Origin of the sequence: Nocardioides daedukensis, assembly GCF_013408415.1 — a bacterium.
In the GTDB taxonomy this organism is placed as follows: domain Bacteria; phylum Actinomycetota; class Actinomycetes; order Propionibacteriales; family Nocardioidaceae; genus Nocardioides; species Nocardioides daedukensis.
Genome location: NZ_JACCAA010000001.1, coordinates 563,867 through 620,093 on the forward strand (window position 1 = coordinate 563,867; position 56,227 = coordinate 620,093).

A 56,227-nucleotide genomic window follows, 5' to 3' on the forward strand; every position below is an offset into this window, starting at 1 on the left:
CACCGATCACCCGCAGCCAGTGCAGCAGGGTCAGCATGAAGCCGGCGCCGAAGAGCAGCCCGTGCAGGGCAGCGGTGCGGGTTCGGGTGCCGTGCACGCACCAGACGAGCCCGGCGATGCCGAGGGGAAGGAGCCAGACCAGGCGGGTGGGCTCGAAGGCGAGGCCGACGGCGACGCCGCTGGCGAGGCCGATCAGGATGCGCAGCACGTGGCACAGGTTAGCCAAGGCGCCCTCGCGCTGCTGCGAGGAGTCATGCAGGCGCGGGAGAGCTGACGGACGCTTCGGACCAACCCAGGGACCGCTGGCTGCTGCCCCGGGGAAGTTGTCTAAGGCGCACCGCGCTCTCCCGCACTCGCCCCTCGAGCCACGGAACCGACATCGGCCGACCGGCCTGGACTGATCCGTGGTGCTCGAACCGTCCGGGCGGCCACCTGGACGCCGGTCCGCCAACACGATCTGCATGGGCGGATTAGGGCACCATTCCTGACTCGGCCTCACCCTGTCAACACGCCTGTGACCTGCAACTATGTGCATCTGCGCAGGTCAGCGCAGGGTGGTGTGGACGAGAAATTCTCCGCGAGATCTCACACACCCGGCGTGTCGTCGCAGGACACGCCGACCCGGGGGCTCTCTGAGGTTGTTCAGCCCGGAACGACGACCGTCCCGGTCGCCTCGGTGGCCAGCAGCGGCGGGTCGAGCAGGGTCGCGGCACCGGGCCTGGTGGCGGTCGCCGCACCGCGCGCGACGACGTACGCCGTGAAGTGCAGGACCCGGGACCGGTTGCCGGCCCGGACCAGCTCGGCGTTGATCTCCAGGACGTCGCCGGCGCGCACCGGTGCCCGGAACTGGACGTCCTCGTAGGAGGCGAACAACCCCTCATCACCATCGGTGACGATGCACATCTCGGTGGCCACGTCGCCGAATGCGGCGAGCGAGTAGGCGCCGTCGACGAGGTTCCCGGCGTAGTGCGCGTGCGAGTAGGGGACGTAGCGCCGATGGGTGACGACGGTGCCGATGGTGGCGGTCATGAGGCCTGTTCCTCCTGGGAATGGGTGCGTGAGGAGACGATCCGGTGGACCAGGAAGCTGGCCACCTCGCCCGGGGTGGTGCCCCGGGTGAAGACCCGGTCGACGCCGAGCGCGGCAGCGCCGGCCTCGTCGAAGCGCGGCCCGCCGACCACCAGGAGCGGGCGCTCATCGGCGGGGTAGGACTCGCGGAAGGCCGCGGACATCTCTCGGGTGTTGAGGATGTGCGCATCGCGTTGGGTCACGACCTGGGAGACCAGCACCGCATCTGCCCGCTCGGCGCGGGCCCGGGCAACGAGCTGGGGCACCGAGACCTGGGCGCCCAGGTTCACCACCTTGATCTCGCGGTAGTACTCCAGGCCCTTCTCACCGGCGAAGCCCTTGATGTTGAGGATGGCGTCGATGCCGACAGTGTGCGCATCGGTGCCGATGCACGCCCCGACCACGACGAGACGACGGCGCAGGCCGGCCTTGACCTCGGCGTTGACCTCCGGCGGGGTGAGCAGCGGATAGTCGCGCTCGACCACGACCACCTGGCTGGTGTCGACGAGATGGTTCACCCGCCCGTAGACGACCACGAAGGTGAACCCTTCCCCCACCGGCTTCGCGTGCACGACCAGCGCGGGGTCCATCCCCATCTTGTTGGCCAGCTGCACGGCCGCGCCCTCGGCGACCTTGTCGTGCGGCAGGGGCAGCGTGAAGCTCATCTGCACCATGCCGTCGCCGGTGGTGTCGCCATAGGGACGGACGATGCTCATGACTCCTCCAGGATTTCGCTCGCGGGGTTGTAGTAGCCCTCGGCCTTCTCGGCGACGCCGTCGAGTCCGCGGCCCGCGTCGGCGGGCCGCTTCATCAGGCCGAACGTGCCGTCGGCGATCGCGTCGAGCAGCCCCGCGCCGGAGCCGGACGGGGCGTGATCGATGATCTGCTCCATCAGCTCGATCGACTCCCCCAGCACCTTCTCTGCGCGCTGGGCGATGAAGCCGTCCGGTGCGGGGTGGAAGTCCTCGTGCAGGTTGCCCGCCGCGTTCATCACGTAGCGCACGTTCTGCAGGGCCAGGTGGCGGTCGGAGAGCCACGGGGTGACCACCGCCTCGGTCATCATCCCGACCAGGAGGATCCCTTGGCCGGTCATCGCGCCGATCAGGTTGAAGAACCCGTCAAGCAGGTAGCCCCGGAACACGTCGCCGGTCATGTGCCGTGTCGGGGGCATCCACTTCAGCGGGGCGTCGGGGAACAGGCTGCGGGCGAGCAGGGCGTGCGCCAGCTCGAGCCGGAAGCTCTCGGGGACCTCGGGGTCGATCTCGAAGGCGTGGCCCAGGCCGACCTGCCAGTCCTCGAGGCCGGCCTCCTTGGCGAAGAACTCGTTGAGCAACTGGCTGGTGGTCACCGTGTGCGCCGCCTCGACCGCGTCGGCGGTGGTGAGGTAGTTGTCCTCGCCGGTGTTGATGATGATCCCCGCACGCGCGTGGATCTGGCGGCTCAACCGCTGGTCGACGAAGGTCCGGATCGGGTTGATGTCGCGGAAGAGGATGCCGTACATCGAGTCGTTGAGCATCATGTCGAGGCGCTCGAGACCGGCCAGCGCGGCGATCTCGGGCATGCACAGCCCGGAGGCGTAGTTGGTCAGGCGCACGTAACGCCCGAGCTCACGGCTGGTCTCGTCGAGAGCCGCGCGCATCAGTCGGAAGTTCTCCTGGGTCGCGTAGGTGCCGGCGAAGCCCTCCCTGGTCGCACCCTCGGGGACGTAGTCCAGCAGGCTCTGGCCGGTGGAGCGGATCACCGCGATCACGTCGGCACCCTCGCGGGCGGCAGCCTGGGCCTGCGGGATGTCCTCGTGGATGTCGCCGGTGGCCACGATCAGATAGATCCACGGCTTGCGGGGCGCATCGCCGATCTCGGTGATCATCTGCTCGCGCTCCGCCCGCCGCGCGTCGATCCGGCGTACGCCGGCCGCGACCTGCTGGCGCGAGGCCGCGGCTGCCCTGGTGGCGGCGGCGCTTTCGGGGAGGCGGAACCTGATCGAGCCGGCCGAGGCCTTCTGGGCCAGGGTGAGCAGGTCGTCGGCCTCGCCGCGCTCGAGGGCTTCCCAGACCGGCAGTGCGACGCCGTGCTCGAGACCTACGTCGGCGCGCACGCAGTCCATCAGCCGGTTGACCCATGGGGTGCCGTCGGGATCGGCTCCGGCCAGACCGGCAAGGCGCAGCGTCGCGCGCTCCACCGAAACGGTCGTGTGCCGACGGGTGATGTCGACGATCGGCTGGCCGGCGCGGGCGGCCAGGTCGCGTGCCCGTGCGACCGTACTGGGATCGAGCTCAATGCCTGCCATCACTGCCGTCCTTCGAAGAGGGTGCGAATCGCGGGGGTGCTGCGCACCAGGTCGAGCGCTTGGGCGGCGTGGCCCGGCACGAAGCCGTTGCCGATCAGCATGGTGACGTCGGCGGCGAGGCCTTCGGCGCCGAGTGCGGCGGCCGGGAACGAGGTCGCCATCGAGAAGAAGATCACCGTGCCGCCCGACGCAGTGGCCAGGATCGCTCCGCCCTCGCAGCCGGGGACGTCCACGCAGACCACGGTGACGTCAGCCGGCCCGCCGGCCTTCTCGACCGCCTCACGCAACGCGAACGGGTCCCGGGCGTCGGCCAGGACCACCTCGTCGGCCAGCCCCGTCTCGCGCAGCCGCGTCGCTTCTGCCTCGGTCGGGACCACCGCGATCATCTGCGCGCCGCCCGCCAGCCGGGCGGCTGCCAGGGAGAGTGAGCCGGACTTGCCGCCACCACCGATCACGGCGACCGTCGGGGCGTCATACTTCTCCACGACGCGTGAGGTGAGTGCCGGAGCACCGCAGACGTCCATGATCGAGAGCGCCAGCTCGTCGGGAAAATCATCGGGCAGGACCGCGGCGATGGAGCGGCCGAAGAGCACCGCATGTCCCGTGCAGGGCACCTGCTCGGTGGTGCCGTCCCACGCGCTCAGCCCGTCCTCGATCACCAACGGGGTCAGGGTGAGCGAGACCAGGGTGGCCACCCGGTCCCCCACCCGCAGGCCGAGTCGTGATTCGGCGCCGACCTCCTCGACGGTGCCGATCAGCATGCCGCCGGAGCCGGTCTCGGGGTTCTGCATCTTCCCGCGGGTGGCGACGATCGAGACCACCTCGTCCCGGATCGCGCTGCGGTCGGTGACCCCGTCGTTGGTGTGCTTGCGCTCGAGCTGACGAAACGATGCGGCGTCCAGGTTGAGTCTTTCGACCCGGATCCTGGTCTCGTCGGGCCAGAGCTCGGCGCGGGTGTCGAGGCGTTGCGCTGCCTGGGGCAGCACGGGCACGTCGTCGAGGACCCGGTGAAGACCGGTGGGATCGCTGTTCTGGCCCTGCATGACGGGCGGCCTCCCTGCATTTCTGTCCGACACGGGAAATCTTGCGGTGATGCATTTGATTCACCAGAGATTCTCCGCCTATCGTGGCAGATGAGGCGTGAGTCACACAAACGAACCGCCGACCCCGACCGTCGTACCCGACAGGAGCCCCCGATGAGCATCGAAACCTCGATCGCGTCCCTCATCGAAGGACAGACCGGCCAGCCCTACCCCTACCGCCGTACCGAGCTGGTCGAACCCGACTGGACCCGATTCCCGGGCTGGAAGGACGTCACTGTCGCCGAGTGGGAGTCCGTGCAGTGGCAACGCGCGCACTGCATCAAGAACCTCAGGCAGCTGCGTGAGCTCTTCGGTGACCTGGTCGACGAGCGCTTCTATGCCGACCTCGAGCGCGACCAGGCCGAGCGGGCGACGATGTCGATGCTGGTGCCGCCGCAGATGATGAACACGATGGTGCCGCACGTCGAGCCGGCCGGCCCCGGCTCGCTGACCGAGGGGCTCTACAGCGACCCGGTGCGCCACTACATGCTGCCGGTCTTCTCCGACCGCCGCACCGACTGGCCCTCGCACCCGCACGCCACCCGCGACTCGCTGCACGAGCACGACATGTGGGTCGCCGAGGGGCTCACCCACCGCTACCCCACCAAGGTGCTCGCCGAGCTGCTGCCCACCTGCCCGCAATATTGCGGGCACTGCACCCGGATGGACCTCGTCGGCAACTCGACGCCGGCGGTGACGAAGCTGAAGTTCGCCGCGAAGCCGGTGGATCGCCTGGACTCGATGATGGACTACCTGCGTCGTACGCCGACCGTGCGCGACGTGGTCGTCTCCGGCGGCGACGTCGCCAACATGCCGTGGCCGCGGCTCGAGGACTTCCTCACGCGTCTGCTGGAGATCGAGAACATCCGCGACGTCCGGCTCGCTACCAAGGCACTGATGGGGATGCCGCAGCACTGGCTCCAGGACGAGGTCCGCGCCGGCATGACCCGGGTCGCGACCATCGCCCGTGTTCGCGGGGTCTCGATCGCGATCCACACCCACGTCAACCACGCCAACTCGGTGACTCCGCTGGTGGCCAAGGCGACCCGGGCGATGCTGGACACCGGCATCCGCGACGTGCGCAACCAGGGCGTGCTGCTCAACGGCGTCAACGCCGACCCGCACGCCCTGCTCGACCTGTGCTTCCGGCTGCTCGACGGCGCGCAGATCATGCCTTACTACTTCTACATGTGCGACATGATCCCGTTCTCGGAGCACTGGCGGGTCTCGGTCGCCGACGCCCAGCGGCTGCAGCACCACATCATGGGCTACCTGCCGGGCTTCGCCACGCCCCGCATCGTCTGCGACGTGCCGTTCGTGGGCAAGCGCTGGGTGCACCAGCTGGCCTCCTACGACCAGGTGCGCGGTATCTCCGGCTGGACGAAGAACTACCGGACCTCGATCGAGGCCGCGGGGAGTGCCGGCGCCGAGGACGCGTTGACCCGGCAGTACAACTACTACGACCCGATCCACTCCCTTCCGAGTGACGGACAGCAGTGGTGGGCCGAGCACGGCAAGCTGGACGAGACGGCGCTCCGGGCCGCGGAGATGGCCGAGGCGTCACGTCGTACGGCCGCGCTCCAAGCTTGGTGACGCCGAGCGGCGGCGTACGTGCCGGGTGTGTTCAGGTGCGGGTGGAGTCGGTGACGGGCCGGTTCTCGTAGGGAGTGGAGAGCACCACCGTGGTGCGCGTGGAGACGTTCGCGAGCGAGCGGATCCGCCCCAACAGGTCCTCGAGCCCGGCCGGCGCCGCCACCCGGACCTTGAGGATGTAGGACTCCTCCCCCGCGACCGACCAGCAGGACTCGATCTCAGCGATCGACGACAACCGCTCCGGGTAGTCGTCGGCCTGGGCCGGGTCGATCGGAGTGATGGAGACGAAGGCGGTCAGCGGCAACCCGGTCTGGTCGTGGTCGATGGTCGCGCCGTAGCCCTTGATCAGGCCGCGCGACTCCAGCCGCTTCACCCGCTGGTGCACCGCCGAGGTGGACAGGCCGGTCGCCTTGCCAAGATCGGTGAAAGACATGCGGCCGTCCGTCGCCAGCAGCGTCAGGATCTGTCGATCTGTCTCTTCCACGTCGGCAGCCTAGCGAACACGTGGGCCCGGACCTGAGAGACTTCATGACGTGAACCAGCGACTGATGCTCCTCGACACCGCCTCGCTCTACTTCCGGGCCTTCTTCGGCATGCCCGACTCGCTGAAGGCACCGGACGGGACACCGGTGAACGCCGTGCGCGGGTTGATGGACTTCATCTCCCGGCTGGTCAACGAATACCAACCCACACACCTGGCCTGCTGCTGGGACAACGACTGGCGACCGCAGTGGCGCGTCGACCTGATCCCGACCTACAAGGCCCACCGCGTGGTGGACGAGGTGTCCGGTCCCGCGCCGGACGTCGAGGAGGTCCCCGACCCCCTCCTCGTCCAGATCCCGATCATCATCGACATGCTGGAGGCGTTCGGGCTCGCCATCGTGGGCGCCGACGAGATGGAGGCCGACGACGTGATCGGCACCCTCGCCACCGGCGCCGGCATGCCCGTCGATGTCGTGACCGGCGACCGTGACCTGTTCCAGCTCGTCGACGACGCCGCCGAGGTGCGGATCCTCTACACCGCTCGCGGCGTGGGGAAGCACGAGCGGGTCGACAACGCCTGGGTCCGCGCGAAGTATGACGTCGACGCCGCGCAGTACCCCGACTTCGCCACCCTGCGCGGTGACGCCTCCGACGGACTTCCGGGCGTGAAGGGCGTGGGCGACAAGACGGCCGCAACGCTCCTCAACCGGTTCGGCACGATGGACGGGATCATCGCGGCCGCACACGATCCCGAGTCGGACATGGGTCCCGGGCCGCGCGGCAAGATCAAGGCCGCCGCCGACTATCTCGAGGTCGCACCGACCGTCGTCGCCGTACGCCGTGATCTGGCGCTGGGCTCCCCCGACCTGACCCTGCCGCGCACTCCTGCCGACCCGGACCGGGTGCTCGAGCTGGACAAGCAGTGGGGCCTCGGCTCCTCGGCGGTCCGACTCGTGGAGGCCCTCCAGGGCCCGGCCCAGGGATAGGTCGCCGATCATGTCTTCGCGCGCCCGCGTCCCACTGGTCGCCGACCTGGCTCTGGTCACGATCTTCGCCGCCATCGGCCGAGCCGAACACGACAGGGGAAACGTCGTCCTCGGCGTCCTGGCAACGGCGTGGCCGTTCCTGGTCGGAGTCCTCGTCGGCTGGCTGCTCGTGCGTCTACTGGGCCGGCGCGAAGCGCTCGACCTGGGCGCCGGCGTCACGGTCGTGGTCAGCGCAGTGGTCGTGGGCATGCTGCTGCGCGTGATCATCGGCGAGGGCACCGCGCTCTCGTTCATCATCGTGGCGACGCTCGTGCTCGGTGCCCTGCTCCTGGGCTGGCGTGCGATTGCGGCGTGGTTCGCCGCTCGCAGCCGCAACGACGCGGCTTGAGTCGCTGACCTGCCCTACTTCCCGGGCAAGTCTGGCGCTTCCCGGGCAAGATCTCGCCCGGGAAGCGGCGGAGTCACCCGGTACCCGGTGACTTCGGCCGCGGGTACCGCTGACTTCGGCCGCATGTACCCGGTGACTTCGACCTGCGTGGGCTACCCCTCAGCCAGCGACGAGTACGACACCACGCCACGCCTAAGCCTGTCGGCGGCCTCGAGCGCCACCGCGCGCAGTGGAGTCCCGGCAGCAGCGTGGCTGACCTGGATGGCGAGGTCGAGCAGTTGCTTCATCACCCGCACGAAGTCACCGGCCGCGAGGTCGATCTGGCCGATCACCTCGTCGAGGTCGTCGCCCTCGGCCCAGCGATAGGCCGCCCAGGCGAACCCGAGGTCGGGCTCGCGCAGGAAGTCGAGGCGGTGGCTGCGCTCGAGCTCGTCCAGATCGCTCCAGAGGTGGACCACGTCGCGCAACGAGTCGCGGATCCGGCCCCCCGGCATCTTGGGTGAGCGCGCGTCGTCGGGGCGGCGCGCCTCGAAGACCAGCGCCGAGAGCACCGAGGCCAGCTCGGAGGGATCGAGTTCGTTCCACAGTCCCGTACGGATCGCCTCGGCCGCCACCAGGTCCATGTCGGAATAGATCCTGCGCAGGTGGACGCCGCGCTCGGTGACCTGGTCGTCCTGGATGTAGTCCATCGCGGTGAGCACGTCGCAGACCTTGTCGAACTGTCGCGCGATCGTGTTGGTGCGCGACTCGACCCTGCGCTTGAGGGTGTTCGCCTCCTGCTGCAGCTTGAACCACCGTTCGCCCCAGCGGGCGTGGTCCTCGCGGTCGGGGCAGTCGTGGCACGGGTGGGCACGCATCCGCTCGCGCAGCTCGGCCACCTCGGCCTCGACGCCCGACAGGGCTGTCGCGTCGTTGCGACCCGAGCGCGACGAGCGTCCCGGCGGCGGGGCCTCGAAGCCGTGGGTCTTGTTGCGCAAGGTGGAGGTCAGGTCGCGGCGCATCTGAGGGTTGCGCCCGTTGAAGTTCCTCGGGACCTTGATCTGGTCGACAGCTGCGACCGGGGTGGCAAAGTCGATCAGAGCCAGGCGTCGCGCCTGACCACCGGCGGTCACCACCTGGGGGCGGGGCTCGTCGTGCGACAGGCCGGGATCGATGACCACGGCATAGCCGGCGAACTTCCCGTTGGGCACGAGGATGACGTCGCCGGGCTTGAGCCGGGCCAGCGAACCGATCACCTCGTCGCGCAGGTCGCGCCGCCGGGCCTTGACAGCACCCTTCTCCACATCGGAGAGCTTGCGCCGCAGCGCGGCATACTCCATGAAGTCGCCACGATCGCACTGCGCTGCCTCGGCATAACCGTCCAGGGCGTCCTGGCTCTTGCGCAACTTCCGGGCCAGGCCGACCACGGCCTTGTCCGCCTGGAACTGGGCGAACGACGACTCCAGCAGCTGCCGCGAACGCTCGCGACCGAACTGGTGGACCAGGTTCACGGCCATGTTGTAGGACGGCCGGAACGACGAACGCAGCGGATAGGTCCGCGTGGATGCCAGACCCGCGACCTCCTTGGGGTTCATCCCCTGCTGCCACAGCACGACGCCGTGACCCTCGACGTCGAGGCCTCGGCGCCCGGCACGCCCGGTGAGCTGGGTGTACTCCCCCGGCGTCAGGTCGACGTGCGCCTCTCCGTTCCACTTCGACAGCTTCTCCAGTACGACGGTCCGCGCGGGCATGTTGATCCCCAGCGCCAGGGTCTCGGTCGCGAAGACCACCCGGCACAGGCCCCGCAGGTAGAGCTGCTCGACGATCTGCTTGAACCGCGGCAGCATCCCGGCGTGGTGGGCAGCCACTCCACGGGTCAATCCGTCCAGGAACGCGTGATAGCCGAGCACCTCGAGGTCGTCGGCCGGCAGGTCACGGCACTCCCGCTCGACGAACTCGAAGATCTCGTCGCGCTCCTCGGCGGTGGTGAGCCTCAGGTTGGCGTCGAGGCACTGCTGGACCGCGGCGTCACAACCAACCCGGCTGAAGATGAACACGATCGCCGGCAACAAGCCCTCGGCGTCCAGGCGACTGACCACGTCGAAACGGGTCGGCTGGTAGAGCCGCCGGCCCTGGGGCTTGGAGCCGCGTCCGCGGTTGCCCTTCTTGTCGCGCCGGTCCTTGAACCGGTTGGAGGCCCAGTCGTCACGTGCCACCCGGAGCAGGTGCGGGTTGACCTTGGCGCCCTCCTGGGCGAACCCGGCCTGGGCGAGCTCCTCCTCGTCGGCGAAGAGGTCGTGCAACTGCTTGCCGACCATCACGTGCTGGAACAGCGGGACCGGCCGCTTCTCCTCGACGATCGTGGTGACCTCACCCCGGACGGTGGCCAGCCACTCACCGAACTCCTCGGCGTTGGACACGGTGGCACTGAGCGAGATCACCGCCACGCTCTCCGGGAGGTGGATGATCACCTCTTCCCAGACCGCGCCGCGGTTGCGGTCGGCCAGGTAGTGCACCTCGTCCATCACCACGAAACCGAGCCCGACCAGGGTGCGCGAGCCTGCATAGAGCATGTTGCGCAGCACTTCGGTGGTCATCACGACCACGGGCGCCTCGCCGTTGATGGTGTTGTCACCGGTCAACAGGCCGACCTGGTCGGCACCGTAGCGGCTCACCAAATCGGCGTACTTCTGGTTGCTCAGCGCCTTGATCGGGGTGGTGTAGAAGCACTTGCGGCCCGTGGTGACGGCGAGGTGCACCGCGAACTCACCCACCACCGTCTTGCCCGACCCGGTGGGCGCGGCAACGAGGACGCCCTTGCCGTCCTCGACCTCACGGCAGGCCTCGAGCTGGAACTCATCGAGCGGGAAGGAGTAGAGGTCGGCGAACTCGGCCAGGAGCGGGTGCTTGCGGTTGCGCTTGAAGGCGGCGTAGTTCTCCGCGTGGCTGCTGTCGGTCCCCTGCTCGCTGCTCATGCGATCACCGTAAGCGCCGCGGGTGCCGACTCGATGCTCAGGGGCAGCGCACCGAACCGCTCGCCATCGGCGTACGCCACGATTCCCGCTGCCGCGACCGTCACCCGCCGGACCCGGTGATGCTCATAGCGGGGATGGGCGGAGATGGTGCCGTTGAAGAGTCGCGGATAGCTGCGCACGAGATCTGGCTTGCTCATCGGACCGATCACCACCACGTCCAACAATCCGTCGTCGAGCAGCGCGCCCTCGGTGATCCGCAGGCCCCCGCCGAAGGACGGCCCGTTGCCGACCGCCACCAGCATCGCGGAGAGTGACCTGGTGACTCCGTCCAGCTCGAGGGTGTAGCGCAACGGTCGGAACGTGCGCAGTTCGGCGAGAGTCGCGATGTTGTAGCGCATCTGTCCACGCGGCCAGGTCATCTCGTTGGCGCGCTCGTTCACGATGGCGTCGAAACCAGCCGCCAGCACGGTGGTGAAGAACCGGTCTCCCGACTTGGCCAGGTCGATGGTGCGGGTGCGCGAGGCGATCACCCGGTCGGCGGCTGCCACCGGGTCGCGCCGGGGCAGGTCCAGGTAGCGGGCCACGTCGTTTCCGGTGCCGGCCGGGATGATGCCGAGTCGGACATCTGTGCCGGCGACAGCTTGGACGGCCAGGTGCACCAGGCCGTCACCGCCGCAGGCCACGAGCGTCGCGACACCCTCGGCGACCGCACCCCTGGCCTGGCGCGTGGCATCGGCTGCGTCGCGTCCCACGATGATGCGTACGTCGTAGCCGGCGTCGGTGAGTCGCTTCAGCGCGGCATCGGCGTGCCGAGCGCCCTTCCCCTTGCCAGCAGTGGGATTGACCAGCATCGCGATCTGGTTCGAGGGACCGGACGCGCTGGGTGTGGGCACAGATCTGAGCCTAGTGGGCCGGGGCGGTCACAGCGGTGACAATTCGTCATCGGCGACGCCGGTGGTCGGGTCCGCCTTCTTGCGACGTCGATCGAGCAGGCGACAGATGACTTCGGAGATGGCGAACAGAACCACCATCGGGACGGCCAGGAAGAGCATCGAGAACGGGTCGGTCGACGGGGTCGCGATGGCGGCGAAGAGGAAGGTGCCGATCACCACCCAGGGGCGGTGATCACCGATCGCCTTGCCGGTGAGCACTCCGGCCAGGTTGAGCAGCACCACGAAGACCGGGATCTCGAAGGCGATGCCGAAGACGAGCAGGGTGCGGGTCAGGAAGGTGAGGTAGTCCCCGAACTCGATCAGGTTCGTCAGGTTGCCCGGGGTGAACGAGATCAGGATCTCGAGCCCCTTGGGCAACGTCAGATAGCCGATCCAGGCACCGAGCAGGAACAGCGGACCGGCGATCGCGCCGAAAACCCGGGACCACTTGCGCTCGTGGGCGTGCAACCCGGGGAGGATGAAGGCCCAGATCTGGTAGAGCCAGTAAGGGCTGGTCACCACGACGGCTGCCAGACCGCACAGCTTGAGGTGCAGCATCAACGGTCCGCCGGCACCTTGGACGGTGGCCTGCGAGGAGACGTCGTCCGGCAGCGCCTTCTGCGCGTCGAGGTAGGGACCCTCGATGAGGGTGAAGATCTCGTCGAAGTAGAAGAGGGCGACCGTCAACGCGATGAGCAGCATCACGGTGACCTTGAGGATGCGGGCACGCAGCTCCCGCAGGTGGTCGGAGATCGCCATCCGACCGTCGGAGCCGATGGCGTGCTTTGGCTTTCCGGAGAAGAGCGCGGCAACGCCTGAGATGGACACAGCTGTCGTAGGCCCGGAGAGGCTCAGTTGGCCGAGTCGCGACGCTGTTCGGCGTCGAGGACGTCCTTCTGGGGCGTGTCAGCCTGGTTCAGCTCGCCGACGGGACGCGAAGGCTTGTCCTTCTCCTCGTCCTCGTCGTCATCGATCAGGCCCTTTGTCTCCGCCTTGAAGATGCGCAGCGCACGACCGCTGCCACGTGCCAGCTCGGGGAGCTTCTTGGCTCCGAAGAGCAGCACGATGATCAGCAGGATCAGCACGATCTCCCAGGGGCCGGGAGCGGCGATGAGCGGTTGAATCATGGTGTCCTCACCTTGATTGACGTGGGCAGGATCCATCCTACGCGCTCGAGGCTGTGTAGAGGCTGAGAGTCTCCCCCGCAGCCTGTGTGAAGGCGTCCGCGTCGGCCTGGGGACCGAGGATCCGAGCGTGCGGGGCCAGCCTGAGCACCAGGCGCAGCAGCCATCGTGGATCGGCCGAGCGGAGAGCGATCTCGAGACCGCCGTCGGCCAGCTCGCGGCTGGCCTCGATCGGGTAGTACTCCGCGACCCATCGAGCCGGTGGGTCGAGTCGCAGGGTGATCAGCGGTGACTGCGGCGAGGGTCGGAACAGCTCGTCCGGCAGGTCGTCGGCCTCGAGCTCGGGATGTTCCTGGACCGGCGAGTCCAGGGTCTCGGCGGCCACGACGCGGTCGAGCCGGAACAGCCGCTGGCTGTTGGCCTGGTGGCACCACGCGCGCAGATAGGCCATCCCCTGCCGGTCGACGATCGCGACCGGGTCGACCACACGTTCGGTGTTCTCGTCGCGGGCCGGCACGTGATAGCCCAACCGGACCTGCTTGCCTGCCGACATCGCCTTGTCGAGCTGGTGGCGCAGGGCCGCGGACTCGCGCTGCGCGACCGGGACGTGTACGTCGACAGCCGGGGTGGCCTGACCGTCCTCGGCCACAGCCTCGATCTTGGCCAGCGCGCGGTCCAGGCTCTGGGTGGTCTCCTCGTCGGCGACCTCACGCAGGGTGCGCAGGGCCACGGTGATCGCCGAGGCCTCCGCGGTCGACAGACGCAACGGTGCGGAGAAGTAGTCGGCGTTGTGGATGTGGATCATGCTCTCGCCGTCGAGTGCATCCAGGTCGACCTCGATCAGGTCGCCCGGCATCCAGCCGGGCCAGCCGCAATAGATCAGCACCCGCAGGTCCTTGACCAACAGCTCCGGGTCGACCCCGAGCCGATTCGCGGCGTCGGCGACGTTCATCGAGCCCTCGCGCTGGATCAGCGGGACCAGGGCCAGCAGCCGGCCGACCTGTTCCTTGGCTCCGGCACTCATGCGGCACCGTCCTCGGTGTTCGCGATCGCCTCACGCAGCCGGCCCATCGCCAGCTCGCGAGCGCTCGTGGGTGATTCCACCACGGCGTTGGCGCCATGTTGCAGGACCTCGTCGACAAGCGCCCACGCGGTCGGGAACGTCACCGTGATCCGGTCCCACTCGGTGCGCTGGTCCGGTCCCGAGACCCCCGTCTCGGTCGCGGTCGCGGAACGACGCAGGGCCAGGGCAGTCCCGCTGCGGACCAGGACGGTGCCGGTCTCGGTGGCCTGGGGTGGGGTCAGTGAGCGGGTGAGGGCACGCAGATCGGTCCCGGGCGGCACCTCGAAGGCCTCGCCCTTGCCGATCCGGCGTACGGCCCCGTGCACCCGCGAGAGCCGGAACAGACGCGGCTCGTCCTTGTCCATGTCCCGGCCCACGACATACCAACGGCCCGATGACGAGACCACGCCCCAGGGCTCAAGGTTGCGCGTGGTCGGCTGGCTCGCCCCGGCCCTGCGGTAGTCGAAGCGAAGCCGGACCCGATCCAGCGAAGCCTTCCAGAACACGTCGAAGTGCGGGTCCGAGACGGCAACGCCCGGAGCTGCCAGGTCGAGCCGGCTGCGGTCGATCTCGGCACCGCCCGCGCTGAGCTTGGCCAGGGCGTCGCTCGTGGCCGCAGCGAGGCCGGCGTGCTGCCAGACCCTGGTGGCCAGGCCGACCACCGCTGCTTCGTCGGCGGTCAGGTTGATGCCGGGCAAGGCGAACTCGTCGGGGCGGATCCGATAGCCGGTCTCGTCGCCGAAGAACCTGTCGATGGCGGCGATCTCCAGGGGTACGCCGATCGCCCGCAGCTCGTCCTTGTCCCGCTCGAACATCCGGTCGAAAGCCTCGTCCGAGGCGTCCTGGTAGTCCGGGATCGTGGCCCGGATCTTCTGCTTGGTGACCGGGTTGCGCTGAACGAGCAGGAGGATCAGCAGGTTGAGCAGACGCTCACTTTTTGTCACCTTGCGCCTCCTTGGCCGACGCGGGTTCGTCCGCTCCGAGCACATCGACGACGAACACGATGGTGTCGGTGCCCTTGATGCCGGCGTCCTTGTTGCCCTTGCTGCCATAACCCTGCCCGGGAGGCAGGATCAGCATGACTCGGCTGCCGACCTTGACCCCGGGCAACAGCTTCGAGAAGCCGGAGACATAGGTGCTGATCGGGGCCGGCTTCAGCTCGCCGGTGAAGTTCTCGTCGAACGGCTTCTTGCCACCCCAGACCTGGCCCAGGTAGCGCATCACCAGGGTGGAGTTCTTGGTCAGGGCCGGTCCGTCGCCCTCGGTCAGGGTGACCAGTTTGGCCTTGGCCGGGCCCTTGGCCGGCAGGCCGGTGAAGTCCAGGGCAGAGGGGAGGTCGTTCTTGGCGACGATCTTGGGGGTGCCGGCCTTCGCGTCCCCAGGCGTGCTGGGGATCTCCTTCAGCACCCGCGACGTCACGTCCGCGACCAGGACCAGAGGGTCGTCGGGGCTGATGAACAGGTCGGGCTGACCGTAGTCACCGAAGATGTCGCGGGCGGTTGCCTCGAGGACGATGCGGGAGCCGACCTTCTTCCCGACCAGTGCCTTGCTCAGGCCGGGAAGCGACTCGGTCGAGAGTTCGAGGAACTCCCTGTTGCCGGTCTCCCACGTGCTGAGCGCGGTCTCCCCGTCATAGGCGTTGTGGACGAAGAGGTTCGCGAAGAGCCCGTCGCCCATGGCCAGGGCTTCTCCGTCGCCCTCGGTGACGACCTCGGTCTCGACCTTCGGGCGGGCGAGCTCTCCCTCGGTCTTCACCTTCGGCTCGGTGCCGAACTCTCCCGAGACCGTCGCCTCACCGGCACGCTCGGCTGAGTCGTCGTCCTCGCCGCCACAGGCGGTCAGTCCGACAAGGAGGAGGCAGAGGCTGCCGAGAAGCACAACGAGGCGTCGCAAGTGAGTCACCTTTGGGTTCGAGGGACGAGCGGGCACAGCCTAGACGACCAGCCCACGAGTCCGCGGCTCACATGCCGTCGATCAGCCGCTGCACCCTGTCGTCGACCGAACGGAACGGGTCCTTGCACAACACGGTGCGCTGGGCCTGGTCGTTGAGCTTGAGGTGCACCCAGTCCACGGTGAAGTCGCGGCGTCGCTCCTGGGCCTTCTTGATGAAGTCACCGCGAAGCCTCGCCCGGGTGTCCTGCGGGGGGACGGACTTTGCGCGGAAGACCTCAAGGTCTTCGGTCAGACGGTTGACCGCGCCACGGTTCTGGAGCAGGTAGAACAGACCGCGGTCGCGGCGGATGTCGTGGTAGGCCAGGTCGAGCTGAGCGATCCGGGCGTGCCCCATCGACAGGTCGTGCTTGGCCCGGTAGCGCTCGAGCAGCTTCAGCTTGATCACCCAGTCGATCTCCCGATCGACCAGGTCCAGGTCGCCCGACTCGATGGCCTTGAGTCCGCGCTCCCAGAGGTCGAGCGCCGCGTGGATGACCGGAGTGCCGAGCTCACGGCGGTCCACGAAGTCGCGGGCGCGGGAGAAATATTCCATCTGGATCTCCAGCGCGCTGGCCTCGCGGCCGTTGGCCAGGCGGACCTTCGTGCGTCCGGTGATGTCGTGGGAGATCTCGCGAATCGCCCGGATCGGGTTCTCGAGGGTGAGGTCGCGCATCACCACGCCCTCCTCGATCATCCGCAGCACGAGGTCGCAGCTGGCCACCTTGAGCATCGTTGTGGTCTCGCTCATGTTGGAGTCGCCGACGATGACGTGGAGGCGGCGATACTTCTCGGCGTCCGCGTGCGGTTCGTCGCGGGTGTTGATGATCGGGCGACTTCGGGTGGTGGCGCTGGAGACGCCCTCCCAGATGTGCTCGGCTCGCTGGGAGACGGAGTATGACGCGCCGCGAGGTGTCTGGATGATCTTCCCGGCGCCCACCACGATCTGGCGGGTCACCAGGAACGGGATCAGGATGTCCGCCAGCCGGCTGAACTCACCTGCGCGTCCGACCAGGTAGTTCTCGTGGCAGCCGTAGGAGTTGCCTGCCGAGTCGGTGTTGTTCTTGAACAGGTAGATGTCACCAGAGATGCCCTCGTCATGGAGCCGGGACTCGGCGTCGACGAGAAGTCCCTCCAGGATCCGCTCCCCCGCCTTGTCGTGCGTGACGAGCTCGTGGATGTCATCGCACTCGGGGGTGGCATATTCCGGGTGCGAGCCGACGTCGAGATAGAGCCGGGCGCCGTTGCGCAGGAAGACGTTGCTGCTCCGTCCCCACGAGACGACCTTGCGGAACAGGTAGCGGGCAACCTCGTCGGGGCTCAACCTGCGCTGCCCCTTGAACGTGCACGTGACGCCGTACTCGTTCTCGATTCCGAAGATCCGACGGTCCATGCACCAACACTAGTCACACCCAGGTGAACGCAGTGGGACGTTGAGCACCTCTTGTGCCGAGCCGTCGGCTCAGGGCGCGATCGGCGGCTCTCCGCCGGGCTGTGCCGGCCCAGAGGCCGGCCCAGGCGTCGGTCCGGGTGCCGGTCGCTCGACGGGAGTGGCCTGCCCGGTCGTCGACTCACCGGTGACCGGATCCTCCAACGGCGGTGTGCTGCCACTGACCGTGTCGGTCGGATCGCGCGGGTCGTCGCTCGCACCGGGAACCGTCGGCGCCGCACCAGGCGTCGAGTCGTCGTCCGTCGGCGCCGAGGGCGTCTCCGGTCCGCGATCACCGAGCAGGTCCAGCAGTGCCTGGCCGCGGATGCGGCGGAACTTGCGTGGCTGCACGCGGGTGCGGTCCAGGACTGCGACCTCGAGGTCCTCGGCCGGGATGACCCGGTCCCCGGACTCCGAGTGGCCCAGCGCGGAGACCGCCAGCGCGATTGCGTCGGCAAGGCTCGCGCCCTCGACGTAGTGGTCCTTGAGGTGGGCGGCCACGACGTCGGCGGCGCCGCCCATCACGGCGTATCGGTGCTCGTCGGCAACCTGGCCGTCGTAGGTGAGGCGATAGATCTGGTCGTCCTCGGCGCGGTCGCCGATCTCGGCGACGAAGAGCTCGACCTCGTAGGGCTTCTCCCCACCACTGGAGAAGATGGTGCCCAAGGTCTGGGCATAGGCGTTGGCCAGTCCGCGTCCGGTCACATCACGACGGTCATAGGCATAGCCACGCATGTCGGCCAGGCGGACGCCGGCGATCCGGAGATTCTCGAACTCGTTGTAGCGACCGACCGCGGCGAAGGCGATCCGGTCGTAGATCTCGGACACCTTGTGCAGGGCCTGCGAGGGGTTCTCCGAGACGAACAGGACGCCGTCGGCGAACTGCACGGTGACCACGGAGCGGCCACGGGCGATGCCCTTGCGGGCAAAGTCCGCGCGGTCCTTCATCAGCTGCTCGGGCGAGACGTAGTAGGGCATGCTCATCGGGTTGTCCTCGTCTCAGATCAGGGGCGCGGCAGGGCCGTCGGGGCGCTGGTGGCGGGCAGCGATCACCCGGTCGGCGATCGCGGCGACCTCGTCGTCGGGCATCCGGTGGCCGCCATCGGCGGTGATCACCTGCACGATCGGGAAGATCCGGCGGGCGGTGTCCGGACCGCCGGTCGCGGAGTCGTCGTCCGCGGCGTCGTAGAGCGCCTGGACCAGGGCGGTCACGCACTCCTCGGCGGTGAGGTCCTCACGGTAGAGCTTCTTCAGGGCACCGCGAGCGAAGAGCGAACCCGAGCCGACCGAGTGGAACGCGGTCTCCTCGTAGCGTCCACCGGTGACGTCGTAGGAGAAGATCCGGCCCTGGTCGGTGGACAGGTCGAAGCCGGCGAACAGCGGCACCACCGACAACCCCTGCATGGCCATGCCCAGGTTGGCCCGGATGAGCGCGGCCAGGCGGTTGGCCTTGCCGTCCATCGAGAGCGTGGTGCCCTCGATCTTCTCGTAGTGCTCGAGCTCGGTGGCGAACAGTCGCACCATCTCGACCGCAAGACCGGCCGCACCGGCGATCCCCACGCAGCTGTACTCATCCGCAGGGAAGACCTTCTGGATGTCGCGCTGGGCGATGATGTTGCCCATCGTCGCCCGGCGGTCACCGGCCATCACCACACCACCGGGGAAGGTGGCGGCAACGATCGTGGTGCCGTGCGGGGCGAGGTCGCCCGCGTTGCCTTGCGGCATGGCTCGACTCGACGGCAGCAGGTCGGGCGCGTGTCCGGTGATGAACTCACTGAACGACGACGTGCCGGGGGTGAGGAACGAAGAGGGCAGGCGGGGGCCGTGGTCCGTCGCGCTCAAGGGATCACTCGCCACCCTTCTGGATGAAGGACTTCACGAAGTCCTCGGCGTTGGTCTCGAGCACGTCATCGATCTCGTCGAGGATCGCGTCGATGTCCTCGTCGAGCTGCTCCTTGCGCTCGGCGACTGCCGACTCGGGGGCAACGGTCTCTTGTTCGACCGGGGCGTCCTCGGTCGACTTCTTCGGCTGCTTCTGCTCCTGTGCCATGTCTTCGACCCTATCCACTCGACGGATGAAAAACGCGTCAGTGCGTCAATGCACTGAAGAGTTGTTGTGCCGTGTCGCATCGGTCGATGAGCTGACCGACGTGTGCCTTGGTCCCTCGCAGCGGGTCCACGGTGGGCACACGCTGCAACGATTCGCGGCCCGGGAGGTCGAAGATCACCGAGTCCCAGGACGCAGCGGCGACCGAGTCGGCGTACTTCTCCAGGCAGCGTCCCCGGAAATAGGCGCGGGTGTCCTCGGGCGGGTCGTGCATGGCGTCCTCGGTGCCCTGCGGGTCGAGAAGGGTCTCGATCTTTCCCATCCGGACCAGCCGGTGGTAGAGCCCCTTCTCCGGGCGGATGTCGGCATATTGCAGGTCGATCAGGTGCAGCTTGGCGTCGTCCCAACCCATCCCGTCGCGGTCGCGGTAGTGGTTGAGAAGCTTGAGCTTTGCGACCCAGTCGAGCTCACGCGCACACTCCATCGGGTCGCGCTCGAGCCGGGTCAGCACCGACTCCCACCGCTCCAGCACATCGACGGTCTGGGAGTCCGCATCGGACCCGAGCCGCTCGTCGACGAACTTGCGGGCCAGGTCGAGGTATTCCATCTGGAGCTGGACCCCGGTGAGCTTGCGACCGTCGTGGAGCGTGATCAGCTCCTTGCAGGTCGGGTCGTGGGAGACCGCGCGCAGGGCGGCGACCGAGCCCTCCACCGTGAGTGGGCGGGTGAGGTAACCCGCTTCGATCATCGACAGGACGAGGGCGGTCGAGCCGATCTTGAGGTAGGTGGAGACCTCGGAGAGGTTGGCGTCACCGATGATCACGTGCAACCGGCGATAGAGGTCCGGGTTGGCGTGCGGTTCGTCGCGGGTGTTGATGATCGGGCGCTTGAGGGTGGTCTCCAACCCGACCTCGACCTCGAAGAAGTCTGCACGCTGGCTGATCTGGAAGCCGTGCTCGCGACCGTCCTGCCCGATGCCGATGCGGCCGGCACCGGTGACCACCTGGCGGGAGACGAAGAACGGGATCAGGTGGCGCACGATGTCGGCGAACGGGGTCGAGCGCCGCATCAGGTAGTTCTCGTGGGCGCCGTAGGAGACGCCCTTGTTGTCGGTGTTGTTCTTGTAGAGCAGGATCGGCGCGGCGCCGGGGACGCTGGAGGCACGCGCTGCGGCATCGAGCATGACCTGCTCCCCCGCCTTGTCCCATCGCACGATGTCCAGGGGCGTCGTGCACTCGGGCGTCGCATATTCGGGGTGGGCGTGGTCCACGTAGAGCCGGGCACCGTTGGTGAGGATGATGTTGGCCAGCCCGAGGTCCTCGTCGGTCAGCTGGGTCGGGTCGGCGATCTGTCGCGCCATGTCGAACCCGCGGGCGTCGCGCAGTGGCGACTCCTCCTCGAAGTCCCACCGGGCCCGCCGTGCCTTCACCGTGGTGGTGGCATAGGCGTTCACCACCTGGGAACTGGCCACCATCGGGTTGGCGTTCGGCTGTCCGGACACGGAGATGCCGTATTCGACCTCGGTGCCCATCACCCTTCTCACGCTCATGCTTCGAGCCTACTCGTCATCGGCGACAGCGCTCAGGGTCCGCGCCGGGCGACGTACATCCACTCAGGCCACTACCGTGGCGGGCATGGGCTACTGGACTGACCGTGTCGTTCCGCGACTCACCGACGTCGCCTTGTCCTCGCAGAAGATCTCCGACCTCCGGGCGCGAGCCTGTGCTGGCCTGTCCGGGCGGGTGCTCGAGATCGGATTCGGCTCCGGGCTCAACCTTCCCCACCTGCCCGCCGCGGTCACCGGACTCGAGGCGGTCGAGCCATCCGAGCTCGGCTGGTCGCGCTCGGAGGTACGTCGTACTGCCTCGGCCGTTCCGGTGAGTCGGGTCGGCCTGGACGGTCAATCGATCGCCTCATCCCAGACCTATGACTCGGCCCTGGTCACGTTCACCCTCTGCACGGTGCCGGATGCCGAGCGGGCACTCGCCGAGATCGTCCGTCTGCTCCGACCTGGCGGACGCCTGCACTTCCTCGAGCACGGCCTCTCCCCCGATGACGGGGTGGCGAGATGGCAGCGCCGCCTGAACGGCATACAGGGGCTTGCCTGTGGCGGGTGCCAGCTGACCAAGGACGTGCCGCGTCTCGTCGAGGCAGCCGGACTCGACATCGTCACGCTCGAAGCGCGATATCTGCAGCCCGGCCCCGCGCCCACGCGGGCGTGGTCCTACGGGTTCCTCGGCGCAGCGGAGCGCCCGAGCGCCCGCTGAGGGTCAGAGATATTGACCCGTGTTCGCCACCGTGTCGATCGACCGTCCGGGCTCGGTGCCCTGCTTGCCGGTGATCAGGGTGCGGATGAAGACGATCCGCTCACCCTTCTTGCCGGAGATGCGCGCCCAGTCGTCGGGGTTGGTGGTGTTGGGCAGGTCCTCGTTCTCCTTGAACTCGTCGACACACGCCTGGAGCATGTGCTGGACCCTGAGCCCGCGCTGGTTGTGGTCGAGGAGGTCCTTGATCGCCATCTTCTTGGCCCGGTCGACGATGTTCTGGATCATCGCGCCGGAGTTGAAGTCCTTGAAGTAGAGGACTTCCTTGTCGCCGTTGGCATAGGTGACCTCGAGGAAGCGGTTCTCCTCGGTCTCGGTGTACATCCGCTCCACGGTCGCGCGGATCATCCCGTCCACGCACGCCTCGGGGTGACCACCGAACTCGGCCAGGTCGTCGGCGTGCAGCGGCAGGTCGGGGGTGAGGTACTTGCTGAAGATGTCGCGGGCCGACTCGGCGTCGGGACGCTCGATCTTGATCTTCACATCTAGCCGACCGGGACGCAGGATGGCCGGATCGATCATGTCCTCACGGTTGGAGGCCCCGATGACGAGCACGTTCTCGAGCAGCTCGACGCCGTCGATCTCGCTGAGCAGCTGCGGGACGATCGTGTTCTCCACGTCGGAGGACACTCCGGAACCACGGGTGCGGAACAGCGAGTCCATCTCGTCGAAGAAGACGATGACGGGGGTGCCCTCGGAGGCCTTCTCGCGGGCCCGCTGGAAGACCAGCCGGATGTGCCGCTCGGTCTCGCCGACATATTTGTTGAGCAGCTCGGGGCCCTTGATGTTGAGGAAGTAGGACTTCCCCTCCTGCCCGGTCTTCGCGGCGACCTTCTTGGCCAGCGAGTTGGCCACGGCCTTGGCGATCAACGTCTTGCCGCATCCGGGAGGCCCGTAGAGCAGCACACCCTTGGGCGGCTTGAGCTGGTGCTCCTTGAACAGCTCGGGGTGGAGATAGGGCAGCTCGACGGCGTCGCGGATCTGGTCGATCTGGCCGATCAGTCCGCCGATCGCGGAGTAGTCGATGTCCGGGACCTCTTCGAGGACGAGCTCCTCGACCTCGGACTTCGGGACCTTCTCATAGGCATAGCCGGACCGGGAGTCGAGCAGCAGCGAGTCCCCCGCGCGCAGCTTCTCGCCGCGCAACGGCTCGGCCAGTCGCACGACCCGTTCCTCGTCGGCATTCGCGATGACCAGGACCCGGTCGCCGTCGGCGAGGATCTCCTTGAGCATCACGACCTCGCCGATCTTCTCGAACGCCATCGCGGCCACGACGTTGAGCGCCTCGTTGAGCATGACCTCCTGGCCACGCTGGAGCTCGTCGATCTCGACGTTGGGGCTGACCGTCACCCGCAGCTTGCGACCGCCGGTGAACACGTCGACCGTGTCGTCGTCGTTGCGCGAGAGGAAGGTGCCGAATCCGGCCGGCGGCTGGGCCAGGCGGTCGACCTCGTCCTTGAGGGTCAGGATCTGGTCGCGTGCCTCGCGCAGGGTCTGGGCGAGCCGCTCGTTCTGCGAGGTGACCGCAGCCAGCGAACGCTGGGTGTCGGCCAGTCGCTGGTCGAGGAGCCGCGACTGGGCTGGTCCGTCGGCCAGCCTCCTGCGCAGGTCAGTGACCTCTGCCTCCAGGAACCTCACCTGGGCGGTGAGCTCCTCGGGACTGCGTGAGTCTTCTGATGCCGTCATGTGCATCCACCTCCTGCGTCGTGCTTGTGACCTTACCCATTCAGAAAAGGAACGGAAGTGGTTCGACGCAGGTGTCGGCAAGGATTTGCCGGTGTCGTGACGACGAGTGGGTCAGTCCTCCACCGGCTCGACGTACACGCCGTCCGGCCGGGGCCCCAAGTAGTCGGGGCCATATGCACCCGGTGCCGGGCGACGCTTCTTGCGCGGGGCGGTCTCACCGGGAGCCATCCTGCGGGCGGTGACCAGGAACGCGGTGTGGCCGATCATCTTGTGACCGGGGCGGACCGCGAGGCCCTCGACGTGCCAGTCGCGCACGAGCGACTCCCAGGGCTGGGGCTCGGTGAACCCGCCGTGGACGCGCAGGGTCTCGACGTAGCGCGACAGCTGGGTGGTGGTCGCGACATAGGCCACCACGATGCCGCCGGGGACGAGGGCGTCGGCGACCGCGTCGATGCACTCCCAAGGGGCGAGCATGTCGAGGATGATCCGGTCCACCCGCTCGCCGGAGGCTGGCAGCGCCTCCTGCAGGTCGCCCAGGCGCAGGTCCCAGGCCGGGTGGGTCTCGCCCTCGGGCGCGTGGAAGAACTGGTTCACGTTGCGGCGGGCGACGTCGGCGAACTCCTCGCGGCGCTCCCACGAGATCACCTTGCCGAAGGGGCCGACCGCACGCAGCAGCGAGCAGGTCAGGGCGCCCGAGCCGACCCCGGCCTCGACCACGCGAGCGCCGGGGAAGATGTCACCCATCGCCACGATCTGGGCGGCGTCCTTGGGATAGACCACGGCCGCGCCGCGCGGCATCGACACGACGAACTCGGAGAGCAACGGACGGAAGACGAGATATTCGCCGCCCGCGGAGGAGACGACGGTGAAGCCCTCCTCGCGCCCGATCAGCTCATCGTGCTCGATGTGACCACGGTTGCTGAAGAATCGCTTGCCCGGCGTCAGCTCGAAGTTGTGGCGGCGTCCCTTCTGGTCGGTCAGCCGAACCCACTCACCCACCCGCAGGGGGCCACGGTGCACGCCTGCCCAGGCCTCGGTGGGGACGTCGGGGAGCTGTTGCTGGTCGGACATGAGCGGCACCTTACTGGTGGCGCTCGGTGAATGCGCGATCGACGTCGGCTGTTGCCAGCACCCCATAGATGCTGCCGTCTTCCTCGAGCAGGAGGTATTCGTGGGCAGGCAGCCGGGTGATCGCGCGGATCAGGTCCTCGCCGGCGAGTCCCACGGGCAGGGTGAGCCCGGCCTCGAGGCTGCGCGCGATGGTCGAGACGGCGACCCACGGACGGCGTTCCTCGGGCACGGCCAGGAGCGCGGCCTCGTTGACGATGCCGATCGGGTCACCGGAACGGTCCAGCGTGACGATGCCGCCGGACCCGGACTCCTGGGCACGACGTACGGCCTCGGCCACCGGCATCTCCTCGGGCACGGCGAGCGTCTTGCGGGCCAGCTTCCGGGCGACGATCCCGGGCAGTCGGCGGCGCAGCTTGGCGCCCTGCATCGAGGCCGTGGCCCCGGAGTAGAGGAAGACGGCGATGATGAACGCCAGCAGATAGTCGAACAGGCTCGGGGTGACCCCGAGGACGTGCTGCATGAACAGCGGCCAGGCCAGGGCGAGCACTGCGGTGATCCGGCCGCCCCATCCGGCCGCGATGGTGCCGCGGTGCGCGTTACCGCTGATCCCCCAGACGGCCGACTTCAGCACCCGGCCACCGTCGAGCGGCAGGCCCGGGACGAGGTTGAGGACTCCCACCAGGAGGTTGGCCCCTGCCAGGCCCTCGACGCAGAGCCTGAGCACTCCGTCGGGGGTGACGAACCAGAGCGGGATGGCGAGCAGCCCGACCGCGATCGAGGTGATCGGGCCGACCACGGCGATCCAGAACTCGTGCTTGGGTCGGCGCGCCTCGCCCTCGATCATGGTGGCGCCGCCGAGGAAGTGCAGGGTGATCGAGGAGACGGGATAGCCGTAGTGCCGCGCGACGATGGCGTGCGAGGCCTCGTGCAGCAGGACCGAGAGGTAGAGCACGACAGCGAACGCCAGACCGGCGACGTACTTCCAGGCTCCCAGGCCCGGCTGCACGGCGTCCACGCGCGGAGCGAGGACGACCGCGATCAGGCCCGCGATCAGGAACCAGGACGAGGTGACCAGGACGTCGACCCCGACGATCGAGCCGACCTTGATCGTGCCCGGCGGGCGTGGACGCATGGGCGTCCGGTCGGACTGCAATTGATCGTCTACTGGCACATGCTGAGGTTATCGGACGCCTGCGCACGCTGAGGTCGATGTCAGTGCCGTGACCTAGGGTTCATCACGATCCCCGGACCGGGGCAGCACTGCTTGGAGAACCGATGAGCCAATCCCCCGCCGAACGCCATTCGACCCCGGTCGACGGTGTCGAGGTGCTGGGCGCGCTGTCTCCCAGCCGGGCCGGTGACTTCATGACCTGCCCGCTGCTCTACCGCTACCGCACCATCGACAGGTTCCCCGAGGAGCCCTCCGCCGACGCGATCCGGGGCACGCTGGTGCACAAGGTGCTCGAGGACCTCTTCGACCTGCCGGCCGCAGAACGTACGCCGCAGCGCGCCGCGGGCATGTTGTCGCCGGCGTGGGAGGCACTGGTCGAGGCCGAACCAGTGGTCGCGCAGCTCTTCGAGCCGCCCGAGGGAGTCGCTCCCCTGGACTTCGAGAAGTGGCTGGCCACTGCGGGTGAGGCGCTGGAGAAATATTTCCAGCTCGAGGACCCCACCCGCCTCGAGCCCGCCGAGCGCGAGCTCTATGTGGAGACGCTCCTCGACTCCAAGCTGTTGCTCCGCGGCTTCATCGATCGTCTCGACGTCGCCCCCAACGGGATGATCAGGGTCGTCGACTACAAGTCCGGACGCGCTCCCAGCGAGCTCTTCGAGGGCAAGGCCCTGTTCCAGATGAAGTTCTATGCGCTGGTGCTCTGGCGCACCCGCGGCGTCGTCCCGGCCATGCTGCAGCTGATCTATCTCGGCAGCGGCGACGTCCTGCGCTATGTCCCCGACGAGGCCGACCTGCTGGCGACCCAGCGCAAGGTCGAGGCCGTCTGGCATGCCATCCGCAACGCCGAGCTCTCCGGCGATTGGCGACCGCGCAAGAGCAGGCTGTGCGACTGGTGCAGCTATCAGGACAAGTGCCCGGAGTTCGGTGGCGAGATCCCGCCGCTGCCGATCTTCCAGATCGAGACCCCACCGGCAGCCGGGCCCGACGACGCGAGCTGACCCCAAGCCAGGCTGGCGGTCAGGCGGGCGACCCGGCAGGTGATCCGGCTGGCACGACCTCCACGTCCTCGGGAGCCACCTCGTGCGGGGTGATCGTCCCTGCCGCGATCTCCCGGGTCCAGTGGCACGCCACCCGGTGGCCGGGCGCGATCTCCAGGAGCTCCGGGCGCTCGGTGTCGCACTTGGTCTCCTGACGGAACGGGCACCGCGTGTGGAACCGGCAACCGGTCGGTGGATGCGCCGGCGACGGCAGGTCGCCCTGGAGGATGATCCGCTCCCGGGTCGCCTCCTTCACCGGGTCCGGCACCGGGACCGCGGACATCAGGGCCTTGGTGTACGGGTGCATCGGGGACTCATAGAGCGCGTCCGAGGACGCCTGCTCGACGATTCCGCCGAGATACATCACCGCGACCTCGTCGGAGACGTGGCGCACCACGGCCAGGTCGTGCGCGATCACGAGATAGGTCAGGCCGAGTCGCTCCTGGAGCTCCTCGAGCAGGTTGAGGATCTGTGCCTGGATGGAGACGTCCAGGGCCGACACCGGCTCGTCGGCGACGACGAATCGCGGCTCGAGGGCTACGGCACGAGCGATCCCGATCCGCTGCCGCTGCCCACCGGAGAACTCGTGCGGAAACTTGCGGGCCGCGGTCGCGGGCAGCCCGACCAGGTCGAGGAGCTCACGGACCCGGGTGGACTTGTCATAGGCCAGGCCGTGCGCGCGCAGCGGCTCGGTGAGGATCGTCTCGACGCTCTGGCGAGGATTGAGGCTGGCCAACGGGTCCTGGAAGACCATCTGCATGTCGCGCCGGGCGCGCCTGAGACGCTCACCCTTGAGCGAGGCCAAGTCGACACCGTCCATCACCACCTCGCCCTCGGTGATCGGAGCGAGCCGCAGGATGGCACGCCCGAGCGTGGACTTGCCGCAGCCCGACTCGCCGACCAGGCCGAGCGTCCGGCCGGGCTGGATCTCGAAGTCGACCCCATCGACGGCCTTCACTGCGCCGACCTGTCGGTTGAGCACCAGGCCGTCGCGGATCGGATAGTGCACCTTGAGACCGGAGACCTTGACCAGCGCTTCGTTGGTCAACTCGCTCATGCGGTCACCTCGTCACGTCGGACGGCCTCGAGCGGGTGGTGGCAGCGCAAGTCGCGATCCCCTGTCGGTTCGAGCTTGGGTGGGACGGTCCGGCAGGTCTCGTCGGCGTTCTGGCACCGGGGCGCGAAGGCACACCCCTGGGTCCACGGCAGCGTCTGCGTCGGGGAGCCGGGGATCGGTCGCAACGGGGCGCCCTTGCCGGCGTCGAGGCGGGGAATGCTCTCCAGCAGCCCCCCGGTGTAGGGGTGGCGTGGGGTGGCGAACAGCTCGTGACGCGCCGCCGACTCGACGATGCGTCCGGAATACATCACGTTCACCTCGTCGCACAGCCCGGCCACGACCCCGAGGTCGTGGGTGATCATCAGCAGTGCAGCGTTCGTGTCCGCGACCAGGTCCTTGAGCACCTCGAGCACCTGGGCCTGGATGGTGACGTCGAGTGCCGTCGTCGGCTCGTCGGCGATCAGCAGCTTTGGCTCGCACGCGAGCGCGATCGCGATCAGGACGCGCTGCCGCATGCCCCCGGACAGCTGGTGGGGATATTCGCCCACCCGGCGTGCCGGGTCCGGGATGCCGACCATCTCGAGCAGGTCGATCGCGCGGAGGGTGGCGGCCTTCTTGTCCAGGCCCAGGTGGCGACGGAGCACCTCGGTGAGCTGCAGACCGATCTTGACCACGGGGTTGAGCGAGGTCATCGGGTCCTGGAAGACCATCGCGATGTCCTTGCCCCGCAGCCCGGCCATCTCCTTCGAGCCCAACGACAACAGGTCGCGGCCGGCGTACAGAACCTCGCCCTCGACCTTCGAGCTGCGTGCGGGCAAGAGCCCCATGATCGCCAAGGACGTCACCGACTTGCCGCTGCCCGACTCGCCCACAAGGCCGAGGTGCTGGCCGGGGCGGATCTCGAAGGAGACCTCGTCCACCGCGCGCACCGGACGGGTGCCGCGGCTGCTGAACGTCACGCTGAGGTTGCGTACGGCGAGCAGTGGCTGGTCATCATGTGTCCTGCTCATCTCGTCACCGCCTTCCACGAGGGTCGAGAGCTTCGCGCATCGACTCACCGAGCAGGGTGAAGCCGAGGGCGCAGATGGCAATGGCGAAGCCGGGGATCAGGGCCAGTCGCGGCGCGGAGTCGAAGCGCTCCTGGGCCGAGACCAGCATCCGGCCCCATTCGGCCACTGCCGGGTCGGCCTCTCCGAGTCCGAGGTAGGACAGGGCCGCCACCTCGATGATGGCGGTGGCCAGGTTGAGCGTGGCCTGGACGATCGTCGGTCCGATCGAGTTGGGCAGCACGTGGCCCATCACGATCTTCCGCTTGCGCAGGCCGAGCGCGCTCGCCGCCAGCACATAGTCGGCCTTGCCCTGGGAGAGCATCGAGCCGCGCAGCAGCCGGGCGAAGATCGGCACCTGTGCCATGCCGATCGCGATCATGACGGCGTAGGCGTTCTGCCCGAGGACCGCGACGATGCTCACCGCCAGGAGCAGGCTGGGGATCGAGAGCATGATGTCGACGATCCGCATGATCACGGTGTCCACCCAGATGCCCGCGCGACCGCCGAGGGCACTGAAGCCGCCGGCCAGGGCGCCCAGCGTGGTGCCGACGACCAGGCCGATCAGCGTGGAGACCACGCCATAGATCAAGGACTGGCGGGCGCCGTAGACGAGCTGGGTCCACAGGTCCGAGCCCCAGCGGTCGAGGCCGAGGAAGTGGTCACCGTCGCGCCAGGGCACGTGGTTGGTGCTCACCCGGTTGGCCCACTCCGCGGTGCCGGGTTGATAGGGGGTCAGCAGCGGCGCGCAGATCGCCACCAGGATGAACCCGGACACGATCACCGCGCCGACGATCGCGGTGGGGTTGCGGACCAGTCGGCGCAGGGCGCCGCGCCACAGGCCGACGCCGGCGATGTCGTCGACGCCCATCGGGTCGGCAGCCTGGACGGCCGCGGAGCCCGAGGACGGAGGAAGCGGGATGCTCACTGGGCCCTCACTCTCGGGTCGATCAGCCCATAGGCGAGATCGACCAGGAGATTGATGAGGGAATACATGATGGCGATGATGAGAATGAACCCTTGCAGCACTGGGAAGTCGAGTTTCGAGATCGCTGTGAAGAGATATTGGCCGATCCCGTTGAACGAGAAGACCGATTCGGTGAGCACTGCTCCGGAGAAGAGCAGCCCGGCCTGGAGCCCGATCGTGGTCACCACCGGCATCAGTGCGTTGCGGAGCACGTGACGCCGAGAGATCGTCATCGCTGAGAGGCCCTTGGCCTCGGCGGTGCGCACGTAGTCCTCGTGCATCACCTCGGCGACCGAGGCCCGGGTGATCCGCACGATGATGGCCAGCGGGATGGTGCCCAGGGCGATCGCCGGCAGCACGAGGTGCATGAAGGCATCCCAGGCAGCGTCGTACTCCCGAGTCAGGATGCCGTCGAGCATGTAGAAGTTCGTGATGTGCGTGGAGTCCAGCCGGGCATCGCTGCGCAGGGCCGGGGGGAACCAGCCGAGCCACTCGGCGAAGACCAGCTTCAGGAGCACGGCGAGGAAGAACACCGGAGTGACCACGCCGAGCAGTGACCCGGAGACCACGAAGGTGTCGATGATGCCGCCCTGGTGCTTGGCGGCGAGGTAGCCGAGCGGGATTCCCACGATGATCGCGAAGAGCAGGGCGACCGAGGCAAGCTCGACCGTGGCGGGGAACTTGTCCAGGAAGCTCTGCAGGACGGGTTCACCGGTCTGTATGGAGTTGCCCAGGTCCCCCTGGAGCAGCGCCTTCACATAGGTGAGGTACTGCTCCAGGAGGGGCCTGTCGAAGCCGTACTTCGCATTGATCCGTTCAATCGAGTCCGGGGTGGCCTTCTCCCCGAGCAGGGAGCGGGCAGGGTCACCGGGTAGGGCCCTGACCCAGGCGAACAGGAGGATGGAAAGGCCTACGAGCACCGGCACCATGAGGGCCAGTCGTCGCAGCACGAAGCGCAGCATCGGCAGGTGGGATCCTTGTCTGGATGTGTGAGCGGGACGATCAGGTCAGTTGATGGTGACCTTGTTCCAGACCTCGTCCTGGACCGGGCTCTGCTCATATCCCTTCACGTCCGGGCCGAAGGCCAGCGAGGGAACCGGGTGTGCGATCGGCACGCCGGGCAGGTATTCCATGACCATCTTGTTGATCTCTTCGTAGGCGGGGGTCTGCTCCTCCACCGTCGGCAGGCCACGGGCCTCGCGCAGGGCGTCGAAGAGCTCCTTGTTGTCGAAGCCCCACTCGGGCTTCTCGCTGCCGAAGAAGACGCCGAGGAAGTTGTCGGTGTCGTTGTAGTCGCCCGTCCAGCCGAGCAGGTGGATCCCGTGCTTCGAGGAGCCCTGGATCTTGTCGAGGTAGTTCGGGTCCCACTGGTCAGCGACCGGCTTGATCTTGAGGCCGATTGCCTGCAGCTGCGAGCGGATCACGTTGAAGGTGTCCTCGGGCTGGGGCATGTAGGGGCGGCTGACACCGGTCGGGTAGTTGAACTCGATGGTCGCACCCTCGGCGCCGGCTTCCTTGAGCAGCGCCTTGGCCTTGGTGGTGTCCTGCTCGTACTTCGTGACGTCGTCGGTGTAGCCGTTGACCAGGTCCGGGATGAACTCGACAGCGGTCTTGGTGCCCTCGGGCATCGAGGCCTTGACGATCTCTTCCTTGTTCAGCGCCAGGGCGATCGCCTGACGAACCCGAATGTCGTCGAGGGGCTTCTGCTTCTGGTTGATGCCGAGGTAGAGCACGTTGAAGGCGTCCCGGTTCACGATCTGGAACCCGTCCTTCTTCAGCGGCTCGATGTCGGCCGGGCCGACCAGGTCATAGCCGTCGATGGTTCCGGCGCGCAGAGCGTCGGCGCGAGCCTTCGGCTCCTCGATCGGCACGATCACGGCCTCGGAGATCTTGGCCTTCTCGCCCCAGTAGTCGTCGTTGCGCTTGAGGGTGATCCGGTCGTTGCGCTCCCAGGACCCGAACTTGAACGGGCCGGTGCCCACCGGGTGCTTGGTGGAGTAGTCCGAGGTGCGCGGGTCGTCGGCGGCGTCGTCCTGGTACTTCTCGAGCGCCGTCGGGCTCTGCATGGAGAAGGCCGGCAGCGACATCGCCGAGATGAAGCCGGCGAAGGGGCTGTTCAGCTTGATCGTCGCCGTGCCTTCCTCGGCCGTGCACGAGTCGTAGATGGCCGTGTCCTTCTTGGCCCCGGTCGCAAACCCACGGAACAGGGTTCCGTAGTAGTAGGTGAGCTCCTCGGACTGGGCGGAGGCAGGCATGTTGTACCAGCGATCGAAGTTGGCACACACCGCCTCGGCGTTGAAGTCAGTTCCGTCCTGGAACTTCACGCCGTCCTCGAGGGTGAACGTGTAGGTCAGGCCGTCCTCGCTGGTCTCCCAGGACTTCGCCAGCAGCGGAGCCGGGTCAGCCGTGCCGGGCTTGGTGCCGACCAGGCCTTCGAAGATCTGCCGCGAGACGCGGAAACTCTCGCCGTCGGAGGCGAAGAAGGGGTCAAGGGTCACGGGCTCGGCGGAGCCGGCGAAGACGAACTTGTCACCGCCACCACCCGAGTCACGCGTGCTCTCGGCACACCCAGCCAGCGCAGTCGCAGCCAGCGTCGCGGCCACGGCCCCGACCACTACGGGACGAATTGATGTAAATCGCACGTGTCACCTCACGATCAATCGCCCGGGCCCTTGCCCGAGCAAGATTCTTGGGACACTACTGCGTGGCGAGCACGGGCGACACCGCGCAACGGTGCTGTAAAGGTCGCAAAACGGCAACGATTGACCTCGTCGGCGTTATGAAACGCCCCGGAGCTCCGCGAGCTGGGCCGGGTCGAGCCCGGCAAGACTGTCGCGGAACACCCGCCCGGGACCGTCCAGGACCGGGACATGGTTGGGCACCACCAGCACGGTGCATCCTGCGCTCTCCGCAGAGCGGGCACCGGTGTTGGAGTCCTCGATGGCGAGACAGTCCTCCGGACGTACGCCGAGCATCGCGGCCGCCTTCTCGTAGGGCTCGGGATGTGGCTTGCCGCGACTGACGGTGTCGCCGGTGACGATCGCCCGGAAGGAGTCCTCCGGCAGCCACGCCAGGACCGGGTCGACGAAGCGTCGATAGCTCATGGTGACGAGTGCGCACGGCACGTCGGCCTGGTGCAGCGCCTCGAGCAGCTCCCTGGCCCCCGGCCTCCACGGCACCGACTGCTCCACCCGCGCCACGACTCCGTCGAGCAGCTGCTCGACGATCTCGGCTGGTTCGAGGTCGATCCCCATGTGCTCGCGGATGTAGCGACCGGACTCGATCAACGAGTTGCCGACCAGGTTGAGGGCGTGCTCCTTGCTCCACCGTCCTCCGTGGCGGGCGGCAAGCTCGAACTCGGTGTCGATCCAGTAGGGCTCGGTGTCGACCAACGTGCCGTCCATGTCCCACAGGACGGCGGCGGGCCAGGCAGCAGCCCGTGGGGAGCGTGGGCCGGCGGGTTCGGACGGTGGCGCGGTGCTCAGGGTTCCTCCAGGCGACTCTGTGAGTTCGCGGGCAACCCTAGTCGAGGTGTTCACCCGGGACGTAGGGCCATCGAGGACTACCGTGGACAGGTGCTCTTCTGCCGCCCCCGCGCGCGAACCGTGCTCGGCACCGTCGCCGGTGTCATCGCCTTGGTGCTCGGCGGCTGTGGCCCGGAACCGGCACCGGACTCACCACCGGGGCCGCTTGAGGGCGCCACGATCAGCCTCATGCAGTACACCCACGACCAGGTCAACCGGGTGCTCGTGGTGAAGATCAAGGCCGGTGAGCGAACCGTGCGGGTCAACCGTGTCGAGGTCGTCTCCGGGGCCTTCACCGGCACTGGGCCCGAGGAGTACGACGCCACGGTGGCCGCCCATACGACGCTGGACCTGCGCGTCCCGCTGGGCGAGCCCGACTGCGCTCATCGGCTCTCCCCCGCCGATGTCGCCGTCGAATTCGAGACGCCAGATCACGACGTCGTCGTCGACGAGCCCCGCGGAAGCGACACGCTCGCCGCGATCCACCGGCGCGAGTGCGCGGTCACGACTGCGGTCGCGGACGTTCCGATCACATGGGGATCGCATTGGCGCACCAGCGGGTCGGGCTCCGACCTCGTCGTCCACGCACCGTTGCGGATCGGCCCTGTCGCGGCCGACACGGCCGTCCGCCTGTCAGGGATCGACGGTTCGGTGATCTTCGTGCCCGAGACGGATGCACTGCCACTGATGCTCGATGCCGGTCAGACTCGCGTGCTCGACGTACGGTTCCGTCCCAACCGCTGCGACGCCCACGTGTGGGAGACCTCGCGGGGCTTCCAGTTCGCCGTGCGGCTCCGCGTCGACGGCACAGGCGACGAGGTACTCGTGCCGGTGGTGCCTGCCCGCGCGAAGCAGCAACTGCTCAGCAGGTACTGGCAGGAGCAGTGCGGCGTTCGCCGTTGAGCGGCCGCCTCAGTCCTCGGGCTCATAGGCCAGGTTCGAGGAGAGCCACCGCTCGGCCTCGGCCTGGGTCCACCCCTTGCGCTTGGCATAGTCGACGACCTGGTCGCGGGAGAGCCGACCGACCACGAAGTACTGCGACTGCGGGTGGGAGAAGTACCACCCGGAGACTGCAGCACCGGGCCACATCGCCATCCCCTCGGTGAGCTCGATGCCGGTGTTGGTGGTGACGTCGAGCAGCTCCCAGAGCGTCCGCTTCTCGGTGTGCTCGGGACAGGCCGGATAGCCGGGTGCGGGACGGATGCCGCGGTACTTCTCCGCGATCAGGTCCTCGTTCGACAGGCCCTCTCCCCCGTCCTCGCCGGTGTAGCCCCAGAACTCGGTGCGCACCCGCTGGTGCAGTCGCTCCGCGAACGCCTCGGCGAGACGGTCGGCCAGGGCCTCGAGCATGATCGCCGAGTAGTCGTCGAGGTCGTCCTTGAACTTCATGATCCGCTCGACCGAACCGTGGCCGGCGGTCACGGCGAAGGCGCCGACGTGATCGGCCAGGCCGGTCTCCTTGGGCGCCACGAAGTCGCCGAGCGACCGGTTCGGGATGCCCTCGCGGTGATCGCCCTGCTGGCGCAGGTTGATCAGCATGGCGCGTACGTCGCTGCGCGTGTCGTCGGTGTAGACCTCGATGTCGTCACCCACGGCGTTGGCGGGGAAGAGACCGAAGACCGCGTTGGCGGTCAACCAGCCCTCCTCGATGACCCGGTCGAGCATCTTCTGGGCGTCGTCGTAGAGCTTGCGCGCCTCTTCGCCGGTCGTCGGGCTGTTCAGGATGTCGGGGAACTTGCCCTTCATCTCCCAGGCGTTGAAGAACGGCTGCCAGTCGATGAACTCGCGCAGCTCGCCGAGGTCGTAGTCGGACAGCACGTGGATGCCAGGCTCGCGCGGCAACGGCGGGACATAGCCGTCCCACTCGATCGGGGTCCGGTTCTCACGGGCCTTGTCCAGGGTGACCATCGGTCGTTCCTGCTTGTTCGCGTGCCGTTCGCGCAGGGAGTCGTAGTCCTCCTTGAGGTCCGCGAGGAGCTTGGGTCGCTGGGCGTCGCTGAGCAGTGCCGCCGCGACCGGTACCGAGCGCGAGGCGTCCTTGACCCAGACCACGGGACCGTCGTACTGCCGGTCGACCTTGACCGCCGTGTGTGCCCGTGACGTGGTGGCTCCACCGATCAGCAGCGGGATCGTGAAGTCCTGGCGCTTCATCTCCGCGGCCACGTTGACCATCTCGTCGAGCGAGGGAGTGATCAGGCCCGACAGGCCGATCATGTCCGCGCCGACCTCGCGCGCGGTGTCGAGGATCTTCTGTGCAGGCACCATCACGCCGAGGTCGATCACCTCGTAGTTGTTGCACTGCAGGACGACCCCGACGATGTTCTTGCCGATGTCGTGCACGTCGCCCTTGACCGTGGCCATCACGATCGTGCCGTTGTTCGTCTCGGCGTCGCCAGGCTGCTTCTCGGCCTCGATGAAGGGCAGCAGGTAGGCCACCGCCTTCTTCATCACCCGCGCGCTCTTGACCACCTGGGGCAGGAACATCTTGCCGGCACCGAACAGGTCACCGACCACGTTCATGCCGTCCATCAGCGGGCCTTCGATCACCTCGATCGGACGTCCACCGGCCGCCTTGATCTCGGCACGGAGCTCTTCGGTGTCCGCCTCGACGTGTGCGTCGAGGCCCTTGACCAGGGCGTGCGTGATCCGCTCACGGATCGGCAGCGAGCGCCACTCGTCCACCTTGGCCGGGTCCTGCGGCTGGCCCTTGTTGTTGAACTTCTCTGCGATCTCGAGCAGGCGCTCGGCCGCGTCGGGGCGGCGGTTGAGGACGACGTCCTCGATCCGGTCACGCAGGTCCGGGTCGATCTCGTCGTAGACCACCAGGGCACCGGCGTTGACGATGCCCATCGACAGGCCCGCCTGGATTGCGTGGAACAGGAAGACCGCGTGGATGGCCTCGCGCACCGGGTTGTTGCCGCGGAACGAGAAGGAGGCGTTCGAGATGCCACCGGAGATCTGTGCCCCGGGCAGGTTCTGCTTGATCCAGCGGGTCGCCTCGATGAAGTCCACGCCGTAGTTCGCGTGCTCCTCGATGCCGGTCGCCAGCGCGAAGCAGTTGGGGTCGAAGATGATGTCCTCGGCCGGGAAGCCGACCTCGTCGACCAGGATGCGGTAGGCGCGCTGGCAGATCTCGATACGTCGTTCGAGGTTGTCGGCCTGGCCCTCCTCGTCGAAGGCCATCACGACCACGGCAGCGCCGTACTTGCGGCACAGGCGCGCCTCGGCGCGGAACTTGTCCTCGCCCTCCTTCATGGAGATCGAGTTGACGATCGGCTTGCCCTGGACGCACTTGAGGCCGGCCTCGAGCACCTCCCACTTGGAGGAGTCGATCATGATCGGGACCCGGCTGATGTCCGGCTCGCTCGCGATCAGCTTGAGGAAGCGATCCATCGCCGCGACCCCGTCGATCATCCCCTCGTCCATGTTGACGTCGATGACCTGCGCGCCGTTCTCCACCTGCTGCTGCGCAACGGTGAGGGCGGCGTCATAGTTGCCGTCCTTGATCAGGTTGCGGAACTTCGCCGAACCGGTGATGTTCGTCCGCTCGCCTACGTTGACGAACAGCGAGTCCTCGTCGATGGTGAGCGGCTCGAGGCCGGACAGGCGCATCGCCGACGGCACCGAGGACGGCGTACGGACCGGGAGTCCTTCGGCCGCGGCGGCGATGGCGGCGATGTGCTCGGGCGTGGTGCCGCAGCAGCCGCCGAGGATGTTGACCAGTGAGCTGGTGGCGAACTCCTTGATGACCGTGGCCATGTCGGAGGGCGACTCGTCGTACTCACCGAACGCGTTGGGAAGTCCGGCGTTGGGGTAGCACGAGATGTGGCAGTCGGCGATCCGGCTGAGCTCGGCGATGTACTGGCGCATCTCGGCGGCACCGAGGGCACAGTTCAGGCCGATGGCCAGCGGGCGCACGTGACGTACGGAGTTCCAGAAGGCCTCGGTGACCTGGCCGGAGAGCGTGCGTCCCGAGGCGTCGGTGATGGTGCCCGAGATGATCACGGGCCAGCGGCGACCGCGGTCCTCGAAGAGGGTCTCGAGGGCGAAGATGGCGGCCTTGGCGTTCAGCGTGTCGAAGATGGTCTCGATCAGGAGGATGTCCGCGCCACCGTCGACGAGGCCGTTGGCCTGCTCGAGGTATGCCGTCACCAGCTGGTCGTAGGACACGTTGCGGGCGCCCGGGTCGTTGACGTCCGGGGAGATCGACGCCGTGCGGTTGGTCGGGCCGAGCGCACCCGCGACATAGCGCGGACGGTCCGGGGTGCTGACCTCGTCGCAGGCTTCGCGGGCCAGGCGTGCGCCGACGAAGTTCAGCTCGTAGGCGAGCTCCTCCATGCCGAAGTCGGCCTGGGCGATGGTGGTGGCCGAGAACGTGTTGGTCTCGACGATGTCGGCACCGGCCGCGAGGTATTCGCGGTGGATGCCACGGATCATCTCCGGCTGGGTCAGCGAGAGCAGGTCACTGTTGCCCTTGACGTCGCGGGCCCAGTCGGCGAAGCGCTCGCCGCGGTACTCCGCCTCGCCCGGGGAATGTCGCTGGATCATCGTGCCCATCGCTCCGTCGAGCACAAGGATGCGCTCGCTCATCAGCGCCGCCAGGTCTGCGGTCGCATCGGGCTGGATGACAGGAGATTCCGTCACGATTTCCTCTCGGGTCGTGGTGCCCTCCCACAGTAGGCAGGCCGTCCGAACTCTGGACACCGTTTCCGCATGCTGACACCTTGCTCCGTAAACGAGCGAATCCCCGCAACGCTATGTGCATTCTTGGTCATCGTGCCCGAGGGATGCCACGCACGGTGTCGGTCGCGTGGCTAGGCTGGCTGGATGATCGAACTCGAGGACGTCTCCGACCTGGTCAACCCCGTGGTGATCGCCGCGTTCGAAGGTTGGAACGACGCTGCTGACGCGGCCTCGGACGTCATCGACCACCTGATCGACGTCTGGGGCGCACGCACCGTCGGTGCCATCGATCCGGAGGACTTCTACGACTTCCAGATGAACCGTCCCGTGGTCAGCACCGGGCTCGACGGCCACCGCTCGCTCACCTGGCCCGGCACCCAGATCGCCATCGCTTCCCCGCCCGACCTGGATCGGGACGTGATCCTGGTCCGCGGGCTCGAGCCGAACATGCGCTGGCGCCAGTTCTGCGCCGAGATCCTGGCGGCCTGTGACGACCTGGGCGGCGAGCTGGTGATCACCCTCGGTGCGCTGCTCTCCGACACCCCGCACACCCGCCCGATCCCCGTCACCGGGACGGCCACCGAACCGGACCTGGTCGATCGGCTGCGCCTGGAGCACTCGACGTACGAAGGCCCCACCGGGATCCTCGGCGTCTTCCAGGATGCGTGCACCCGCCTCGACATCCCGGCCGTGAGCTATTGGGCAGCGGTGCCGCACTACGTCGCGCAGCCGCCGTGCCCCAAGGCGACGCTGGCCCTGATCGGTCAGCTCGAGGAGCTCCTCGAGGTCACCATCCCGCTCGGTGACCTGCCCGACGAGTCCCAGGCGTGGGAACGCGGAGTGGACGAGCTCGCCTCCGAGGAGGAGGAGATCGCCGACTATGTCCGTGCCCTCGAGGAGACGCGCGACACCGCGGAGCTGCCGGAGGCCTCCGGCGAGGCCATCGCGCGGGAGTTCGAGCGCTACCTCAAGCGCCGGCAAGCCGACTGACCCCACGCCCCCCCGTCGACCCGGCACTTGTTGACCCCCAAACGCGTCGACCCGGCAGTTGTTGACGCTTGAGCCTGTCAACAACTGCCGGGTCGACGAAGAACAGTGTCAACAAGTGCCGGGTCGGCGAAGAGCAGTGTCAACAACTGACGGGTCGGCGTGGGTCAGATGACCAGGCCGAGCGCGGCATCCAGCAGCGCGCGGATCGTTGCGCTCGCCTCGGGGTCGCTCTGGTCGCCGGCCTTCGTGGCCTCGACCCAACCCTGGACCGCTTCGACGGCGCTGGGCGCATCGAGGTCGTTCGACAGCGCAGCCAGCACGGCCTCGACCACCGGAGCGGCCGGCGCGCCCGACGGGGACGCGACGACGAGGCGCCACGCGTCCAGGATGTCCACCGCGTCCCAGAGCAGGGCGTCGGTCCACTCCCAGTCCGAGCGGTAGTGCTGGCGCAGCAGGGTGAGTCGGATCGCCATCGGGTCGACGTCGGCGCGACGCAGGGCAGAGACGAAGACCAGGTTGCCCTTGGACTTCGACATCTTCTCGCCGTCGTAGGCCACCATCCCGGCGTGGGCATAGGCCCGCGCGAAGGTGGAGCCGGGGACCGCCACCTGCACTTCGCCGGCGCACATCTCGTGGTGCGGGAAGATCAGGTCGCTGCCGCCGCCCTGGACGTCGAATCCGGTGCCCAGGTGCTCGAGTGCGATCGCGGCGCACTCGATGTGCCAGCCCGGACGACCCTTCCCGAACGGGCTGTCCCACGAGGGCTCGCCCTCGCGCTCACCGCGCCACAGGACGCAGTCCAGCGGGTCCTTCTTGCCCTCGCGGTCGGGGTCTCCCCCGCGGTCGGCGAAGACCTCGAGCATCTGCTCGCGGGTCCAGCCGGAGACGGCACCGAAGTCGGTGTCGGCAGTGACGGAGAAGTAGAGATCGGTCTCCACCTGGTAGACGGCACCGGTTGCCTGCAGCTGCTGGATCAGCTCGATCACCAACGGGATCGACTCCACCGCGCCGATGTAGTCGTCCGGCGGCAGGACGCGCAGCGCCTCCATGTCCTCGCGGAACAGCTGCGTCTCGCGCACGGCCAGCGCGGTCCAGTCGGTGTTGACCTTGGTGGCCCGCTCGAGCAGCGGGTCGTCGACGTCGGTGACGTTCTGCACGTAGTGCACCTGGTGCCCGGCGTTGCGCCACGCGCGGTTGAGCAGGTCGAAGCCGACGTAGGTGGCCGCGTGTCCCATGTGGGTGGCGTCGTAGGGCGTGATGCCACAGACATAGAGGCGCGCCGCGCCAGTGGGACTCGTTGGCGCGAGGGTGCCGGTGGCGGTGTCGAAGATCGAGACCTGAGGCCCCGCGACGGGAAGGAGGGGCACCTCGGGTGCGGACCACGACTGCATGGTGCGCAGCCTAGCCAACGGGCCCGGACCTCAGAAGGGCGACCTCAGTAGGTCGACCCCAACGGTCGGGTTCACAAGGCTGGTGCAGAAGGCTGGTTCAGAAGGCTGGCCACGGGATCGCCGGCCAGTCGCCGGACGGCGCCGGCATCACGCCCTCGTCGAGCAGGGTGTCGCACCGGGCTCGGAAGGCATCCAGCTCGTCGGCGGTGATCAGGTCGGCGAGGCGCTTGTTGAGGTCCTGGTCGTCGCGGACCCGGGCGATGTCCTCGCGCTCCTGCGCGTTCAGCTCCTTGCCCATCCAGCCCCACAGGACCGAGCGCAGCTTGTTCTCGACGTGGAAGGCCACCCCGTGATCGACGCCGTGCCGGTGCCCGTCGTCCATCGCAAGGACGTGGCCGCCCTTGCGGTCACCGTTGTTGATCAGCACATCGAAGACGGCCATCAGCCGCAGCGGGACGGTGTCCTCGTGGATCAGCGAGACCGGCTCGTCGTCGGGACCCACCGCGTCGAAGACGTGGAGGTAGCCCTCGGGCAGGACGCCCCGGGCGACGATGTCCACCGGGAGCTGCTCGATGTCGGGCTCGGCCCAGGCCTGCACCATCCCGGGCCCGTGGGGACCCTCGCGCAGCACCGTGGTCGGGACGACGTTCCAGCCGAGCGCCTGCGAGACGGCGTACGCCGCCACCTCGCGCTGGGCGAGCGTGCCGTCGGGGAAGTCCCACAGCGGCCGTTCGCCGCGGACCGGCTTGTAGACCACGCCGATGCCGTCGATCGTGGCCAGGAACGTGGCGTTCGACGCAGGCATGACCCGACCCTCGATGGTCAGCTCCCCCGTCGCGATCTCAGCCGCGGACGCCAGCGTCACGAGCGCCGTCTGAATCCGTTGGCGCGCACGCACAGGTGCCCGTCAGGGTCGATCGGTCCGCCGCAGAACGGGCAGTTGGGCCGCCCCGCCTCGATCACCTGTGCTGCGCGCTGCACGAAGGCACGCGCGTGAGCCGCCGTGATCCGGACCAGGAAGACCTCTTCGGGCTCCGGCTCGGTGAAGTCCTCGTCCACCTGCTCCGGGCTGACCACTGCGGCCTCGTTGAAGGGGAAGACCTCGATCACGATCCGCTCGTCGGCAGGCTCCCACGACAGTGTCATCGTGCCGGCGCGGAACTCCTCCTCGATCGGCTGGTCCAGTGGACCGGAGTCCTCCAGGTCGAGAGGGGCGACAGCGGGGATCAGCGACTCCGTCTCCTCGCTGCTCATCAGCTCGTCCAGCAGGTCGTCGATCCGGTCGGCGAGGACCGTGACCTGCTGCTTCTCGAGGGAGACGCTGACGAGGCGGGTGCCGGCGCGCGCCTGCAGGAAGAAGGTGCGTTGACCGGGTTCACCGACCGTCCCGGCGACGAATCGGTCCGGCGGGTCGAAGGAGTGCACGACTGGCATGTCCACCACCCTATTGTGGTCCGGCTCCGCCGCCCACCACGGCATCGCCGGGGTGGGGACGTTGCTTGCGATCAGGTGCGTTCAACCAGCTGAGGTCACCGGCGTGGGTGTTCTGGCCCAGGACGAAGGGCCGAGTGGGGGTGTAGCGAATGATCGAGATCGAGGCGGGGTCCACCTGGATCCGTTGGAACAGGTCGAGGTGCATCCCGAGGGCATCGGCCAGCAGTGACTTGATGATGTCGCCGTGGCTGACGACGACCCAGGTGGCGTCCTCGCCGTGCTCGGCGGAGACCTCGGCGTCGACACGGCGTACGGCGGCCGTGGCCCGGGCCATCATCGCGGGCAGCGACTCACCACCGGGGAAGGCTGCCGCGGAGGGCTGGGACTGAACCGTCTTCCACAACGCCTCCTTGGCCAGGTCGCGGATCGTCCGACCGGTCCAGTCGCCGTAGTCGCACTCGATCACGCCGCGTTCGGTGGACACCGGCACGTCGGGGTGCTCCCCGGCGATGGCCCGTGCGGTCTGGCGGCATCGCTCCAACGGACTGGTCACGATCCTGGCGAGCCGCACCGGCGCGAGTCGGGCGGCCGCGTCCTTCGCCTGCTGGTGCCCGGTCTCGTCGAGCTTCACCCCGGCCGAACGTCCTGCGAGCACACCGCCGGTGTTGGCCGAGCTGCGACCGTGCCTGACGAGGATCACTGTTGCCATGTCAGGGAGCGTATCGGGGACCTGCATGCAATAGCCTCGAACGGTGATCGTCGACAGTGCCCTCTATCGCAACGGAGCCCGCGTCCAGCTCGAGAGTGACATCTCCGACCTCGCGGCCGTGCGCGCGCAGTGTGACGACCCCGACGAGTTCGTGTGGATCGGCATGCACGACCCCACGCCCGAGGAGATGACGGCGGTCGCCCAGGAGTTCGCCCTGCACCCGCTCGCGGTCGAGGACGCACTCAAGGCGCACCAGCGCCCGAAGCTCGAGCACTATGACGACTCTCTCTTCCTGGTCCTCAAGACCCTTTGGTACGTCGATGAGTTCGACGCGGTCGAGACCGGGGAGATCAACCTGTTCATTGGTCGTGACTTCGTGGTGACCGTCCGCCACGGCGAGGGGTCGGGACTCCAGGAGCCCCGCCGCTACCTCGAGTCACACCCGGAGTTGGTGCGCCACGGCCCCACCGGCGTCGTCTATGCGGTCTGCGACCGCGTGGTGGACGGCTATCAGACGGTCGCGGCCGCTCTCGAGGAGGATGTGGACGAGGTGGAGGCGTCGGTGTTCGCCGCGGATCGCTCGGACGTCTCGCCTCGGATCTACATCCTCAAGCGTGAGATCGCGGAGGTACGCCGTGCTGTCCTGCCGCTGCGCGATCCGATCCGGCGAGCGGCCTCAGGATCGGTGACCGGCATGGACGAGGCGGCCGCGCCGTACTTCCGTGACGTCGGTGACCATCTCGGCCGGGTGGCCGAGACCGTGGACACCCTGGACACGCTGCTGTCCTCGGCCTTCGACGCCCAGCAGGCGCGAATCTCGGTGCAGCAGAACGAGGACATGCGCAAGATCTCGGCGGGCGTCGGCCTGGTGGCGGCACCGACCCTGATCGGTGCGATCTATGGGATGAACTTCGACACCATGCCCGAGCTGCACTGGACCTTCGGCTATCCGATGGCACTGGCGATGATGGCGCTCAGCTCGTTGCTGGTCTATGTCTTCTTCAAGAGGTCCGGCTGGCTCTAGGCCGGTGTCACCCGGCGCAATGCCGGGACGCCGGTCAGGCTGCGATCACACCGAACGACAGCAGCGCCAGCACCAGTGCACCGAGGCCGATCCGGTAGATCACGAACGGCAGGTAGGACTTCGTGGAGACGTAGCGGAGCAACCAGGCGATCGCGGCGTACCCCACCAGGAACGAGACCACTGTCGCCGTGATCGTCGGGCCCCAGCCGAGACTGTTCTCGCCGTGCGGGATCTCCTTGAGCTCGAAGATGCCGGCGCCGACGACCGCGGGGATCGCGAGCAGGAAGGCGAAGCGGGTGGCCGCCTCGCGGTCATAGCCCAGGAACCGGCCCATCGAGATGGTGGCGCCCGAGCGGGAGACGCCGGGGATCAGCGCGCACGCCTGGGCGAAGCCGAGGAGCCCTGCGTGCTTGAGGGTCATCTGCTTGATCACCCGGTCGCTGGAGCCGATCCGGTCCGCGATGCCGAGCACGACACCCAGGACGATGAGGGTGGTGCCGACGATCCAGAGGTTGCGGAAGTCCTTCTCGATGATGTCCTTGAGAGCGATGCCGAGCACCACGATCGGCAGTGAGCCGACGATGATGTACCACCCCATCCGCGCATCCAGGGTGCCGCGGAACTCAGGCTTCACCAACGACTTGAGCCACGCGGTGGCGATCCGCCAGATGTCCTTGCGGAAGTAGATGAGCACCGCCAGCTCGGTGCCGATCTGGATGACTGCGGTGAAGGCTGCGCCCGGGTCCTCCCAACCGAGGAACTCGGGGAAGATCCGGAGGTGGGCGCTGCTCGAGATCGGCAGGAACTCGGTGAGTCCCTGCAGGACACCGAGGAAGATCGCCTTGAAGAAGTCCAACACGGCCCGCAGCCTACGTTTCCGCCACAGCACTCCCCCGAACGGTCTCGTTCCCGGCGTGCCGTGCCTCGCCTCGCCGCGCGGGTGGCTAGCCTTGCGCGCATGCAGCAACGCGCTCTGGGAACGACCGGCCTGAAGGTGTCACGGCTCGGTCTGGGCACCTTGACGTGGGGGCGCGACACCGATGAGCACGAGGCCCGCGACCAGCTGATCGCCTTCACCGAGGCGGGCGGCACCCTGCTCGACACCGCCGCCGGCTATGGCGACGGTGCCTCCGAGGAGCTGATCGGCACCCTGTTCGGTGACGTCGTCGCCCGCGACGACGTGGTCCTCGCGACCAAGGCGGGCATCTCGCGTCGTCGTGGCGAGCGAGAGACCAACGTCTCCCGGGGGCACCTGATCAGCACCCTGGACCAGTCCCTGCGCCGACTCGGCGTCGACCACGTCGACCTGTGGCAGGTGCACGCCTGGGTCGACGGGACGCCGCTCGAGGAGACCCTCGGGGCCCTCGACTATGCAGTCTCCACCGGGCGCGCGGCCTACGTGGGCGTCTCGAACTACTCCGGCTGGCAGACCGCCCAGGCCAGCACCTGGCAGGCCGCGGTCCCCGGCCGCGCCAAGATCGCCTCGACCCAGGTCGAGTACTCCCTGCTCAACCGCACCATCGAGCACGAGGTCATCCCTGCCGCGCAGGCGCTCGGCCTCGGCATCCTGCCGTGGTCACCGCTGGGACGCGGCGTACTGACCGGGAAGTATCGCCACGGCACCCCGACCGACTCACGCGGCGCCTCACCGCACTTCGCGAACTTCGTCGGAACCTACCTCGGCGAGCAGCACAAGCGCGTCGTGGAGGCTGTGGTCCGTGCCGGCGAGGGCCTGGACTGGACGCCGCTCGAGGTGGCCCTGGTCTGGGTGCGGGACCGGCCCGGGGTGACTGCCCCGATCATGGGAGCCAGGACGGCCGCGCAGCTGCGCGCTGCCCTGGGGATCGACGAGCTGAGCCTGCCACCAGAGATCGTCGACGCCCTCGACGACGTGTCCGGAGGAGACTGACCAGATGCCGACTGTTGCGCGCAAGGCGTTCCGCAAGAACGTCGAGTGGGAATATGACAAGCTCACCCTGCCGCGCGACCTGAGTCGCTCTGTCGTCACCCGCCTGCTCGTCGAACGCGCGGAGAAGGGCGGCTGGGAGCTGCGCAGCACCCGGATCGGCAACGACGGCGTACGCCGTGTGCTGCTGCGTCGCAAGATCATCCGGCAGCCGCGGATCGACGCCTTCTACCTCTGAGTCCCCCGACTCATCCTGCAGGGTTCAGAGCCGGTCCAGGAAGCTGTCGAAGACCTTCGCCCCGAACTCGAGCGAGTCCACCGGCACCCGCTCGTCCACCCCGTGGAAGAGCGCCCCGAAGTCGAGGTCGGCGGGCAGGCGCAGCGGTGCGAAGCCGTAGGACTCCATCCCCAGGCGGCGGAAGTGCTTGGCGTCAGTGCCACCGCTCATCAGGTACGGCGCGACGATGCCGTCCGGGTCCTCGGCAAGGATCGACTGGGTCATCGCATCCACGAGCCGTCCCTCGAACGGCGAGGACCACGGCTGCTGGTGGGACACGAAGTCCCAGGTGACGTTCTCGCCGCAGAGCTCGGCGAGCGTCGCGAAGAACTCGTCCTCGTGACCGGGCAGGAACCGTCCGTCGACATGTGCGGTGGCCTCGGTGGGGATCACGTTCACCTTGTAGCCGGCCTCGAGCATCGTCGGGTTGGCGGTGTTGCGGATGACTGCGCCGAGCATCCGGGCCGAGCTCTCGAACTCCTGGACCAGAGCCTCGGCGTTCTCCGGGGTCGCCTCGGTGCCGGCGATCTCGGCGACCGAGGCGAGCAGGACCTCCATCGACGGGGTCAGTCGGATCGGCCAGTCATGGCTCCCGATCCGCGCGACCGCGCCGGCGAGCTCGGTGACGGCGTTGCTGTGGTTGATCATCGAGCCGTGACCCGCATTGCCACGGGCGGTCAGCTTCATCCAGGCCATGCCCTTCTCGGCAGCCTCGATGAGATAGATCCGCTTGCCGCGCACGGTCGTGGTGAAGCCCCCGACCTCCCCGACGGCCTCGGTGCAGTCCGCGAGCTCGTCGGCATGGTTGTCGATCAGGTACTGCGCGCCCTTGTGCCCACCGGCTTCCTCATCGGCGGTGAAGCACAGCACGATCGGACGGTTCGGCATCGCACCGGCACGGGTCCGGGCGCGGACCACCGAGAGCACCATCGCGTCGAAGTCCTTCATGTCGACGGTGCCGCGTCCCCACAGGTAGCCGTCCTTGATCTCACCGGCGAACGGGTCGACCTGCCAGTCCTCCGCCGCCGCGGGTACGACGTCCAGGTGCCCGTGCAGCAGGAGCGGGGCGCCGTCCCCGTCGCCCCATCGCGCGATCAGTGAGGCACGACCCGGTTCGGACTCGTGGATGGTGCTCTCGATGCCGACCTCGTCGAGTAACACGGCGACGTGCTCGGCTGCCTTGCGCTCCCCCGGACCGCGGTCGTCGCCGTAGTTCGAGGTGTCGATCCTGATCAGGTCCCGGCACAGCTCGACGACCTCTGCAGCGGGGTCATAGGTGGTGGATCCGTCGTTCGAGAAGTCAACGTCAGCCATGCCCACAGTGTTGCATCCGTGGGCGATGGGGCCGATGTGACCATTTCAAGTTGGTCTTGCTATGGTTCTCCAGCACTCGTCCGGGTGGCGGAATTGGCAGACGCGCTAGCTTGAGGTGCTAGTGCCCGTATTAGGGCGTGGGGGTTCAAGTCCCCCCTCGGACACAGAAGAGAAGGGCCCCGTCGCGCGACGGGGCCCTTCTTCGTTTCCTTCGACCCACCAGCGAAATGCGCAAGGGCGCCGGCCACAGTGCGTGGCCGACGCCCTTGCGTCCGATCTGGCGGTGTGGCTCTCAGGCCTCGGTGGTGCGCGTCGGGCGCGCCCCGAGCTCCTCGTCGAGACGGAGCAGACCCGGACCGTCCTCGTTGATCAGCTCGACGCGGCCGACGATCTCGCTGACCGTGGCCTCCTCCTCGATCTGCTCCTCGAGGAACCAGTTGAGCAGCGGACGCGAGTCGAGGTCGCCCTGCGACTCGGCCAGGCGGTAGAGCTCGCGGATCGCCTCCGAGACGCGCTGCTCGTGGGCATAGGCGGCCTGGAAGATCTCCAGCACCGACGTGCCGACGACCTTGGGGGCGTTCAGGGCACCGATCAGCGGGTGGTTGTCGCGGTCAGCGACGTGGTCGATGAACTTGTTGGCGTGCACGATCTCCTCGTCGGCCTGGTGACGCAGCCACGCAGCCATCCCGGGGAGGTCCTTGAGCTCCAGCTCGATGGCCAGTTGCCGATAGACCAGCGATGCCTCGAACTCCAGGGTGATCTGATCGTTGAAGGCGGCTTCAAGCTTCTCGTTGAGTTTCATGCTGACGACACTAGGCCGATTCACCGACGGCCGCATCGAAGGTTCGGCATACCTTCATCGGATCAGGCCACCGGCCCTCGCCGCCGCGATCGCCGAGGTGCGCGAGTCCACGCCCAGCTTGGTGAAGACGTGGACCAGGTGCGACTTCACCGTTGCCTGGCTGAGGAACAGTCGCTCCCCGATCCGCTGGTTGGACAATCCCTCGGCCACCAGGCCGAGCACCTCGAGCTCGCGCGCCGTCAGCGCCGTGGCCGGCTTGAGGGTACGTCGTACGAGCCGCTGCGCGATCGACGGCGAGAGCACCGGCTTCCCGACCGCGGCATCGCGGACGCCTGCAGCGAGCTCGGCCGGTCCGGCGTCCTTCAACAGGTAGCCGACTGCCCCGGCCTCGACGGCGCCCAGCACGTCCGACTCCACGTCGTACGTCGTCAGCACGACGACCTGCGGCGGGCTCACCAGACCACGGAGCAACCGGGTCGCCTCGATCCCGCGCACCTGCTCGCCGAACTGGAGATCCATCAGCACGACGTCGACCTCGTGCGCGGAGGCCCACGCAAGGGCGTCGTCCGGGTCGGCGCTCTGGTGGACGACCTCCAGGTCCGGCTCGAGGGCGAGGACGGCAGCCAGTCCGGCGCGGACCACCGGATGGTCGTCGGCCAGCAGCACCCGGATCACGGGGTGTCTCCCCCCTCGACGGGCAGGGGCAGCCGGGCCGCGATCGCGGTGCCATGGCCGGCCGAGGGCTCGATCGAGAGGGTGCCACCGAGCTCCTCGGCTCGAGCGCGCATGGAACCGATGCCGAATCCGTCTCCCTCGCGCACCTGTCCGTTGCCGTCGTCGACCACGTCGAGCAGGACCTCGTCCTGCGCATAGGTCAGTGTCAGCGCCACCTGGCGGGCATCGGCGTGCCGGGCGGCGTTGTTGACCGCCTCCTGGGCGATGCGCAGCAGCGCCACGTCGTGGGTTCCGGGAAGGGCGGTCGGCGGGCCGTCCACGCGCAGCGTCACCGGCGGCTCCCCCACCGATGCCGCCAGACGTGCGAGCGCCTCGGGCAGGGAGCGTTCGGCAAGGTCGGCCGGCCCCTGGGCACGCACCAGCCGACGTGCTTCGGTGAGATTCGCCGAGGCCACCTCCCTGGCCTGGCTGACCAGGGCCCGAGCCCGCTCCGGTGAGCGTTCCAGGTGTCCCTCGGCGGCACCGAGGAGAAGGTGAATGCTGCCCAAGCCTTGGGCCAGGGTGTCGTGCACCTCGCGCGAATACCGCTCGCGCTCCTCCAGCCGTCCACGACGCTGACTCTCCTCGGTCGCGATCCGCAGACCACTGACGATCCCGATTGCGACCAGCGCGCCGATCACCGGGCCCAGCACGGCACCGACGGACCATCCCCCGGCATGCCAGGCGAACGCCGCGACGGCCATCGCCGTCAGCAGCCCGACCACCGGCACCGAGAGTCGCGGCGCCAGGACGCTCAGGGCGACGAAGAACAAGGGGAAGACGACCCACACCCCCATCGGGGTGAGGACGACCAACACGAGCCAGGCCGCCGAGAGCGCCGCGCCCCAGACCGGGACGAGTCGCGGTCGGCCACGGACCACGCGTCCCGCGGCATAGACCCCGGCAACGATGAGTGCTGCCGCGACGACATCCCAGTGCGGGCCGTCCACGACGGCCGTCACAACGGTGACCGCCAGGAGCCCGGCGACCAGCAGATGGATGAGGAAACGCAGCAAGGGCAGCGCTCGGCTCAGCGGACTCGTCACCCGGCCAGCATAGGCAGCCAGAGCCGTCGACCCATCGATCAAAAGGTTGATCCGGCTCCCGTCCTGCGGGCCACGGCGTGGGGTCACCGCTTCGCCCAGCATGGAGGTGCGCCACGGACAGTGGCCGGGAGGCGAGGAGGACACAGGTGTACGTCGCGTGGAGGGACGCGGTTCATGCCCGCGGCAGGTTCCTGCTGATGGTGGGGGTGGTGCTGATGATCTCGGTGCTGGTGGGGCTGCTCAGCGGGCTGACAAAGGGGCTGGGTGAACAGAGCACCTCGGCGATCACCGGCCTGCGGACCGAGCGGCTGGTCTTCTCGGGAGGCACCCCGGACTTCGCCTCCTCACGAGTGCCGGCATCGGCGGGCATCGAAGGAGAACCGATCGGTCTGGCCACGACCCGCGCGACGGCCGACGAGAAGACCACCCCGGTCACCGCCATGGGTGTCCGACCCGGTTCCTCGGCCGCGCCGGACGCGGCACGGGTCGCTCCCGGCCGAATTGTGCTCACCGCACCGCTGGCCGACGAGCTGGGCCTGGCCGAAGGCGACTCGGTCGGGTTGGGAACGGAGTCCTACGTAGTGGCCGACATACGTGGCGAGGCGTCCTACTCGCACACGCCGGTCGTCTGGCTGGCGCTGGACGACTGGACTGCCCTCACCGGTGCCGACGCGCCGACCGTGGTGGCCACCAGCGACGTCGCCGACGTGCCCGAGGGCTACACCAGTGTCGCGTTGGGTGACTCGCTGCGGGCGATCGGCGCCTATTCCTCCGAGAACGGTTCATTGCAGTTGATCCGTGCCTTCCTGCTGGCCATCTCTGCCCTCGTCGTCGGTGCGTTCTTCACGGTCTGGACCATGCAGCGCGCCGGCGACATCGCGGTGCTCAAGGCGTTGGGCGCCTCGACGAGCTTCCTGCTTCGCGATGCGCTGGGACAGGCAGCCCTGCTCCTGCTCGGAGGGGTGGGCCTGGGAGCCCTGCTCGTCCTCGCGCTCGGGACGGTCGTCGGCAGGGACGTCCCGTTCGTGTTGGACGCCGTGACCCTCGGCGGGCCGCTCCTGCTGCTGGCCCTGTTGGGCATGTGCGGCGCGGCCCTGGCCGTACGCCGGGTGTCCACCGTGGATCCGCTCACTGCCCTGGGCAGTGCCCGATGACGGCGCCCGAGATGCGTGCGCTCGAGCTGCGGGGCGTGACCCTCACCTATCCCGACGGGGCCGGGCGACTGACCGCGCTCGATGATGTCTCGATGACGGTGGCCCGGGGTGAGCTCGTGGCCGTCGTGGGTCCTTCGGGATCCGGCAAGTCGTCACTGCTGGCGGTTGCAGCCACGCTGATCCGCCCCGACACGGGCCGCGTGCGGATTGACGGTCACGAGGTGACCGGGCTGTCGCGTGCTGGGACCTCCGTCGTACGCCGCGCACGGATCGGCCTGATCTTCCAACAGCCGAACCTGATCGAGTCGCTCACCGCCCTGGAGCAGCTGACGGTGACCGCGTCCCTGTCCGGTCGCCCGCGCGTATCGGCCACGCCTGAAGCGCTGGAGCTGCTCGACGCGGTCGGTCTCTCGTCGGTGGCCGGCCGACGTCCCGGGCAGCTCTCGGGTGGGCAGCGCCAGCGGGTGAACATCGCCCGCGCACTGATCGGCGGTCCTTCCCTGCTGCTCGTCGACGAGCCCACTTCGGCGCTGGACCACGAGCGAGGCCACGTCGTGATGGACCTGATCAGGTCCATCACCCGCGAGCGTGGGGTGGGGACCGTGCTGGTCACCCACGACACGGGCCACCTGCGACCCGACGACCAGGTCGTGGAGTGCCTCGACGGACGGCTCAGGCCTCGGCGCGCTCCGGCACCCGACCCAGTGCACGGGTCAGCGTGATCCGCAGGGCCACCCGGGTCGGGTTCTCTCGCGGCTGGCGGTAGCGCGACGCATAGAGCGCCTCGGCACGACGTACCGATACCGGATCGGTGAGGATCTCAGCGGTGCCCTCCAACGAGGCCCAGTAGGGCCCGTCCAGCTGGCACACCGCCACCTGGACCCGCTCGCCGGCCCGCACGTTGCGGGCCTTCACGGAGTGGTCCATGGTCACTCCCCAGGCTTGTCGCGCCTCTGCATCCAGGACGATGCCCATCGGGGTCACGTGCAGGGAGCCGTCGGGGCGAGGAGTCGTCACCGTGCACAGGTGCCGCGCTGCCCAGAAGGACAGGAAGTCGGGATCGGACAGCAGGTGGAGGCTCATGGGAACAGTCTCCGTCATCAACCCTGACACCTCGGTGTGACCAGGAGAACATTCGCGCCCTGTTTGCACCGGGACACAGCTGGGAAAGAATGTGCGCAACCCAACCAACCGCGAGAGGAGCCTGCCATGTTCATGTGTGCAGCCATCTGCGGCGGCGTTGCCCTCGTCTATGGCATTGCGGCCCTGGTCCCCGAAGGGGAGCCGGTCAAGGTCAAGATCGAGGACTGAACCGCTCGCCGGTCAACGAGTGGACGGGGCCCCGCTGGTCGGGGCCCCGTCGCACGTCCACGGGGTTCGGCCACTGAGTACGCCCGGCCTGCGTTCAGCCCGACTGAGCGCGACCTAGGGCTGCACGCCATGCTCGGCCAGCGCGAGTGCCGGGTCTTGCGGGTCCTCGGGGCCCAGGCGCACCTCGAGGTGCAGGTGCGGTCCAGTCACGTTTCCGGTGGACCCGACCGTCCCGATCACGCTGCCGGCCTCGACCTCCTGGCCGGGGGCGACGTGGGTCTCGCTCTGGTGGGCATACCAGAACTGCGTGCCGTCCGGGCCCGTCACGACGGTCATCGTGCCGTAGGCGCCGGCCGGTCCGGACTCGGTCACCACGCCGCCAGTGACGGCACGGATCGGTGTCTCGGCAGGTGCGGCGAAGTCCAGTCCGGTGTGCGTGCTGGACCACAACTCGCTGGAGGCGCCGAAGCGCCCGGTCAGGTGATAGCCCTCGACCGGCAGGACCCACTCCGGCTCGGGGGCGGGCTCGGGCTTGGCCTCGATCCTCATCACCGGCGCGAGCCGCTTGCGCTCGGCCAGCTCACTGCCGGATCCGTCCGCGTGAGCGGCACCCGGACTCGCAGCCAGGACACCTGCTGCCAGTGGCAGGAGAACGATCGGGCGCGCGATGGCGCGCCACTTGGAATGAAGTGAAGTCATCATGATGGATTCGCAGCTCACACGCCCCGCGCAGATCGGCGCGGTAGGCACTGCCCGGTGAGCCTCGGGAGGTCGAGGGAATGGCTCCGACCGGGACGGGCAGTGTCGGCGTCCACCGATCGGGGTTGAGCGAGCGGCCGCCAGCGAGGGGCGACCGAACCAGTGCGCCATCCGGGATCCCTGCCACGCAAATCAGGACAGACCAGGACATGACGCACGTCACCACTGAGAGCCGCGGGCACGCTCAGCGGGGCCGCAGAACGCGACTGGAATCACAGCCCTCCGGCGCCGCTAGGCTGAGCGGGTGAGTGACCCCCTGCGCATCGGCTTCGTGCCCGGCGTCAACCCCGACAAGTGGGCGAAGGTATGGCGCCGGCGCCTGCCCGACTCTCCTCTCGACATGGTTCCGGTCGGCGAGACGGAGGACCCACGCTCGCTGCTCGATGACGGTGGCGTCGACATGTGCTTCGTGCGCCTGCCGATCGAGCGCGAGGGTGTCCACCTGATCCCGTTGTGGGAGGAGATGCCCGTGGTCGTCCTGGCCAAGGAGCATCCGGCCGCGGACTGGGACGAGATCCCCCTCGAGGACCTGCTCGCAGAACAGCTCGTCGCGGGTAACGTTCCCGACTGGGAGCAGATCCGCACCGCCACTCCCCTGCCATTTCCGCCGATGACGACCAAGGACGCGATCGAGGTGGTCGCGTCGGGAACGGGGATGGCGATCCTGCCGATGGCCGTGGCGCGCCTGCACAACCGCAAGGACGTCGTGCACCGCCCCGTCCTGGGCCTCCCGACGACACGCATCGGGTTGGCCTGGCTGATCGCCAACGAGGACCCTCGCGTCGAGACCTTCATCGGGATCGTGCGCGGTCGGCGAGAGACCAGTTCGCGAGAGAACCCGCCGGTGGCCGCCCCGAAGAAGCAGGGGAAGAAGGGTGCCGAGGCGACGAAGCAGTCCGGATCCAAGCAGTCCGGGTCCAAGAAGCCCGGCCAGGGCTCCGCAAGGGGCACGTCCGGCAAGCGACCGCAGCGGGCCGGGAAGCCGGCACGCCGTGGCGCCCCGAAGCCCGGCAGCGGGCGCGGCGGTTCCTCTCGACGCGGTCGTTGAGCAGTCCGGACCGGTGCTCAGCGGGGCTCAGGTAGAGCCCGGGCCCAAGTTTTCGATGACCCAGTCGCCGAGCACCTTGGCGCTGGCGTCGACCTGCTCCGGCCAGCTCATCGCACTCTCGTCGGCATTGTCGGAGACGTGCTTGACCATCCGGATCGGCACCCCGAACGACTGCGCCGCCCACGCGACGGCGTAGCCCTCCATGTCGACCAGATGCGCCTGCTGCGCAAGGCGTGCTCGGTCAGTCGGATCGGTGACGAACAGGTCGCCGCTGGCCAGCACGGTCTCGCCAGGACCGACCTGCAGTCGCTCGCGCGGGTCATAGCCGAGTGCGCGAATGGCGTCCGCGTTCAGGTCGTGGTTGAGCACCTCGCCGACCTCGAAGAGGCCCTCGAGGCCGTCGCGCAGTGCCCCGGCGGTGCCGAGGTTGACCACGGTGAGGTCGGCCAGGTCGTCGCGTCCGGCGAGTGCCCGGGCCGTGGTCACCGCTGCCGGGGTCTTGCCGATCCCGGTGAGCACCACCTCGAAGCCGTCAGGGACGTACGCCGTCTCGGCCTTCGCTGCGGCCACGATCAGGTAGGAGGTCACCCGGGAAGGCTAGAGCACTGGACTGGTCACCCGAATGGGTCACCAGCTCTGGGCCAGCGGCCGTCCCTCGTGGAAACCGGCGGCGGACTGGAGCCCGACGACAGCGCGCTCGTGGAACTCGGCCAACGACGCCGCGCCTGCATAGGTCATCGAGGAACGCACGCCGGCGCAGATCTGGTCGATCAGGTCCTCGACGCCCGGACGCTGGGGGTCGAGATACATCCGCGACGAGGAGATGCCCTCCTCGTAGAGACCCTTGCGCGCCCGGTCGTAGGCCGACTCGGAGGAGGTGCGGTTGGCGACTGCGCGGGCAGAGGCCATCCCGAACGAGACCTTGAAGGCACGACCGTCGGAGTCGGTGAGCAGGTCGCCGGGTGACTCGTGGGTGCCGGCGAACCATGAGCCGATCATCACCGAGGAGGCGCCGGCGGCCAGGGCCAGGGCGACGTCGCGGGGATGGCGTACTCCCCCGTCGGCCCACACGTGCTTGCCGAGCTCTCGGGCCGCCGCGGCACACTCGAGCACCGCCGAGAACTGCGGTCGGCCAACCCCGGTCATCATCCGGGTGGTGCACATGGCACCGGGCCCGACACCGACCTTGACGATGTCGGCGCCCGCCTCGATCAGCGCCCGGGTGCCCTCGGCGTCGACCACATTGCCGGCTGCGACAGGGATCTGCGGGTCGAGGGCGCGCACCGCGCGCAACGCCTCGATCATCCGCTCCTGGTGACCGTGTGCGGTGTCGACCACGAGGCAGTCCACACCCGCCGCGATGAGCTCCTTCGCCTTCGTGGCGACGTCTGCGTTGACACCGATCGCAGCCGCGATCCGGAGCCCGCCGTTGCCGTCGACCGCGGGGTCGTAGAGGGTGGCGCGCAGCGCTGCCAACCGGGTGAGCACGCCGATGAGCAGCCCGTCACCGTCGACGGCCACCGCGAGCGGGGCGCGGGCCGTGTCGATCGCGTCGAAGGCAGCGCGTGGGTCTGCGTCTGCGGCGAGTCGGACGAAGTCCTTGTTCATCACCTCGCCGACCTGGGCGAACCGGTCGACGTCGGCACAGTCCGCCGCACCGATCACGCCCACCGGACGGCCGTCCTCCACGACCACCGCGGCCTTGTGGGCCCTCTTGGGGATCAGCGAGAGCGCCTCGGAGACGGTCTGGTCCCGACGCAGCTCGATCGGGGTGTCGAAGACGAGGTGACGCGACTTCACCTGGGCGATCACCTCGGCGACCACGCTGACCGGGATGTCCTGCGGGATGACGGTGATCCCGCCGCGACGCGCAACGGTCTCGGCCATCCGCTTGCCAGCGATCGCGGTCATGTTGGCGACCACCAGGGGCAGCGTGGCCCCGGTGCCGTCCGAGGTGGACAGGTCGACGTCGTAGCGACTGGCGACGGCCGAGTGCCGCGGAACCATGAAGACGTCGTCGTAGGTCAGGTCATGCGGCGCAGCCGCGTCGTTGAGGAATCGCACGAGGGTCCAATCTAGCGCGTGTGGCCACGCGGGTCGGGGTCGATGCCGGCTGCCCGGGGTGCCTCGAGGCCCACCCGGTGGAGCTCCATTGCGGCCAGGGTGTGGATCGTTGCCACGTCGCCCTGACGCCACGCGGCAGAGGGATCGGGGTGGACTCGGGTGAGCACGTCGAGGGGTTGGTTCGAGAGCGCACGCAGGGCCAGCAGGTCCGGCGCGCCGCCACCGTCGAGGTAGGCCCGCGCCTGGGTGGACTCCCGGATGAAGCGCAGTCGCGGGGGCCCGTGGAAGGCCAGCAGCAGGACAGTCGGCACCAGGGCGAGGGAGAGTCCCAGCTTCCACGCCAACGAGGTGAT

General features: G+C 68.3%; 55 protein-coding genes and 1 tRNA gene (2 of these 56 cut by a window edge). 14 read left to right on the forward strand and 42 right to left on the reverse strand.

Annotation, left to right across the window (positions count from 1 at the left end):
- The 5 genes from lnt to kdd all read right to left on the reverse strand — a co-directional run.
- A protein-coding gene (gene lnt, locus BJ980_RS02815) for an apolipoprotein N-acyltransferase (protein WP_179500885.1) crosses the window boundary here: on the reverse strand, nt 1-208 show its 5' end (the start). The gene continues 1,394 nt to the left of window position 1, outside the view; 208 of the gene's 1,602 nt are visible here — the first part of the coding sequence; it begins with the start codon at nt 206-208; its stop codon lies beyond the left edge, outside the window.
- A 434-nt stretch (nt 209-642) separates the two neighbouring features.
- A complete protein-coding gene (kal, locus tag BJ980_RS02820; RefSeq protein WP_179500886.1) occupies nt 643-1,029 on the reverse strand; it encodes a 3-aminobutyryl-CoA ammonia lyase in 387 nt (128 codons plus the stop codon).
- Entirely contained in the window at nt 1,026-1,784 is a 759-nt protein-coding gene (gene kamE, locus BJ980_RS02825; RefSeq protein WP_179500887.1) for a lysine 5,6-aminomutase subunit beta, read from the reverse strand. The genes kal and kamE overlap by 4 nt, the downstream gene beginning before the upstream one ends.
- Nucleotides 1,781-3,355, reverse strand: coding sequence for a lysine 5,6-aminomutase subunit alpha (gene kamD / locus BJ980_RS02830; protein WP_179500888.1), 1,575 nt, complete (start codon nt 3,353-3,355; stop codon nt 1,781-1,783). Before kamD ends, kamE begins: the two co-directional genes overlap by 4 nt.
- Nucleotides 3,355-4,398 carry an L-erythro-3,5-diaminohexanoate dehydrogenase gene (kdd, locus tag BJ980_RS02835; RefSeq protein ID WP_179500889.1) on the reverse strand — a complete coding sequence of 348 codons (1,044 nt, stop codon included), beginning with the start codon at nt 4,396-4,398 and terminating at the stop codon, nt 3,355-3,357. The genes kamD and kdd overlap by 1 nt, the downstream gene beginning before the upstream one ends.
- A gap of 153 nt (nt 4,399-4,551) precedes the next feature.
- Here kdd and BJ980_RS02840 point away from each other — a divergent pair, with 153 nt between their 5' ends.
- Nucleotides 4,552-6,030 carry a KamA family radical SAM protein gene (locus tag BJ980_RS02840; RefSeq protein ID WP_179500890.1) on the forward strand — a complete coding sequence of 493 codons (1,479 nt, stop codon included), beginning with the start codon at nt 4,552-4,554 and terminating at the stop codon, nt 6,028-6,030.
- 31 nt (nt 6,031-6,061) lie between these two features.
- Here BJ980_RS02840 and BJ980_RS19400 read toward each other — a convergent pair whose 3' ends face one another.
- Nucleotides 6,062-6,514, reverse strand: a complete 453-nt coding sequence (locus tag BJ980_RS19400; protein WP_179500891.1) for an AsnC family transcriptional regulator — start codon at nt 6,512-6,514, stop codon at nt 6,062-6,064.
- 64 nt (nt 6,515-6,578) lie between these two features.
- Here BJ980_RS19400 and BJ980_RS02850 point away from each other — a divergent pair, with 64 nt between their 5' ends.
- Together BJ980_RS02850 and BJ980_RS02855 are read left to right on the forward strand one after the other, a co-directional pair.
- Entirely contained in the window at nt 6,579-7,499 is a 921-nt protein-coding gene (locus BJ980_RS02850) for a 5'-3' exonuclease (RefSeq protein WP_179503727.1), read from the forward strand.
- A 10-nt stretch (nt 7,500-7,509) separates the two neighbouring features.
- Nucleotides 7,510-7,887, forward strand: a complete 378-nt coding sequence (locus BJ980_RS02855) for a DUF3054 domain-containing protein (RefSeq protein WP_179500892.1) — start codon at nt 7,510-7,512, stop codon at nt 7,885-7,887.
- Nucleotides 7,888-8,039: 152 nt separating this feature from the next.
- Here BJ980_RS02855 and BJ980_RS02860 read toward each other — a convergent pair whose 3' ends face one another.
- From BJ980_RS02860 to dop, 12 genes are all read right to left on the reverse strand, one after another.
- Entirely contained in the window at nt 8,040-10,841 is a 2,802-nt protein-coding gene (locus BJ980_RS02860; RefSeq protein ID WP_179500893.1) for a DEAD/DEAH box helicase, read from the reverse strand.
- Complete coding sequence (locus BJ980_RS02865) at nt 10,838-11,734, reverse strand: diacylglycerol/lipid kinase family protein (protein WP_343047659.1); 897 nt, start codon at nt 11,732-11,734, stop codon at nt 10,838-10,840. The genes BJ980_RS02860 and BJ980_RS02865 overlap by 4 nt, the downstream gene beginning before the upstream one ends.
- 27 nt (nt 11,735-11,761) lie before the next feature.
- Entirely contained in the window at nt 11,762-12,601 is an 840-nt protein-coding gene (tatC, locus tag BJ980_RS02870; protein WP_179500894.1) for a twin-arginine translocase subunit TatC, read from the reverse strand.
- Between the two features lie 23 nt (nt 12,602-12,624).
- Nucleotides 12,625-12,900 (reverse strand): Sec-independent protein translocase subunit TatA, encoded by a 276-nt coding sequence (tatA, locus tag BJ980_RS02875; RefSeq protein WP_179500895.1) that lies wholly within the window; start codon nt 12,898-12,900, stop codon nt 12,625-12,627.
- A 37-nt stretch (nt 12,901-12,937) separates the two neighbouring features.
- Complete coding sequence (locus BJ980_RS02880) at nt 12,938-13,921, reverse strand: helix-turn-helix transcriptional regulator (RefSeq protein ID WP_179500896.1); 984 nt, start codon at nt 13,919-13,921, stop codon at nt 12,938-12,940.
- Nucleotides 13,918-14,904: a helix-turn-helix transcriptional regulator gene (locus BJ980_RS02885; protein ID WP_343047660.1), complete on the reverse strand. Its 987-nt coding sequence runs from the start codon at nt 14,902-14,904 to the stop codon at nt 13,918-13,920. Before BJ980_RS02885 ends, BJ980_RS02880 begins: the two co-directional genes overlap by 4 nt.
- The gene (locus tag BJ980_RS02890; protein ID WP_179500898.1) at nt 14,891-15,853 is read right to left on the reverse strand and encodes an FKBP-type peptidyl-prolyl cis-trans isomerase; all 963 of its coding nucleotides are present in this window, start codon (nt 15,851-15,853) and stop codon (nt 14,891-14,893) included. Before BJ980_RS02890 ends, BJ980_RS02885 begins: the two co-directional genes overlap by 14 nt.
- Nucleotides 15,854-15,920: 67 nt before the next feature.
- Nucleotides 15,921-17,282 carry a Pup--protein ligase gene (pafA, locus tag BJ980_RS02895; RefSeq protein ID WP_179500899.1) on the reverse strand — a complete coding sequence of 454 codons (1,362 nt, stop codon included), beginning with the start codon at nt 17,280-17,282 and terminating at the stop codon, nt 15,921-15,923.
- A 69-nt stretch (nt 17,283-17,351) separates the two neighbouring features.
- Nucleotides 17,352-18,302, reverse strand: a complete 951-nt coding sequence (gene prcA / locus BJ980_RS02900) for a proteasome subunit alpha (protein ID WP_179500900.1) — start codon at nt 18,300-18,302, stop codon at nt 17,352-17,354.
- A gap of 15 nt (nt 18,303-18,317) precedes the next feature.
- Nucleotides 18,318-19,160, reverse strand: a complete 843-nt coding sequence (gene prcB / locus BJ980_RS02905; protein WP_179500901.1) for a proteasome subunit beta — start codon at nt 19,158-19,160, stop codon at nt 18,318-18,320.
- 4 nt (nt 19,161-19,164) lie between these two features.
- A complete protein-coding gene (locus BJ980_RS02910) occupies nt 19,165-19,368 on the reverse strand; it encodes a ubiquitin-like protein Pup (protein ID WP_179500902.1) in 204 nt (67 codons plus the stop codon).
- A gap of 37 nt (nt 19,369-19,405) precedes the next feature.
- On the reverse strand, nt 19,406-20,914 hold the full coding sequence (gene dop / locus BJ980_RS02915) for a depupylase/deamidase Dop (protein ID WP_179500903.1): 1,509 nt from the start codon (nt 20,912-20,914) through the stop codon (nt 19,406-19,408).
- Between the two features lie 85 nt (nt 20,915-20,999).
- Between dop and BJ980_RS02920 the strand changes: the two genes are divergently transcribed.
- Nucleotides 21,000-21,632 carry a class I SAM-dependent methyltransferase gene (locus BJ980_RS02920; RefSeq protein ID WP_179500904.1) on the forward strand — a complete coding sequence of 211 codons (633 nt, stop codon included), beginning with the start codon at nt 21,000-21,002 and terminating at the stop codon, nt 21,630-21,632.
- Between the two features lie 3 nt (nt 21,633-21,635).
- On the opposite strand, the gene arc is transcribed toward BJ980_RS02920, so the two are convergent.
- The 3 genes from arc to BJ980_RS02935 form a co-directional block, all read right to left on the reverse strand.
- Nucleotides 21,636-23,375 carry a proteasome ATPase gene (arc, locus tag BJ980_RS02925; RefSeq protein WP_179500905.1) on the reverse strand — a complete coding sequence of 580 codons (1,740 nt, stop codon included), beginning with the start codon at nt 23,373-23,375 and terminating at the stop codon, nt 21,636-21,638.
- 111 nt (nt 23,376-23,486) lie between these two features.
- Complete coding sequence (locus BJ980_RS02930; protein ID WP_179500906.1) at nt 23,487-24,446, reverse strand: tRNA (adenine-N1)-methyltransferase; 960 nt, start codon at nt 24,444-24,446, stop codon at nt 23,487-23,489.
- A 10-nt stretch (nt 24,447-24,456) separates the two neighbouring features.
- Nucleotides 24,457-25,578: a site-2 protease family protein gene (locus BJ980_RS02935; protein ID WP_179500907.1), complete on the reverse strand. Its 1,122-nt coding sequence runs from the start codon at nt 25,576-25,578 to the stop codon at nt 24,457-24,459.
- A 143-nt stretch (nt 25,579-25,721) separates the two neighbouring features.
- Here BJ980_RS02935 and BJ980_RS02940 point away from each other — a divergent pair, with 143 nt between their 5' ends.
- Nucleotides 25,722-26,615 carry a RecB family exonuclease gene (locus BJ980_RS02940; RefSeq protein ID WP_179500908.1) on the forward strand — a complete coding sequence of 298 codons (894 nt, stop codon included), beginning with the start codon at nt 25,722-25,724 and terminating at the stop codon, nt 26,613-26,615.
- 19 nt (nt 26,616-26,634) lie between these two features.
- On the opposite strand, the gene BJ980_RS02945 is transcribed toward BJ980_RS02940, so the two are convergent.
- From BJ980_RS02945 to BJ980_RS02970, 6 genes are all read right to left on the reverse strand, one after another.
- On the reverse strand, nt 26,635-27,711 hold the full coding sequence (locus BJ980_RS02945) for an ABC transporter ATP-binding protein (protein WP_179500909.1): 1,077 nt from the start codon (nt 27,709-27,711) through the stop codon (nt 26,635-26,637).
- Nucleotides 27,708-28,721, reverse strand: coding sequence for an ABC transporter ATP-binding protein (locus BJ980_RS02950; protein ID WP_179500910.1), 1,014 nt, complete (start codon nt 28,719-28,721; stop codon nt 27,708-27,710). The genes BJ980_RS02945 and BJ980_RS02950 overlap by 4 nt, the downstream gene beginning before the upstream one ends.
- Before the next feature lie 4 nt (nt 28,722-28,725).
- Entirely contained in the window at nt 28,726-29,685 is a 960-nt protein-coding gene (locus BJ980_RS02955; RefSeq protein ID WP_343047661.1) for an ABC transporter permease, read from the reverse strand.
- Complete coding sequence (locus BJ980_RS02960) at nt 29,682-30,686, reverse strand: ABC transporter permease (protein WP_179500911.1); 1,005 nt, start codon at nt 30,684-30,686, stop codon at nt 29,682-29,684. Before BJ980_RS02960 ends, BJ980_RS02955 begins: the two co-directional genes overlap by 4 nt.
- 45 nt (nt 30,687-30,731) lie before the next feature.
- A complete protein-coding gene (locus tag BJ980_RS02965; RefSeq protein WP_343047662.1) occupies nt 30,732-32,327 on the reverse strand; it encodes an ABC transporter substrate-binding protein in 1,596 nt (531 codons plus the stop codon).
- A gap of 174 nt (nt 32,328-32,501) precedes the next feature.
- A complete protein-coding gene (locus BJ980_RS02970) occupies nt 32,502-33,263 on the reverse strand; it encodes an HAD family hydrolase (RefSeq protein ID WP_425490277.1) in 762 nt (253 codons plus the stop codon).
- 36 nt (nt 33,264-33,299) lie between these two features.
- Here BJ980_RS02970 and BJ980_RS02975 point away from each other — a divergent pair, with 36 nt between their 5' ends.
- Nucleotides 33,300-34,151, forward strand: a complete 852-nt coding sequence (locus tag BJ980_RS02975) for a hypothetical protein (RefSeq protein WP_179500914.1) — start codon at nt 33,300-33,302, stop codon at nt 34,149-34,151.
- Nucleotides 34,152-34,160: 9 nt separating this feature from the next.
- Here the strand turns inward: BJ980_RS02975 and metH are convergent, their stop codons facing one another.
- Nucleotides 34,161-37,838: a methionine synthase gene (metH, locus tag BJ980_RS02980; protein ID WP_218855639.1), complete on the reverse strand. Its 3,678-nt coding sequence runs from the start codon at nt 37,836-37,838 to the stop codon at nt 34,161-34,163.
- A gap of 237 nt (nt 37,839-38,075) precedes the next feature.
- On the opposite strand from metH, the gene BJ980_RS02985 reads away from it, so the two are divergent.
- The gene (locus BJ980_RS02985) at nt 38,076-38,921 is read left to right on the forward strand and encodes a PAC2 family protein (protein WP_179500916.1); all 846 of its coding nucleotides are present in this window, start codon (nt 38,076-38,078) and stop codon (nt 38,919-38,921) included.
- A 164-nt stretch (nt 38,922-39,085) separates the two neighbouring features.
- Here the strand turns inward: BJ980_RS02985 and mshC are convergent, their stop codons facing one another.
- From mshC to BJ980_RS03005, 4 genes are all read right to left on the reverse strand, one after another.
- On the reverse strand, nt 39,086-40,312 hold the full coding sequence (gene mshC, locus BJ980_RS02990) for a cysteine--1-D-myo-inosityl 2-amino-2-deoxy-alpha-D-glucopyranoside ligase (protein ID WP_179500917.1): 1,227 nt from the start codon (nt 40,310-40,312) through the stop codon (nt 39,086-39,088).
- Between the two features lie 97 nt (nt 40,313-40,409).
- Nucleotides 40,410-41,177, reverse strand: coding sequence for an SCO1664 family protein (locus BJ980_RS02995; protein ID WP_343047663.1), 768 nt, complete (start codon nt 41,175-41,177; stop codon nt 40,410-40,412).
- Nucleotides 41,174-41,746: a DUF3090 domain-containing protein gene (locus BJ980_RS03000; RefSeq protein ID WP_179500918.1), complete on the reverse strand. Its 573-nt coding sequence runs from the start codon at nt 41,744-41,746 to the stop codon at nt 41,174-41,176. The genes BJ980_RS02995 and BJ980_RS03000 overlap by 4 nt, the downstream gene beginning before the upstream one ends.
- A gap of 10 nt (nt 41,747-41,756) precedes the next feature.
- Nucleotides 41,757-42,455 (reverse strand): histidine phosphatase family protein, encoded by a 699-nt coding sequence (locus BJ980_RS03005; RefSeq protein ID WP_179500919.1) that lies wholly within the window; start codon nt 42,453-42,455, stop codon nt 41,757-41,759.
- A gap of 43 nt (nt 42,456-42,498) precedes the next feature.
- Here BJ980_RS03005 and corA point away from each other — a divergent pair, with 43 nt between their 5' ends.
- The gene (corA, locus tag BJ980_RS03010) at nt 42,499-43,479 is read left to right on the forward strand and encodes a magnesium/cobalt transporter CorA (RefSeq protein ID WP_179500920.1); all 981 of its coding nucleotides are present in this window, start codon (nt 42,499-42,501) and stop codon (nt 43,477-43,479) included.
- A gap of 34 nt (nt 43,480-43,513) precedes the next feature.
- Here the strand turns inward: corA and BJ980_RS03015 are convergent, their stop codons facing one another.
- On the reverse strand, nt 43,514-44,338 hold the full coding sequence (locus BJ980_RS03015; RefSeq protein WP_425490278.1) for an undecaprenyl-diphosphate phosphatase: 825 nt from the start codon (nt 44,336-44,338) through the stop codon (nt 43,514-43,516).
- A 99-nt stretch (nt 44,339-44,437) separates the two neighbouring features.
- On the opposite strand from BJ980_RS03015, the gene BJ980_RS03020 reads away from it, so the two are divergent.
- Together BJ980_RS03020 and BJ980_RS03025 are read left to right on the forward strand one after the other, a co-directional pair.
- Nucleotides 44,438-45,388 carry an aldo/keto reductase gene (locus tag BJ980_RS03020; protein ID WP_179500921.1) on the forward strand — a complete coding sequence of 317 codons (951 nt, stop codon included), beginning with the start codon at nt 44,438-44,440 and terminating at the stop codon, nt 45,386-45,388.
- Between the two features lie 4 nt (nt 45,389-45,392).
- The gene (locus BJ980_RS03025) at nt 45,393-45,623 is read left to right on the forward strand and encodes a DUF5703 family protein (RefSeq protein WP_179500922.1); all 231 of its coding nucleotides are present in this window, start codon (nt 45,393-45,395) and stop codon (nt 45,621-45,623) included.
- Nucleotides 45,624-45,647: 24 nt separating this feature from the next.
- Here BJ980_RS03025 and BJ980_RS03030 read toward each other — a convergent pair whose 3' ends face one another.
- A complete protein-coding gene (locus tag BJ980_RS03030) occupies nt 45,648-46,976 on the reverse strand; it encodes a M20/M25/M40 family metallo-hydrolase (protein WP_179500923.1) in 1,329 nt (442 codons plus the stop codon).
- A 78-nt stretch (nt 46,977-47,054) separates the two neighbouring features.
- On the opposite strand from BJ980_RS03030, the gene BJ980_RS03035 reads away from it, so the two are divergent.
- Nucleotides 47,055-47,140 (forward strand) — tRNA-Leu (locus tag BJ980_RS03035).
- 128 nt (nt 47,141-47,268) lie between these two features.
- On the opposite strand, the gene BJ980_RS03040 is transcribed toward BJ980_RS03035, so the two are convergent.
- The 3 genes from BJ980_RS03040 to BJ980_RS03050 are packed head-to-tail and all read right to left on the reverse strand — an operon-like array spanning nt 47,269 to nt 49,538.
- A complete protein-coding gene (locus BJ980_RS03040) occupies nt 47,269-47,778 on the reverse strand; it encodes a ferritin (protein WP_179500924.1) in 510 nt (169 codons plus the stop codon).
- Nucleotides 47,779-47,832: 54 nt separating this feature from the next.
- A complete protein-coding gene (locus tag BJ980_RS03045; protein WP_179500925.1) occupies nt 47,833-48,453 on the reverse strand; it encodes a response regulator in 621 nt (206 codons plus the stop codon).
- Complete coding sequence (locus BJ980_RS03050; RefSeq protein ID WP_218855394.1) at nt 48,450-49,538, reverse strand: histidine kinase; 1,089 nt, start codon at nt 49,536-49,538, stop codon at nt 48,450-48,452. Before BJ980_RS03050 ends, BJ980_RS03045 begins: the two co-directional genes overlap by 4 nt.
- A gap of 146 nt (nt 49,539-49,684) precedes the next feature.
- Here BJ980_RS03050 and BJ980_RS03055 point away from each other — a divergent pair, with 146 nt between their 5' ends.
- Together BJ980_RS03055 and BJ980_RS03060 are read left to right on the forward strand one after the other, a co-directional pair.
- The gene (locus BJ980_RS03055) at nt 49,685-50,692 is read left to right on the forward strand and encodes an FtsX-like permease family protein (RefSeq protein WP_179500927.1); all 1,008 of its coding nucleotides are present in this window, start codon (nt 49,685-49,687) and stop codon (nt 50,690-50,692) included.
- Complete coding sequence (locus BJ980_RS03060; protein WP_246279915.1) at nt 50,689-51,414, forward strand: ABC transporter ATP-binding protein; 726 nt, start codon at nt 50,689-50,691, stop codon at nt 51,412-51,414. The genes BJ980_RS03055 and BJ980_RS03060 overlap by 4 nt, the downstream gene beginning before the upstream one ends.
- On the opposite strand, the gene BJ980_RS03065 is transcribed toward BJ980_RS03060, so the two are convergent.
- A complete protein-coding gene (locus BJ980_RS03065; protein WP_179500928.1) occupies nt 51,365-51,775 on the reverse strand; it encodes a pyridoxamine 5'-phosphate oxidase family protein in 411 nt (136 codons plus the stop codon). The genes BJ980_RS03060 and BJ980_RS03065 overlap by 50 nt on opposite strands.
- A 342-nt stretch (nt 51,776-52,117) precedes the next feature.
- Nucleotides 52,118-52,702, reverse strand: a complete 585-nt coding sequence (locus BJ980_RS03070) for a M23 family metallopeptidase (RefSeq protein ID WP_218855395.1) — start codon at nt 52,700-52,702, stop codon at nt 52,118-52,120.
- A 304-nt stretch (nt 52,703-53,006) separates the two neighbouring features.
- Between BJ980_RS03070 and BJ980_RS03075 the strand changes: the two genes are divergently transcribed.
- The gene (locus BJ980_RS03075; RefSeq protein WP_343047664.1) at nt 53,007-53,810 is read left to right on the forward strand and encodes a LysR family substrate-binding domain-containing protein; all 804 of its coding nucleotides are present in this window, start codon (nt 53,007-53,009) and stop codon (nt 53,808-53,810) included.
- A gap of 27 nt (nt 53,811-53,837) precedes the next feature.
- Here BJ980_RS03075 and BJ980_RS03080 read toward each other — a convergent pair whose 3' ends face one another.
- The 3 genes in view from BJ980_RS03080 to BJ980_RS03090 are tightly spaced (at most 39 nt apart) and all read right to left on the reverse strand, a layout consistent with a single transcriptional unit that may run on beyond the window.
- Nucleotides 53,838-54,398, reverse strand: coding sequence for a nucleosidase (locus tag BJ980_RS03080; RefSeq protein ID WP_179500930.1), 561 nt, complete (start codon nt 54,396-54,398; stop codon nt 53,838-53,840).
- A gap of 39 nt (nt 54,399-54,437) precedes the next feature.
- Entirely contained in the window at nt 54,438-55,874 is a 1,437-nt protein-coding gene (locus tag BJ980_RS03085) for a GuaB1 family IMP dehydrogenase-related protein (protein ID WP_179500931.1), read from the reverse strand.
- Nucleotides 55,875-55,885: 11 nt separating this feature from the next.
- Nucleotides 55,886-56,227: the 3' portion of a hypothetical protein gene (locus BJ980_RS03090; protein WP_179500932.1), read on the reverse strand. The gene runs 303 nt beyond the window's last position; 342 of the gene's 645 nt are visible here — the last part of the coding sequence; its start codon lies beyond the right edge, outside the window; its stop codon occupies nt 55,886-55,888.

Coding starts and splice junctions, on each gene's coding strand:
- kdd (WP_179500889.1), bottom strand. CDS start 4,398: ATGCAGGGCCAGAACAGCGATCCCACCGGTCTTCACCGGGTCCTCGAC.
- BJ980_RS02855 (WP_179500892.1), top strand. CDS start 7,510: ATGTCTTCGCGCGCCCGCGTCCCACTGGTCGCCGACCTGGCTCTGGTC.
- arc (WP_179500905.1), bottom strand. CDS start 23,375: ATGACGGCATCAGAAGACTCACGCAGTCCCGAGGAGCTCACCGCCCAG.
- BJ980_RS02960 (WP_179500911.1), bottom strand. CDS start 30,686: ATGCTGCGCTTCGTGCTGCGACGACTGGCCCTCATGGTGCCGGTGCTC.
- BJ980_RS02920 (WP_179500904.1), top strand. CDS start 21,000: ATGGGCTACTGGACTGACCGTGTCGTTCCGCGACTCACCGACGTCGCC.
- BJ980_RS02850 (WP_179503727.1), top strand. CDS start 6,579: ATGCTCCTCGACACCGCCTCGCTCTACTTCCGGGCCTTCTTCGGCATG.
- BJ980_RS03030 (WP_179500923.1), bottom strand. CDS start 46,976: ATGGCTGACGTTGACTTCTCGAACGACGGATCCACCACCTATGACCCC.
- kamD (WP_179500888.1), bottom strand. CDS start 3,355: ATGGCAGGCATTGAGCTCGATCCCAGTACGGTCGCACGGGCACGCGAC.
- BJ980_RS02930 (WP_179500906.1), bottom strand. CDS start 24,446: ATGTCCGACCAGCAACAGCTCCCCGACGTCCCCACCGAGGCCTGGGCA.
- BJ980_RS02950 (WP_179500910.1), bottom strand. CDS start 28,721: ATGAGCAGGACACATGATGACCAGCCACTGCTCGCCGTACGCAACCTC.
- BJ980_RS03040 (WP_179500924.1), bottom strand. CDS start 47,778: ATGAAACTCAACGAGAAGCTTGAAGCCGCCTTCAACGATCAGATCACC.
- mshC (WP_179500917.1), bottom strand. CDS start 40,312: ATGCAGTCGTGGTCCGCACCCGAGGTGCCCCTCCTTCCCGTCGCGGGG.
- BJ980_RS02860 (WP_179500893.1), bottom strand. CDS start 10,841: ATGAGCAGCGAGCAGGGGACCGACAGCAGCCACGCGGAGAACTACGCC.
- dop (WP_179500903.1), bottom strand. CDS start 20,914: ATGAGCGTGAGAAGGGTGATGGGCACCGAGGTCGAATACGGCATCTCC.
- BJ980_RS02880 (WP_179500896.1), bottom strand. CDS start 13,921: ATGAGTGCCGGAGCCAAGGAACAGGTCGGCCGGCTGCTGGCCCTGGTC.
- BJ980_RS03025 (WP_179500922.1), top strand. CDS start 45,393: ATGCCGACTGTTGCGCGCAAGGCGTTCCGCAAGAACGTCGAGTGGGAA.
- BJ980_RS02840 (WP_179500890.1), top strand. CDS start 4,552: ATGAGCATCGAAACCTCGATCGCGTCCCTCATCGAAGGACAGACCGGC.
- prcA (WP_179500900.1), bottom strand. CDS start 18,302: ATGAGCATGCCCTACTACGTCTCGCCCGAGCAGCTGATGAAGGACCGC.
- BJ980_RS03020 (WP_179500921.1), top strand. CDS start 44,438: ATGCAGCAACGCGCTCTGGGAACGACCGGCCTGAAGGTGTCACGGCTC.
- pafA (WP_179500899.1), bottom strand. CDS start 17,282: ATGGACCGTCGGATCTTCGGAATCGAGAACGAGTACGGCGTCACGTGC.
- tatA (WP_179500895.1), bottom strand. CDS start 12,900: ATGATTCAACCGCTCATCGCCGCTCCCGGCCCCTGGGAGATCGTGCTG.
- BJ980_RS02935 (WP_179500907.1), bottom strand. CDS start 25,578: ATGCGTCCACGCCCGCCGGGCACGATCAAGGTCGGCTCGATCGTCGGG.
- BJ980_RS02940 (WP_179500908.1), top strand. CDS start 25,722: ATGAGCCAATCCCCCGCCGAACGCCATTCGACCCCGGTCGACGGTGTC.
- kal (WP_179500886.1), bottom strand. CDS start 1,029: ATGACCGCCACCATCGGCACCGTCGTCACCCATCGGCGCTACGTCCCC.
- BJ980_RS03000 (WP_179500918.1), bottom strand. CDS start 41,746: ATGCCAGTCGTGCACTCCTTCGACCCGCCGGACCGATTCGTCGCCGGG.
- BJ980_RS02985 (WP_179500916.1), top strand. CDS start 38,076: ATGATCGAACTCGAGGACGTCTCCGACCTGGTCAACCCCGTGGTGATC.
- BJ980_RS02910 (WP_179500902.1), bottom strand. CDS start 19,368: ATGGCACAGGAGCAGAAGCAGCCGAAGAAGTCGACCGAGGACGCCCCG.
- BJ980_RS03005 (WP_179500919.1), bottom strand. CDS start 42,455: ATGGCAACAGTGATCCTCGTCAGGCACGGTCGCAGCTCGGCCAACACC.
- BJ980_RS03065 (WP_179500928.1), bottom strand. CDS start 51,775: ATGAGCCTCCACCTGCTGTCCGATCCCGACTTCCTGTCCTTCTGGGCA.
- metH (WP_218855639.1), bottom strand. CDS start 37,838: ATGAGCGAGCGCATCCTTGTGCTCGACGGAGCGATGGGCACGATGATC.
- BJ980_RS02945 (WP_179500909.1), bottom strand. CDS start 27,711: ATGAGCGAGTTGACCAACGAAGCGCTGGTCAAGGTCTCCGGTCTCAAG.
- BJ980_RS03070 (WP_218855395.1), bottom strand. CDS start 52,702: ATGACTTCACTTCATTCCAAGTGGCGCGCCATCGCGCGCCCGATCGTT.
- kamE (WP_179500887.1), bottom strand. CDS start 1,784: ATGAGCATCGTCCGTCCCTATGGCGACACCACCGGCGACGGCATGGTG.
- BJ980_RS03060 (WP_246279915.1), top strand. CDS start 50,689: ATGACGGCGCCCGAGATGCGTGCGCTCGAGCTGCGGGGCGTGACCCTC.